The organism is Bacillus sp. YBWC18, assembly GCF_002998775.1.
In the GTDB taxonomy this organism is placed as follows: Bacteria; Bacillota; Bacilli; order Bacillales; family Bacillaceae; genus Bacillus.
On the sequence record NZ_PVRI01000005.1, the window covers coordinates 1 to 57,671 of the forward strand.

A 57,671-nucleotide genomic window follows, 5' to 3' on the forward strand; every position below is an offset into this window, starting at 1 on the left:
CCATCAATCATGATATGGTAGGAGGCCGCGTTCTTTTTACTGATTCAACTCATCTTAAAGCCAATGCCAATAAACATAAATATACGAGAAAAACGATTGAACAAGATACCCAGAACTATATAAATGATTTAGAAGAAGCGATCCAAGAAGATCGGGTGGCACACGGAAAAAAGCCCTTAAAGGTAAAAGAGGAGGTGAAAACGAGAAAAGACATTCGCCAAAGTATGACTGACCCTGAAAGTGGCTATCTTTATCGTGAAAATAAACCGGAAGGCTTTTTCTACCTAGACCACCGTACAACGGATATGAAGTACAATATCATCACGGATGCCCATGTCACGCCCGGCAATATCCATGATTCTGTTCCGTATCTTGATCGATTAGATCACCAAATCGCCCGATTTGGTTTTCAAGTAGAAGCTGTTGCCCTTGATTCTGGTTATTTGACAACCCCAATCTGTAAAGGTTTATCGGATCGCCGTATTTTTGGTGTCATCGCACATAGACGCTTTCATCCAACAAGAGGATTATTTGAGAAGTGGAAATTTCAGTATGACTCTGAACATGATCATTACATATGCCCAAATGGTGAGAAGCTATTATATACAACAACTGATCGAAAAGGTTATAGGTTCTACAAATCAGAGCCTGAAAAATGCGTATCGTGCCCTTTCCTTGAGAGCTGTACAAGATCGAAAAATCATCAAAAAGTGATCTCAAGACATGTATGGGAGGAACACAAAGAAAAGATCAGACAAAATCGTCTGTCTGCCTCTGGAAAAGAGCTATATAAAAAAAGAAAAGAAAAAATAGAGCGAAGCTTTGCAGATTCAAAACAACTGCATGGGCTTCGCTACTGCCGGTTGAGGGGAAAGCAGAATGTGAGTGAGCAAGTGCTTCTCACAGCTGCGTGTCAGAACATGAAGAAGATTGCCACACACCTAGCGAAGCTAGGCTAGGTGTGTGGGAGGCCTTTTTCATTAAATCTCATCCATCATAATTACGCTGAAAATAAAAAAGATTGTAGAAAAACATGAGTTTCTCTACAATCTGACCCCTCGTTAAGAGGGGTTTTCTTTTATTGCGCATCTTCCTTTGGCATTAAATGACTGAGTTGCGTTAAATCCTTTAAAATATGGGTGCTGCTGCTGTCGAGCAGTACTTTTAAATAACGGATATCACCATACTTTGGATGAGACGGATGAATGGTCTCAAGCTCCCTGATCATATCGCTGTTCATGCTTTTCTGTTTCTGTATAAGGTCTAAAAGCGTTTGAGCCGTGTGGTTAGTATTATGATGATCTGTCAAAATAATTACCCCCTATAATGATAATCACCATCTTTTCAACATATTTTAAAGGGTAATCCGTGAAGAATCTATACTTAGGTGCAAAAAGATATAATTTGTGTCTAAGGTCATATGTAATTCGAATGATTTTGAAACTTTTGATACGCAATAAACGTATGAGTTAGAAAGGAATTTTCATCATGAAGGAGCGAATATATGAATAGAGATCAGTCGATCATTGCATCTATTTGTTATTTTAGTGTATTTTTTATGCCGTTTATTGTACCGATCGTGGCATATTTTGTAGTTGATCAAAAGGAAACGAAACGGCACGCGATGCGGGCATTGTGGTCACATCTTTTGCCAGTCGCAGCGTGCGTGATACTGGTTTTTGGATCTATCCCATTTTTATTGGCGACACAGGCAAGTGACTCACTTATTCCAGTGATCACGATGCTCATCTTGTCCTTTTTAGTCGCCATTGGCTTTTTGATCTCTGTCATTTGGAATATCATTCAAGGTATTAAAGTACTTCAATCCATCAAATCGTAGGAGGGCTTTGTATGAATGAAAAAGAACGTATTTTAAAATTAGTAGAAGACGGGACATTATCGGCAAAAGAAGCGATTACGCTGCTTGAAAAACTAGAAGAAAGTCAGTCTGTTTCATTAGAAAAGTCTACAGCTGATCACACCTTTCATGAAGAAAAAGCTGGCACAGAGAGCAAAGGAACTGGTACTGAAAATCTTGGTGCAAAGCTGTTTGGCTGGTTAGATTCTGCGGTGAAAAAGGTGAAAGACGTAGATCTTGATTTAAACTTTGGACAGTCGGTCGACGTTGAGCACATTTTTCAGTTCAAAGACGCCACGCTCTCTCATTTAGATATTCAATTGGCGAACGGCAGTCTCAATGTGATGCCTTGGGACGATGGGGATATTCGTGCAGAGTGCCATGCGAAAATCTACCGTGCAGAGGATGGAGAGCAGGCAAGACAGCAATTTCTCAATCAATTGGACTGCGGCCTGGAAGGGGATAAATTTTTTATACGGACCGAAAAGAAGACGATGAAAGTCAATGTCACTTTATATGTACCTCGTATCCAATACGATAAAATCAAGGTTAAACTGTTTAATGGTCCGATTCGCGGGGAAAAGCTAAAGACAAAAGAACTTGCTGCGAAAACCACCAATGGTGTTGTCTCTTTTGCCTCGTTACAGGCAGAAAAGGTCGGAATTGAAACAGCAAACGGACAAATTAAACTGGCGGATCACGAGTGTGGTATGATTGAAGTAGAAACCATCAATGGGCTCATTGACCTGCGCGGGAAAAGTGAATCAATTGATGCCCAAAGCTTTAACGGAAACATTGCTGTTCAGCTGTCGGATGAAAAGTGCCGTTCCATTTATGCGAAAACGACAACAGGCAGTGTGGACGTCCAGATCCCGCGTGCGTGTGCAGTGACCGCTGAACTGAAAAGCAATCTTGGGTCTATTTCTCATGATTTGCTTGATGCAGAGATGATTAAAGAGAAAAATGAAACATTACAAAAAGAGAAAATGATCAAAGCCAATCAACAGGCAGTGAACAGTATATCCATTTTTGCAGAAACAAAAACAGGTTCAATTCAAATAAAGCACCAATCAGACAAGGAGTGATTCTACATGAAGAAGCTTTATCGTTCAGCAACAGATAAAAAAATAGCGGGTGTTGTTGGTGGACTTGCCGAATACTTAAGTGTCGATGCATCCCTGCTTCGCATTTTAACAGTCATCATCGGATTTTTGACAGCATTTATGCCTATCTTCCTGGTCTACTTCATCTGGTATTTTGTTGTTCCGGAAGAAGGCACTAAATAAATGCTTAGATGGATCGTCAGTATTTTAGTAAATGCATTACTTTTAATCGTCATTGCTGGATATTTTGATTCAGGCATTCTGCCAGGGCTCGGAAGCGTATATATTGAAGGGTTTGGGGCAGCCATTGTCGCAAGTATCATTTTATCCTTGCTCAATATTTTAGTGAAGCCGTTTTTGATCATTTTAACGCTTCCAGTAACCGTCCTTTCACTAGGATTGTTCTTGTTTGTGATTAATGCCATCACATTGATGATGACATCGAGCTTTATGGGTGATAGTTTTAACATTGATGGGTTTGGAACGGCCATTTGGATGGCTGTCATTTTATCCATTTTCCATCTGTTGATACAAAAAGGAATTGTGGAGCCGTTAGCGAAAAAAAGCTAACGGTTTTTTTGTACCATTTTGTATCGTTTCTCCGTTTCATCTGACATAAAAACTTCCTTCAGGAGACACAATATCCGAAGGAGGCGGTGCACGATGGTGAACGTGAGCAGACAAATCATGCTTTTATGTTTTTTTATCATTCTTTTTTGTTTCAATCAGCCTGCTTCAGCAGGGCCTTTTATTCAAACACAAGTTAATATACCGGACAAGCCTTTTTCTCCTTTTATCTTTGATCGATTTCATGTGGATGTCCGTCCAGTTCTAGGGGAAAAAAGCCGTGATCTCCAGTTTCGTGCGTCTATTACGGATCCGGAACAAATTTTGTCTGCGAACTTGTACTATAAACAAAGTGATGAACTGGGGTACCGTTTGCTTCCAATGGAACGGTTACCAGGTATGAAGCCAGAATTTACAGCGAAAATTCCGCCAGATCAATTATGGAATTCAACCGTTCGTTACTATACAGAGTTTCTTACGCAAAAGTCCGTGATCAAAACGGCAGAACAATCTGTCCACTTAAATGGATTTGAAGAGGATCTTTCTCGCATTCCGGACTTAGTCATCACGGAAATTGTCGTCAATTCAAAGAATCGCAAAGGCAAAGATGCATTTGAATTTATCGAGGTGTATAACACGACACATGAGCCAATCTCTCTTAAACATTATCAACTTCGCTACCGCAATCCTGCACAAGGAACTGAAATGGATGATGTGTATTCCTTTCACGCAAATCCAGTCACCATTTCACCTGGAAAACCTTATGTTTTCTGGCTGAGGAAAAAAGGGCAGGAGCATTTAACTGTAGCGGACTTCAATGCCATGTACAAAAGTCAATTAAAAGAGGGAGAGCTTGTATCTGTCATCGAGAGCAAAGGGCTGTCCAACTCTAAATCTCGTCTTGTTTCAATCACAACAAATATAGGGGAGGAGATTTCTTCAGCAGCATTTCGTTTGAAGCCATCATGGTTTAGTGAGCATAAATCTTTGCTGTTTAAATATCCAATGGACGGTACTTCGCAAATGAAGCTGATCTCGAAAATTGAAGAAGAGCCTACGCCTGGAAAAGTGCTAAAAGCACAAATTCCATCTGAGAAAAAAGAAATGTCTCAAGATATCCATAAACCTGTGATTGAAGATATGACAGTGAGGAAACCAGTGAAACCAACTGAAAGCATAGAGATTAAAGCGGATGTACAGGATGATCAGGCCGTCAAAACTGTCAAGCTTCGCTATCGAACAAATCGGAAAGATGATTTCAAGGAAATACTGCTTCAAAAAGATCATAACGACCGGTTATTTCATCATATTATTTATTCACCTGAGTTGATTGGTAAAGAACAATTGGAATATCAGCTTGAAGCGTCAGACGGCGAAAATACAGCAATGACGATGAAAAAAATGATTGATGTGGAGCAGGTTAGCAAAGCCCACGGCCTTCGATTTAATGTAGAAGAAGGAGATACGGTTTCAGGATTATTTCCATTAAAGGCAACGTCTGATCGGAAAAAAAGCATTGAATTATTGATAGATGGAAAGCGGAATCAGCAAGTATTTTCTGCCCTTGAAGCAGATCCATATATCGCATTTGATGTCAAAGGGACAAATTTATATTTTAAAAATGGTGTGTCCATAGGTAAGCACTTACTTTCTATTTTTGATGATTCGACAAAAGTGTATCGTACCTATACAATGCCAATACCAGAAGCAGAGATGAAAAAAGCAGGTCTCCAAACGATCTCCTTCCATGCTGGAACGAAGTCTTCTCCAGTAGATCGGCTGCCTGGAGAGAATCACGATGATTATGAATTAAAAAACGTCCGGATGATCCTGTCGAATGGAACACAAATTCCTCCAATCAATGCAAAGCCGCAAAAAGAATGGAAAATGGGAGACAGCGGTAACGCCAAAAAGGTAAGAACATTTCAATTTGAAATTCCAAAAGAAGTTTATGTTTCAACCTATATGAAGTGGGACACAAGAAGGCTGAAAGAGGGGCCGCATTTGATTGAGGCCAAAACCTCAGACGAGCATGCATCTGTACATGTGAATGTCGATAACACAGGTCCGAAAATCAAGACCAACGTTCAAACAAAGGATCCATATAAAGGAGCCTTTACGTTAAAAGCAAAGGTAACGGATCGTTGGAGTGACATAGAGGAGATGAAGGCATATGTAGATGGCAAGCCAATTTCCTTGCCATATCAGACGTCCTCTAGCGAATTAAACCCGGGTGAGCACACGTTGACAATTAAAGCAAAAGATGCCGCAGGGAACATGTCGACGTTGAAAAAAGAATTCAAAACGGTACATGAACACCCTGAGACACCAGAACGAGTAGCAGATAAGACGAAAATGAAATCGTCTAAGCAAACTGTGCTCACCAAGGATCCAACGAATGATAAGCTGGATTACTCCTTTTACCGTGCCTATCAATATACATCGCTGCATCCATCAATGAAGATTTTGAAATATGCAGCGGAGACAGAACCGCCAAAAAGCTTTAACGAAAAAGGAGAAATGATCTTTTCTAATCAAGAAAGGAATCGCATTGCATTTGCTGATGGTAAGTCAGTTGAAACGAAGGATTTACATCGTTTTCCTTATCATCGTTTTCAAATCAAGGTTCATCAAGATGTACGTGAAAAGGATGTCGTCGAAGCGATGTGGAAAGGGAGTTCATTGTCAGGGAGAAAGGTGACCATGTATGCATGGAATCATCAGCAAGAAAAGTGGGATAAAATCACTCATCATTTTGCTGAAGATCAAAAAGAATTTTACCTGAAAGGACTGCTGTCAGTAAGACAGTACATGAAGAATCATACGTTTGATTTGCTTGTACAGGATGAAATCAGCAAAGCGCAAAAGCCATATAAGATGGTTTGGATGTCTGACACACAATATTATGCAAAGAGCTATCCTCATATCTTTAAACAAATGGTCGAGTGGATCCGAGACCAGAGGGAGAAGTTAAACATTCAATATGTGTTCCATACAGGTGACATTGTGGATGATTCAAAGGATAAACAATGGCATCGTGCCGATACGTTTATGCGTGTGTTAGATGAGCATCAGATTCCTTACGGTGTTTTAGCAGGAAATCATGATGTTCGACATAAGGACGGCTTATATGCGGAATATGGGAAATATTTCGGGGAGAAACGCTTTGCAAATAAACCTTACTATGGTGAATCCTATCAAAACAATCGAGGTCATTATGATCTCATCTCTGCCGGTGGCAATGATTATATGATGGTATACATGGGCTGGGGGATTAAGCAAGATGAAATTGATTGGTTAAACCGTGTGATTTCTGAGCATCCAGATCGCATCGTCATTTTAAATTTCCATGAGTATTTGTTGGTGAGTGGCAACCGCAGCCCGATTGGCGACCTCATCTTCCATCAGGTGGTGAAACGCCATCCCAATATTGTGGCAGTATTTAGCGGCCATTATCACGGAGCAAGCAGGAAAGTAGATGAGCTTGACGATGACCAGGATGGCAAAGTAGACCGGAAAGTATATCAAATACTCGCTGATTATCAGTCAGGACCTGAAGGTGGACAAGGGTTTATGAGGCTGATAACAGCCGATCAAGAAAAAAACCAGCTTCATTTTACGACGTACTCACCTTATATGAATCAAGAGCATTTCTATGATCCTAAAACGTATGGAGATCAGGATGAATTTTCAATTGATGTGGATTTGACGCCGAAAATGAAATCTGTTAAAACCAATTATTTTGAACTTAATGTCTACACAAATGTCCTGATAGGAGAGGCACGCGGTGTAAAAAGCGGCAAAAAAGCAAGCTTTGAGTGGAAAGGCTTAAGGCCAAATGAAGACTATTATTGGTACACTGTAGCAAAAGATCGTTTTCAAGGAAAAGCAATTTCGCCTATATGGAAAATTCATACAAAAGATGATCGTGAAGCAACATTTCTTAGGAAATAAAAAACAGTGCTCCTCCTTTTATGAGGGCACTGTTTATCTTTCCATTGTATGAATGAGCTTGTAACGATCCCCTCTATACACGGAGAGAACATACTCAAACGGAATGTCATTCTGAAAATAAGTCGTTCTTGCGATTGAGAGCACGGGATCGCCTGTTGAAATAGACAGCACGTGTGCTTCTTCCTTTGAAGCTACATTCGCTTCAAGCTCTTGTTTTGCATGAGCAATTGCAAGGCCTGTTTGAGTCTCTATATATTCATATATAGAGCCAGTTAAATGTTCCTTTGTTAAATCTCCTGCAAATGCTTCAGGGATATAGCTCGTTTCAATCGCCATCGGTTCATCATTTGCAAGGCGTATCCGTTTGAGTTCAAAGATAGCATCGCTATTTGACAGTTGTAAGACAGGCAGTAAGTGCTCTGGACATACGGTTTTTTTGAAGTCAATCAGCTGGCTTGAAGCTTTAAGCCCACGCTGGCGCATATCCTCTGTAAAGCTTGTTAAGCCTTGAAGCGGCTGTTCAAACTTTTTTCGGCTAACAAAGGTGCCTTTTCCTTTTTGTCGATACAAATATCCTTCGTTCACAAGGTTCGATAAGGCTTGTCTGACAGTCATTCGACTTATATCAAAGCGTTCGGCATATTCTCTTTCAGAAGGAATGAGTGTATCAGGTGCTAATGTTCCATCCTCAATCTGTTTTTTCAAGTTCTCCATAATCTGATGGTACATCGGAATAGGTGACTGCTTATCAATAAACATGTGAAAATCCTCTCGTGTTTAGCTTTAGCGTAGTGAACCAGCTTCTCGATCAATCAAAATCGTCACATCTTCATGAAGTTTCAGAGCAGATGCTGGGAAGTCTGGATGTATATCAGTCTGTTCTAAATATTGTATCACTTTCGCTTTTGATTTTCCTGATGCAAGAAGGAGAATCTTTTTACTTGAAAGAATGCTTGCAATGCCCATGGTAATGGCATGTGTAGGCACCTTATCAATAGAAGAAAAGTATCTTGCATTGGCCTGCCGGGTGTTTTCATCTAGTTGCACGACATGAGTCTTTGAGTTAAATGGGGTACCGGGCTCGTTAAACCCGATATGTCCATTTTGACCGATTCCAAGAAGCTGAAGATCGATGCCGCCTATATCTTGAATGAGCTGATCATATCTTAAGCATTCTTTTTCTAAAACAGGTGCAGCGCCATTTGGAAGGAAATACTGATCCTGAGGGAGATCAATATGATCAAATAAATGACGTTTCATGTAGGTCATATAACTATTTTCATGATCTGGATCAAGTCCTGCATATTCATCTAAATTGACTGTTTTTGTTTGTTTGAAAGACAATTGGTGTGCTTGATGAAGGTGAATTAACTCTTGATATGTATCAAGAGGTGTACCGCCCGTTGCTAGGCCAAGTACTGCATCTGGTTTAGAAGCGATTGTGCGTGCGATAAGGGCTGCTGCTTCTTTTCCTAATTGTTCTTTATCTTCAAATTCGATGATCTTCATTAGTGGTTGGCCTCCTTTTTCTCAAAGACGATTTGTCCACGGCAGATCGTCATCATTAGTTCGCCAGACTCATCCCAAATCACAAGGTCTGCTTGTTTTCCAACTTCGATAGAACCAAGCTGCTGGTCAAGTCCTAGCTGAATGGCTGCATTGGTTGAGGTCATCTTCGCTATCTCTGTCCATTCACAATGTGTAATCTGTTTCATCCGTTTGACGCCATCTTTCATTCTCAGAATCGATCCTGCAAGTGTACCATCTGAGAGTAACGCTTTTTCGCCGCTGACTGTGACTGTTTGACCGCCAAATTCGTACGTCCCATTTCCGAGTCCTTTTGCGCGCATCGAATCTGTAATCATGATCAAACGATCACTTCCTTTTGCCAAATACGCAAGCTTGATGGAAAGTGGATGGGAGTGAATCCCATCTGTAATCAGCTCAGTATGAAGATTCTCGTTCGTAAGAGCAGCCCCTACAGCGTTTGGTTCACGATGCTGAAACGAACTCAGTGCATTATAAAGATGCGTGACATGGCGTGCACCATGCTTTGCTGCTAATTCAATCATGTCATGATGGGCATTCGTATGTCCAATAGAAGGAATAATGTTTTTTTCTTGCAACAAGGAAAGAAAAGCAAAGTCAGGGTCTTCCTCAGGTGCAAACGTGACGATTCGAATAAGCTGTTCAGAAGCATCCAGCCATTTTTCAAAAAGAGGGCGATCGGGCTGCTTTATCCATTGAACGGGCTGTGCTCCTGCTTTATCTTTAGAAATAAAAGGACCTTCAAGATGGATACCTAAACATTGTGCCTGAACGCCTGCTTGTTCTTCATTATAATGTTTCCACTGAGAGACATTTTTAAGTGCTTGCTCTATCTCATGATGGTTTTGAGTGATGGTTGTTGCTAAAAAACTTGTCGTTCCTTCTGATGGTAAGTTGTCAGCGAGTGTATTCATGGCTTCTGATGTCGCATCCATCATGTCTGCTCCATATCCGCCATGGATGTGAATATCAATCATTCCGGGAAGTAAATAAAAGTTTTCCCGGGAAATATATACTTTTTCATAATTTCCTGTCGGTGGTGATGTTGAAATATAGTCAATCTTGCCGTCGCGTAAACCGACAAAACCGTTTGCAATCATTTCAGTCTTTGTCACAATATGAATATTGGAGAGCAATAAAGAGCTGCTCATGATTGTGCCCCCTTTAGTCATTGTCTTTGACTTAGTTTACCCTTTTTAAGTATAGTTGTCTATACCAGTGAAGCAGGTGAAACAGGATCAGGATAAAATACTGTTTTGGGATCATCATTGAAAGTGATAAAATAGAGCTGTATTTCTGAATCGCCTGTGATAAAAGGAGGAAGAAGCGTGCCGAAAGTTCGTACGAAGGACATAATGGAACAATTTCATCTTGAACTGGTAAGTGGGGAAGAAGGGATTAATCGTCCCATTACAATCAGTGATCTTTCCAGACCAGGTATTGAAATGGCTGGTTATTTTACATATTACCCAAAAGAAAGAGTTCAACTTTTAGGGAAAACAGAGCTTTCTTTTTTTGAACAACTCCCAGAACGTGAACGAAAGCAGAGAATGATGTCTCTTTGTACAGATATTACCCCTGCAATTATTTTGTCACGAGATCGTGAAGTGCCGAAGGAATTAATTGAAGCTTCAAATGAAAATGGCGTGCCTGTGTTACGATCAAGCCTAAAAACGACAAGACTTTCGAGTCGGTTGACCAACTTTTTAGAAAGTAAGCTTGCACCAACGACCGCGATTCATGGCGTGCTCGTAGATGTATATGGTGTAGGTGTATTGTTAATTGGAAAAAGCGGAGTAGGAAAAAGTGAAACAGCCTTAGAACTAGTGAAGAGGGGACACAGGCTGGTCGCAGACGATTGCGTGGAAATCCGTCAAGAGGATCAGGATACGTTAGTTGGAAGCGCACCAGAGCTGATTGAACATCTTTTAGAAATCCGTGGATTAGGCATCATTAATGTGATGACCTTATTTGGAGCAGGGGCTGTCAGAAGCTATAAGAGAATTACGATTGTAATGAACCTTGAGCTTTGGGAACAAGGCAAACAGTACGATCGTTTAGGACTTGAAGAAGAAAAGATGCGAATCATCGATACAGATGTACCGAAGCTGACCATCCCTGTCCGGCCAGGAAGAAACTTAGCGGTCATCATTGAGGTGGCTGCGATGAACTTCAGGTTAAAACGCATGGGACATAATGCGGCGGAACAATTTACAAGTAAACTTGCCGATGTCATTGAAGACAATGGCCAGGATGAATAGGAGTTGTCTATATGAACGAAGCGATTCAGCCAATTGATCCGATTGCTTTTCAGCTCGGACCTCTTTCGGTTCATTGGTATGGTGTGATCATTGGGGTCGGAGCCTTGCTGGGACTCTGGCTTGCACTGAGAGAATGTGAGAAGAGAGGAATCAATAAAGATACGTTTATTGACTTAATCTTATTTGCCATTCCAATAGCCATTATTAGTGCACGAATTTATTATGTATCCTTCGAATGGGATTACTATCAGCAGCATCCAAATGAAATCATTAAGATTTGGAATGGCGGAATTGCTATTCACGGCGGGCTGATAGGTGCTGTGCTGACAGCGATCGTCTTTACAAAAGTGAAAAAGGTATCCTTTTGGAAAATAGCCGATGTAGCAGCACCTAGTATTTTACTAGGGCAGGCGATTGGTCGCTGGGGGAACTTTATTAATCAGGAAGCGCATGGTGAGGCGGTTTCAAGAGCCTTTTTAGAGAATTTGCATCTGCCAGAGTTTATCATTAATCAAATGTATATTGATGGGACCTATTATCACCCAACGTTCTTATACGAATCATTATGGAATCTTGCCGGTGTTGTGATCTTGATTTTATTACGCAGAACATCGCTGCGCAGAGGCGAAATCTTCTTGTCTTATTTAATCTGGTATTCAATCGGTCGTTTCTTCATTGAAGGGATGAGAACGGACAGCTTGATGCTGACAGAACATCTACGAATCGCTCAAATGATTTCGATTGCCATTTTTGCAGTGGCTGTTCTGCTGATGATCTTTAGAAGAATGAAAGGATACGCATCGATTCCGTATAAAGAGAACAACTCATCGAATTAAGCAGGGGGGATCAGAAGAGATGGGAGAGACATGGAAAAACGGCTTAAAAGCAGGGCTATCGACAACTTGGACACTTGGAAAAGTCATCTTTCCGGTTACCATTCTCGTCAGTATCTTGCAGCATACGCCTGTTATGAATTGGATCATACAATTCATACGGCCATTTATGGGGTTGTTTGGTCTTTCAGGAGAAGCGGCCATTCCGCTTGTATTAGGAAATGTGCTGAACTTGTATGCAGGCATAGCAGCCATTCTGACACTAGATCTTCCTGTGAAGGAAGTGTTCATTTTGGCCGTGATGCTGTCCTTTTGCCATAACCTGATCATCGAATCGACAGTGGCAGCAAAGGTTGGACTCAGAGTGTCTGTCATTTTGCTGGTCAGAATCAGCCTTGCTGTTATTTCGGCTATTGTCATTCATCTCGTTTGGCAGGGAGGCCAGGAGCCGGCACAATATGGACTGCTGACGGCAGCTCAGATGGCTGATGTGCCTTCCAGCTGGTACATGATTGTCCTTCTCGCTTTACAAAAAGCCGTACTCGGTGTGCTCCAGCTCGCCTGTATCGTCATCCCTCTCATGATCATCATTCAATTCATGAGAGATTTAGGATGGCTCCATACGCTGTCTAAGTGGCTGTCTCCATTTACGAGAATGCTTGGAATGAAAGAAAATACGTCGATGACAATGGTAGCTGGATTAACCATCGGTCTGGCATACGGAGCCGGCGTGATGATGAAGGCAGTGGAAGAGGACGGCGTGAGTAAAAAGGATTTAACCCTTGCTTTCATTTTCCTTGTTGCCTGCCATGCAGTGGTCGAAGATACGCTGATATTTATTCCACTTGGGATTCCTGTGTGGCCGCTTCTTGTCATCCGTCTGATATCTGCTATTTTATTAACAGCTGCCATTAGCTATATTTGGCGGAAGCGGGAGCTTGCAGCTGTTAGAAAGGAAGCCATATGAACGAATCAACTATTAACACCGTGCTATTTGATTTAGATGGCACATTAATCAATACGAATGAATTAATTATTGCTTCATTTCAACATACGCTTGATCATTATTATCCTGGTCAGTACAGCCGTGAAGAGATCCTTCATTTCATTGGTCCATCATTGTTTGATACATTCTCTGCGATGGACCCTGATCTGACGGATGACATGATTCAGATGTACCGAACGTTTAATCATGAACAGCATGATCTGCTTGTGACTGAATATGAGACTGTTTTAGACACATTAAAAGAGCTGCAGGATCGAGGATTTAAACTTGGGATAGTCACAACAAAGATACGTGATACGGTTTTAATGGGTTTGAAGCTGACAGGTTTAGAGCCATTCTTTGAGGTGATTGTGACGCTCGATGATGTCCAAAATGAGAAGCCGCATCCAGAACCTGTCCAGCTGGCATTATCCAAGCTTGGCAGTGATCCGCATGAAGCGGTGATGGTCGGCGATAATTATCACGATATTTTGTCTGGTCAAGCGGCAGGGACAAAAACAGCAGGTGTTGCTTGGACGATTAAGGGAGAAGAGGCCCTTTTAAAGCATCGCCCTGATTTCATGTTGAAGAAAATGAGTGATCTCCTGGCGATTGTTGGAGCTGATTGAGTTGAGAAAAACAGATCGTTATCCTGTAAAAGGGGTCAATTCGTTACGACAAGTCTATCGGACGGTTCCCTTTTTCAAAGTGGTGAAAAACTTTATTTTCATTCAAATAGCACGGTACACGCCTTTTATGGGAATGAAAAATTGGATATACCGAACCTTTCTTCGTATGAAGGTCGGCGAGGATACAGCGTTTGCCTTAATGGTCATGGTGGATCTCATGTTTCCTGAGAAAATCACGGTCGGTCGAAATAGTGTGATTGGCTATAACACGACCATCTTGTCCCATGAGTATTTGATTAAAGAATACAGACTTGGGGAAGTCTATATTGGTGATGAAGTCTTAATTGGAGCCAATTCAACCATTTTACCTGGTGTAACCATTGGGGATGGGGCGATCGTATCGGCTGGTACACTTGTTCATAAGGATGTTCCAGCAGGCTCATTTGTTGGAGGAAATCCAATGCGCATGATTTATACGAAAGAAGAAATGAAAGCACGTCAATCTACGTCTGCTGAGTAGCTCGGCAGACTTTTTTGTTGACAATATGTTATGGTGTAACTATAATGATTACAACAGAGGTGAGAAAACATGAAAATCAGCAGCAGATTTACTGTCGCTGTCCATATTCTGGCCTTGCTATCACTTGAAAAAGGATCATTACAGACATCGGAGGGTATCGCGGGAAGTGTGAATACAAACCCAGTGGTCATCCGCCGCATTATGAGTAAATTAAAAAAAGCAGGCCTAATCTCAACGAGTCTTGGCAAAGGTGGTTCTCAGTTGAACCGCAGTGAAGACGACATCACGCTGCTTGATGTGTATAAAGCGGTTGAAGTCGTGGATGAGGGAGAGTTGTTTCAAATCCATGAAAGCCCAAATCCTGACTGTCCGATCGGTGCAAATATTCAGGCTGTGCTTGAGTTAATTTTGTGCCGCGCTCAAAGTGCGATGGAGCAAGTGCTTGCTGAGATCAAATTAAGTGAACTAACGCAGGTGTTAATCAAAAAAATTGGATGATTATTCAATTTTTTTTACCTCTATTGTAACCGAATTGGTTACACCTTTTGTTTATCAAATAAAATCATTTTACAGGAGGAATTCATATGAAGATTGGTATTATTGGCGCTACAGGTAAAGCAGGACAGGAAATTGTAAAAGAGGCTCAATCTAGAGGACATGAAGTGACAGCGATCGTTCGAGATGCACAAAAGGTGACAGATTCATCCGTAGCTGTTATCGAGAAGGATGTGTTTCATTTACAAGCAGAAGACATCAAAGGCTTTGATGTCATCGTCAATGCATTTGGTGCACCTGCTGGACAAGAGCACCTTCACGTAGAGGCTGGGAAAAAGCTTATTGATATTTTGAAAGAGGTACCCGATACGCGTTTAATCGTTGTGGGCGGAGCAGGCAGTCTATTTGTTGATGAGGCTCAAACAACAAGACTTGTTGATACACCAGAATTTCCAAAGGAGTATGTGGCGACTGCTTCACAGCAAGGTGAAAACCTAAAAGATCTTCAACAGACCGAAGGATTAAAATGGACTTTCCTCAGCCCTGCTGCATTCTTTGACCCAGCAGGCAAACGCACAGGTTCTTATGTGAAAGGGAAAGACCAGCTGATTGTCAATTCTAAAGGTGACAGCTATGTGAGCTATGCCGACTACGCCATTGCCCTTGTCGATGAAATTGAGCAGGCTGCCCATGTTGGAGAACGTTTTACCGTTGTATCTGAAGCAGAATAAGTCGTTTCACTGCCGCTAAAAACGATGAGTGAGAAGTCTAACGATCAAGAATTATCTTTCATTTTTACTAAAAAAGGTTGAATACTTCACTGTAGGCGGAGGAGTAATGACAGCTGCAAAGCTTGAAGACCGCCTGAAGGAAATACTAGAAAGATCATCATGAAAAAAACATCCTCTATACGGCTAGAGGATGTTTTTTCATGTTTTCAATGAGAAAGGTGTTCTACGCTTTAATGATAATCGCCTGCCGGCCCATCTGTTCCCAAGAATCCTCAAACTGATCGCGATCGACTTTTTGATTCTTTTCACCGTATGGGTTATTTAGGTAGACATGTTCCTTGTCATAGCCCGTGATGACCACGCTATGCATATTAAAGCTCACATCTATTTTGCCATTTGGTGTATTCCATGTTTCGATGTTATCTATTTTGTCGAAGGTGGATGTGGTAATCACCCAAACAGGATACCCTTTTTCAAGTGATTGATAGATGGCCTTTTTGACAGGTTTTCCACTTAAATCGACGACTTGAGCGCCCGCATATTTTTTCGCAAGCTGATAAATAGGTTCATGGTAAACACCAAGACCTGGTCCATTCTCCATATCGCCTACAAACCCGTCATGCGGGTCTCCTTTTAAGCCATTTTCATAATTGAGCGGAACACGTTTGATTTCATTTGCCAATGCGTCTTTCGTCACTTGCTCATAGCCGCTGTAATGAAGAAGCATCGCTAAGCTTGTGACTTCGCATCCATTATAAAGCTTTGGGGCATCCATTTGATTGTAGAGGATGACGTCCATGGCTTTTTTACTTCCTTTTAAAGAAGAATATGTGTTGTCTGTTTTTTTCGTTGATCGTGTTTCTTCAGCTGCGAGTGCCGTATCGTTTTCTTTTTCTTTGGCTGCTTCGTGTGGTGAAGCTGCCTTCTTGACTTGGTCGATTTGTGTCACGTATATAAAGCCGAAATAAACAAGGCATGCGCACAACAAAGTTAAGATTAATGTCTGGATGAACTTCACTGTAATCTCCTGGGTTATTCAATATTTTTAAGTATTATAGCACGTTCTTTTATCAAACATGCAGAAAAGGGACAGGTGTCACTTGAATGTAATAATTCCACAAATTTTTCATGAAAATAGAGAGAAAATAAAAATGATTGATTTAATTACTTTATTTTGTTAGCATATTATCATATTAGCGAACTAAAGGATTCGGAATTTTTTGTTTTAATGTGTTGGAGGTGCAGAAGAGCATGTTTATGTTTGAGAAACCATATGGTATGCGGGATTCATTACCAGGATTGTATGAGACGAAGAAAAAAGTGAGACATTCATTAACAGAGGTCATGAATGGCTGGGGTTACCGTTTGATGGAGACACCAACGCTTGAATTTTACGATACAGTCGGTGTTCAATCGGCGATTACAGATACACAGCTCTTTAAGCTTTTAGATCAGAACGGGCAAACCCTTGTACTCAGACCTGATATGACGGGACCTATTGCGAGAGTGGCGGCTTCAAAGCTTCATGAACAGGCGTATCCGCTTCGCGTTGGGTATGCGGACAATGTGTTCCGGGCGCAGGAAAGAGAAGGCGGAAGGCCATCAGAATTTGAGCAGGTCGGAATTGAGTTGATTGGTGATGGGTCGATTAGTGCAGATGCTGAAGTGATCGCGCTTGTCGTATTTGCATTAAAAAATGCCGGGCTAAAGTCCTTCAAAATCGCGATCGGGCATGTCGCTTTAGCAGAGACGTTATTTGTAGATGTATTGGGAAATACAGAGCGTGCAAACGTCCTCCGCCGATTCTTATATGAAAAGAATTATGTAGGATACCGCCAGCATGTGAAGCAATTGCCACTCTCCTCCATCGATAAAACGAGGCTGTTACAGCTTTTAGAGTTAAGAGGCGGCCAGGAAGTCACAGAGCGGGCAAAGGAAATCGTCGTTTCACAAGAGGGAAAAGAGGTGCTCACACAGTTAAAATCGCTTTGGGAAACACTTGAAGATTACGGCTGTACAGAATATATCCGTTTAGATTTAAGCATGGTGAGTCATATGAGCTACTACACGGGCATTTTGTTTGAAGTATTTGCAGATCATGTTGGGTCAGTCATCGGAAGTGGCGGCAGATATGACCAATTGCTGGCTCATTTTGATGCACCTGCACCAGCTACAGGATTCGGACTTCGATTAGACCGTCTGCTTGAAGCGCTTGATGCAAAAGAAATCAATGAGCCGCAGGAGGCAGTGATTTTTAGTAAAGAACAACGACTGGAGGCTTTTGCTTTTGCAGAAAAGGAGCGGTCAAAAGGGAAAAAGATCGTCTTGCAAGACTTAGCAGGGATTGAAAATATTGACTCGATGACCAAGGCATTTGAGCAGGTGACTTATTTTATCGGCGCTAGAAAGGGAGAGTCAAATGGGTAAAGTGTTGACGATGGCGATGCCAAAGGGCCGGATATTTGAAGAAGCAGCTGGGTTGTTAAGACAGGCGGGATATCAGCTGCCAGAGGAATTCGAGGATTCAAGAAAGTTAATCATTGATGTACCGGAAGAAAACCTCCGCTTTATTTTAGCGAAGCCAATGGATGTGACAACTTATGTCGAGCACGGTGTAGCGGATGTTGGCATTGCAGGGAAGGATGTCATGCTCGAAGAAGCTCGTGATGTGTACGAAGTGCTCGATTTAAACATCAGCAAATGCCATTTAGCGGTTGCCGGATTACCGGGAGCCAGCTGGGGCGGTGTCGCGCCGCGTGTGGCAACAAAGTACCCAAATGTCGCATCTTCCTATTTTAGAGAACAAGGGGAGCAGGTGGAGATCATTAAGCTGAATGGTTCCATTGAATTAGCACCGCTCATCGGACTTGCCGATCGTATTGTTGACATTGTCTCTACAGGTCAAACACTCAAGGAAAATGGACTTGTTGAAACGGAGCATATTTGTGATATTACGTCACGGTTTATTGTCAATCCTGTGAGCTATCGGATGAAGGATGCGGTGATCGATGAAATGGCGCAGCGCCTTGCAAGAATCATTGAAGGGGAGGAAACATCATGAACATCACCTACATACAAGAAGGTGAGACAGAGACACTCTCACTCAAGCGGACTTTAGATACAGGCACGGAAGAGCAGCGCCTGGCTGTTCAGCGGATTATACAAGAAGTGAGGCTAAATGGTGATCAAGCGGTACAATCTTTTACAAAGCAATTTGATGGAGTGCTGCTTGAAGATCCGCTTGTCACAGAGGAGGAAATGACAAAAGCCTCCGAACGCATGGACCCAGCCATGATTCAGGTGATCCAAACGGCTATCCGTCATATTCGCACATACCATGAGCGTCAGCTGACATCCTCTTGGTTTTATCACCAGCAGGATGGCTCGATGCTTGGACAAAAGGTGACACCGCTCGATGCAGTCGGTGTGTATGTCCCCGGCGGAACAGCTGCTTATCCCTCATCTGTTTTAATGAATGTGATTCCGGCGCTTGTCGCTGGTGTTGAACGAATTGTCCTTGTCACACCTCCAGGGAAAGATGGCCATCTCTCAGACGCTGTACTGGCTGCTGCAAAGGAGCTCGGTATTTCTGAGATGTATAAAATGGGCGGTGCGCAGGCGATTGCGGCACTTGCCTATGGAACAGAAAGCATCCAGTCTGTTGATAAAATCACAGGTCCAGGCAACATATATGTAGCGCTGGCAAAGCGGGAAGTATTTGGCCAGGTAGACATTGATATGATTGCCGGTCCAAGTGAAATTGCGGTTCTAGCAGACGATACAGCAATGGCACGTGAGGTGGCGGCCGATTTACTTTCGCAGGCAGAGCATGATGCACTGGCATCTAGTATTTTGGTGACACCGTCTAAGACACTTGCTGAAAACGTGCAGGCTGAGATGAAAACGCAGCTGGATACCTTGCCAAGAAAATCAATCGCCGCACAATCCATACAAAATCATGGCCGTATATACGTGACAGATTCCATGGATCGTGCAGTAGACGTCGTCAACCAGTTAGCGCCAGAGCATTTAGAAGTGCTGACAGCATATCCAGAATCACTTCTTGGTCAAATCAAGCATGCAGGGGCGATTTTTTTAGGGCGTTATAGCCCTGAGCCGGTGGGAGATTATTTTGCAGGACCAAATCACGTGCTGCCAACCAACGGAACGGCTAGATTCTCCAGCCCGCTTGGTGTGACCGATTTTCAAAAGAAAACGAGCATTATTTCATATAGTCAAGAAGCCTTTGAGACACACAGGGATAGCATTGCGGCTTTTGCCAGATTAGAAGGGCTCGAAGCACATGCAAGGTCGATTGAATCGAGAAAGCGGGAGGAATCGTCATGAGACAGGCGGAAACAGCGAGACAAACAAATGAAACGAATATTTCGTTAGCGTTAGAGATTGATGGGGAAGGAAAAGCAGATATTCAAACAGATGTCCCTTTTATGACACACATGCTTGATTTATTTACGAAGCATGGACACTTTAATTTGACCGTCGATGCGAAAGGAGATACGGATGTTGATGATCACCACACAACAGAAGATATCGGCATCGTGCTTGGGCAAATGTTTAAGGAAGCGTTAGGTGATAAAAAGGGAATTAAGCGGTATGGCTCCAGCTTTGTTCCGATGGATGAAACGCTTGCCCAGGTCGTGGTCGACTTAAGCAATCGCCCTCATTTGGAAATGAGAGCGGCCTTTCCAAGTCAAAAGGTCGGTACCTTTGATACAGAGCTCGTGCATGAGTTTCTTTGGAAGTTTGCGCTAGAAGCTCGTATAAATCTTCATGTGATTGTTCACTACGGAACCAATACGCACCATATGATTGAAGCCATTTTTAAAGCGATGGCACGTGCCCTAGATGAGGCAACAACCATTGATCCACGTGTGAAAGGGATTCCTTCGACAAAGGGGATGCTCTAATGATCGGAGTCATTGATTACGGAATGGGAAATTTGTTCAGCGTATCAAAAGCACTGGAACGAGCAGGTGCCAGTTATATCGTCTCCTCTGATGTGGAGGAGCTCAAAAAGGCAGATGCTTATATTTTGCCTGGGGTCGGTTCGTTTCGTGATGCGATGCAGCTGTTAAAACAGACAGGACTTGAAGAGTTTATCCACCAAGTTGTGCAGGAAGGAAAGCTGCTATTTGGTATTTGTCTCGGGATGCAGCTGTTATTTGAAGAAAGTGAAGAGGCAGGACGTACGAAAGGTTTGGGGCTGTTAAAAGGGCGTGTCGTTCTTTTAAAGGATCGCGACCAGGATGGGCAAAGGCTGAAGGTGCCTCATATGGGGTGGAATGAGCTCACATTTCATCAGCCCTCCCCATTGTTTGATGGTGTACCGGAAGGATTTGCGTACTTTGTTCACTCTTATTATGTAAGTGATATGAATCCAAAAGAGCAATTAGCAAGTGCGGATTATGGCGTTCAAGTACCAGCAGTTGTCGGCAAGGGGAATGTGCTTGGCGCACAGTTTCACCCTGAAAAAAGCAGTACAACGGGAATGGCGCTGCTCAAACAATTTATTCAATTAGCAAACGAACAGAGGGTGAACAAATGAGTGAATTTACATTGTATCCAGCGATTGATATGAGAAATGGCAAATGTGTACGGCTTGTGCAAGGAGATTATGATCAAGAAACCATTTATGGAGATTCGCCGCTCGATATGGCTGCGCGGTTTGCAAATGAAGGAGCAAAGTGGATTCATCTCGTTGACCTAGATGGTGCGAAAGCAGGGAATCGCGTCAATCATGAGCATGTACTGGCGATTGCTTCATCCTTAGATGTGAATGTACAAATTGGCGGCGGCATTCGGACAGAAGAAGACGTTGCCTTTTATATAAACAATGGTGTAGCTAGAGTCATCCTTGGCAGCTCCGCTGTTTCTAATCCCGCCTTTGTGAAAAAAATGCTGGCGCAATATGGGGAGAAAATAGCGATTGGGATCGATGCGCGAAATGGCTTTGTATCGACTGAGGGGTGGCTTGAAACGTCGAAAGTGAAGGCGGAGGAACTCGGCAAAGAATTGGCAAAGGAAGGTGCGGAGGTCTTTATTTTCACGGATATTCAAATGGATGGCATGCTGTCTGGACCCAATGTGGAAAGTACAGTTCGCTTAGCGGAAGCTACCGGCAAACAAGTCATTGCTTCAGGTGGTGTAAGCGCGCTAGCTGATCTTCAAAAGCTGTCAGCACAAAAACAGTCAGGTGTTTCTGGTGCGATCATTGGAAAGGCCCTTTACACGAAGCGGTTTACTTTAGCTGAAGCAATTGAGGGGCTTGACCGCGTATGATGACAAAACGAATCATTCCATGTCTCGATGTGAAGGAAGGGCGTGTGGTCAAAGGGGTGCAATTCCTCGGCTTAAAGGATGCTGGTGATCCGGTAGAATTAGCGCAGATGTATGATGAGGAAGGGGCGGATGAACTCGTCTTTCTTGATATTTCTGCCTCTCATGAAGGCCGGAAAACGATGGTGGATGTGGTCAAGCAAGTGGCGTCCACTCTTGCCATCCCTTTTACGGTAGGCGGCGGGATTAACCACCTTGATGACATGAAGCGCATATTAAGAGCGGGTGCAGACAAAGTATCTGTGAACACAGCGGCAGTGTTAAGACCAGAACTGATTTCAGAAGGCGCCGATTTCTTTGGTTCCCAGTGCATCGTCGTCGCAATAGATGCAAAGTACGATGAAGAGAAAAAAGAGTACATGGTCTACACACACGGAGGGCGCCGTCAAACGGATATAGAGGTCAGCGATTGGGCAAAAGAAGCCGTGCTGAGGGGAGCAGGAGAGATTTTACTGACAAGTATGGATGCCGACGGTGAGAAAACAGGCTTTGATCATCGATTAACAAAGCTTGTGTCAGAAGCCGTCACCGTGCCTGTCATTGCCTCGGGAGGCGCTGGCAATGCCCAGCATATGCTGGAGGCATTTACAAAAGGAGAAGCTGATGCAGCATTAGCAGCCTCCATTTTCCATTATAAAGAGACTTCAATTCAAGAGGTAAAAACATACTTGAGAGAACACGGGGTGAAGGTCAGATGAAACAGGCAAACGAATTATCCTTTAATGAGGCAGGCCTGATACCTGCAATTGTACAGGATGCTCAAAGTAAGGAAGTATTGACATTGGCGTATATGAATCAAGAATCCTATGAAAAAACACTGGAGACAGGGGAAACATGGTTTTACAGCCGGTCGAGAAACGAGCTTTGGCACAAAGGCGCCACATCTGGACATACTCAGCGAGTCACATCCATTCGATATGACTGTGACAAAGATGCTCTGCTTGTTCTTGTCACACCAAGTGGACCAGCCTGCCATACTGGCAGCTATAGCTGCTTTTCGGAAGAAGGCGTGAAGCTTCAAACGGAAGAGCAGGATCGTTTTGCGATTTTAAATGAACTTGAACAGGTGATTGCAAAACGTCAGACAGAAATGCCAGAAGGCGCTTATACAACCTATCTATTTGAAAAAGGGGTCGATAAAATCCTAAAAAAGGTAGGGGAAGAAGCGTCAGAGGTCATCATTGCAGCGAAAAACCGGGATCAAGAAGAATTGAAGTGGGAAACAGCCGATCTCCTGTATCATCTGCTTGTGTTATTACGTGAACAGCAATTGCCGCTTGATGAGGTATTAAAAGTATTAAAAAAGCGTCATCAAGGTGAGTGAAAAGCCGGGGGCACCTCTGGCTTTTTGTTTTTGAGTGAAAAACAAATCCTTCCTTTTCTTTTGTTCTATGTGACGACTCGTGAAGTATGTTATACTACACACGGTACACTGTTCGAAATGGAGGGTATCGGTGAGTAAATACACTTCTCAAAATAATCACACACAAGTCGTCCAGCTATTCCAAGATGGGCATTACTTTTTTCATAAAGGTCTAAAAGCTTATAGAGAAAGAAATCTATCTAAAGCGAGTAAGCTGATACAGCGGGCTATCGTACTTGAGCCTGAAAATGTAGAAATGCTATCACAGCTTGCCATTATTTATACTGAAATGGGTCATTACCAACAATCAAATGAACTGCTTGATTTCATACTTGAACATATCGATGAAAACATGTCTGAGTGTCACTATTTTAAAGCCAATAATTATGCGAATCTAGGACTCTTTCAAGAGGCATATAAGTCAGCTACTGCCTATGCTTCATTGGAAGAGAACGGGGAATTTGCAGATGAAAATGACGATCTCCTCGACCTGCTCGATATGAGCGACGAAGAGGACGAAGATTTTCCTTACGATCAGGATGACCTGATTGTCAAGCAGGATCAAGCGAATCACTTGCTAGAAAGCGGCAGGCTTGATGAAGCCATTGAAATGCTGGAACAGATGATTGTTGAGTATCCAGAATTTTGGTCAGCGTATAATAATCTCGCTTTGGCCTATTTTTATTCTGGTCAAATCCATCAGGCGAAAGAGATGTTGAACCGGGTTCTTCATGAAAATCCGGGTAATCTGCATGCCCTTTGCAACCAGCTTGTCTTCTATCATTATGAAAAAGAAGAAGAAAAGGTCAATACGTTAGCGAAGCAATTAACGCACGTGTATCCAATATTAAGTGAACAGCGTTATAAGCTTGGCGCAACATTTGCCCTAGTTGGAGAATTTGAATGGGCCTTTAAATGGCTTTATTCTTTGTACAAAACAGGCTTTCAGGGAGATAGTACATTTTTATACTGGCTCGCAAGCGCAGCTTATTATACAGGCCACAAAACGCTTGCACAGACGGTTTGGAATAAGATGGTCGAAGAAGATATCGATGCAGATGAAATCAAGCCGTGGCAGGATAAACCCGAGGAGACTGAGCCATTGGTCTCCATTGAGGAGCGGCTGACTGCGTACTATGTGAGCAAACAAAAAGGGGAACGTGACGTTCTTCAATCTGTCCTTGATGCACACGCAGCGAAAACAGCCTTCGAACAGCAATTCATCGAACTGCTCTTATACGAAGATGAAATGGAAGAACGGTCGTTTTCGGAAGATGCGGTTTTCGCAAAACAGGCGGCATTCAGCTTGGAAGAAGCTGTTCAGCCTGACAGCCATATGCCTTATTTTTGGTTATTCCATATTATTCAGCAGGCACGTGCTTCTGGCGTAGATAAGAAAAATGCGCCTGCATGGGCAGCAGCATCTTATTATTTATGGATGAAGGAGCAAGAAGAATCAGCTGTCAGCAAAAAAGAGATTGCAGCCTCTTTTCAGATCAGCGTTCAAACACTGTCTAAATATGAACAAGTCATTTGTACGTTAATTGATTAAATAGGTAAATAGATTCAGCAGATTGCAGCATGGCCGAAAAGGTCATGCTTTTTTCTTGGATAAAAAGGTGGGATTTGCAAGGATTTGGCGAAGTATGACAATCACGACATGTTTTTGAAACATAAATGTAATAAAAATATTAGCTCATTTTGTCGATGTCTCATGTATAATGAAAATCGTGGATTAAAACAAAGACATATATTTAGATATTTTACTATACATAATGAAACACCTAGTGATAGAAACAATCTGGTCAACATCTGACTGATCAATCAGGAAGAAAGACATAGATAGCACAGATTGGCCGCAGAGAATTTGCTGCTTTCTCATGTCGCTTGGAAATTGTCAAAGGAGGAACTATTCGTGAAAAAGTTTATTACTTTCGGTTTAGCTTCGGTCATCGGAGCGAGCGGTTTATTTATCCCATTTACTCATGAAGCAAACGCACAGAACTTTGAACAAAAGAAACAAGAGCTGGACAGCAAGCAATCTGAGGTCAACAAAAACCTTCAAAAGAAAAAAGATGAGCTTTCAAAGCTTGAAGCAAAACAAGAGGCACTTGCACTAAAGCTAAAAGAAATTGACGAGAAAGCTTTAAAAACAAGTGATCAAATCGAAGAAAAACAAAAAGAAAATGAAAAAACAAAAAAAGAAATCAAAGCACTGAAACAAGAAATTGCTGATACTGAAAAACGTATTGAAGATAGAAACAAGTTCTTGAAAAAGCGTGTACGTGCGCTTCAAGAAAGCGGCGGTTCTACGAAATACATAGATGTATTACTAGGAGCGAAAAGCTTTAGTGATTTCATCAGCCGTGCAGGTGCAGTATCTACACTCATCAACGCAGACAGCGAAATCATTAAAGAGCAAGAAAAAGACAAAGCTGAGCTTCAAAAGTCTGAAAACGAATTAAACACAAAGCTTGAAGATGTTCAAAAGACACTTGCAAAGCTTGAAACGCTTCAAACAGACTTGAATAAACAGCTTGATGAAAAAGACAAGCTATTCAAGCAAGTGAAAAAGCAAAAGGGAAGTGCATCTTCTGAAATCAGCGAGTTAAACAGTGAGGCTAACAGCATTGCATCTGAAAAAGACGCAACAATCGCTGCTCAAAAACAAGCTGAAAAAGAAGCGAGAGAAGCAGCTCAAAAAGCAAAAGAAGAAAAAGCACAAAGACAACAGCAGCGTCAAGCGAGTGTTCAAGCGGAAGACAACAGCTCAACTAACGACAGCAGCCCGTCTTCAAATAACAGTAACAGTGGATCTTCAAATAATAATAACAACAGCAGTTCACCAAGCAAGAAGCCATCTTCTGGCGGTGGGTCACCTGTCAGCAGTAACGTAGGCGGAATCGAAGGGGCAATCAGCACAGGTTCTACCATCGTTGGACAATCTCCGTATAAATGGGGCGGCGGCAGATCACAAGCCGATATTGATGCACGTCGTTTTGACTGTTCTTCATTCGTTCGCTGGGCATTCGCATCAGCAGGCATCAACCTTGGACCAGTTGGCGGTACAACAACAGATACGCTTGTAGGTAAAGGAAGAGCTGTAAGTGCATCTGACATGAAACGCGGAGACCTTGTGTTCTTTGATACGTATAAAGTAAATGGACACGTTGGTATTTACTTAGGAAACGGTACATTCTTGAACGATAACAGCTCTCGCGGTGTTTCAGTTGACTCTATGAGCAATGTTTACTGGAAAAAAGCATTCAATGGCGTTGTGAGAAGAGTCGTTGAATAAATCGTTACTTACTATATAACCGTAAACAGGCTTCCTTAAACAGCAGTTTAAGGAAGCTTTTTCTTTTTTTGAAGATATGAGCAAATGATTCGCTTATTATCCGCAGATTTAATAGGATATGGGTAAGGAATAAAAGTAAGAGTGGAATTGATGCTCTCTGTCATGAATGGAAGCATCACCCAAGGGCATTCTAATAAGAAATGCTAGCAGCAATTGAAGAGGGAGTGACAGTTGTGTCAGAAGAAAAAATCTACGATACGATCATCATTGGAGCGGGACCTGCCGGAATGACAGCCGCTGTTTATACATCACGGGGAAATCTTTCAACATTGATGATTGAAAGAGGGATTCCAGGCGGTCAAATGGCAAATACGGAAGATGTCGAGAACTATCCTGGCTTTGAAAGCATTTTAGGACCAGAACTTTCAAATAAAATGTTTGAGCATGCGAAGAAATTCGGTGCTGAGTATGCATATGGCGATATCAAAGAAATCGTAGACGGTGAAGAGTACAAAATCGTCAAAGCCGGTTCAAAAGAATACAAAGGACGCTCTGTCATTATTTCAGCAGGTGCGGAATACAAAAAAATCGGTGCACCAGGTGAAAAAGAACTTGGCGGCCGGGGCGTCTCTTACTGTGCAGTATGTGACGGTGCTTTCTTTAAAAACAAAGAGCTCGTGGTCATTGGCGGCGGAGACTCTGCGGTAGAAGAGGGTGTCTACCTCACACGCTTTGCGTCAAAAGTAACGATCGTTCATAGACGCGATAAACTTCGTGCACAAAGCATTTTACAAGCGCGTGCTTTTGATAATGAAAAAATCGACTTCATGTGGAACAAAACCGTTAAACAAATTAATGAAGAAAACGGTAAAGTCGGCAGTGTGACCTTGATTGATACGGTGACTGGTGAAGAAGAAGACTTTAAAACAGACGGCGTTTTTATCTACATCGGGATGCTCCCACTATCTAAACCATTTGAAAATCTAGGCATTACAAATGAAGAAGGATATATCGAGACAAACGAAAGAATGGAAACAAGAGTGGAAGGCATTTTCGCCGCTGGTGACATTCGTGAAAAAACACTACGTCAAATTGTGACAGCAACAGGTGACGGAAGTATTGCCGCACAAAGCGCACAGCATTATGTAGAAGAGCTTGCTGAAAAGCTGAAAGCAGCGAAATAAATGGCTGTCGTAAATCCTTAATATAGCGTCATGGGCTTTTAACTGGAATGTAACACGGGTGAAATAATTATCCGTTATGATAAAACTAGTAATTGACCCCCTTTTATAAGGAATACATGTTTGGCACGGATGAGAATCCGTGTCCTTTTTTTTGCTTAAAATCAGAAATTCATGAGATGTTCACAAATGACGCATGGAGAACCATTAGATGCTGTAAAATAAAGAGTAGAGAAATTGCCCGCCACCTCTTTCAGACGAAATCCGGTCTGTTTTCGGTGAAGAAGGGGCATGTTCATTGTGGGAGTCAGGATGAACCTGTATAATAAGTTAAAGACATAAAAGAGTAGGTGACAGCTGATGCAACGAGTAACCAATTGTGTGCTGCATCACGAAGATCAAGTTCTCTTGCTGCAAAAGCCAAGACGGGGCTGGTGGGTAGCGCCGGGCGGCAAAATGGAAAGCGGAGAATCGGTCAAGGATTCAGTCGTTCGAGAGTATAGAGAAGAAACAGGAATTTATATTTTAAATCCTCAGTTAAAAGGTGTTTTTACCTTTATCATAAAAGAAGGCGATCAAATCGTTCAAGAGTGGATGATGTTCACCTTTATGGCAGATTCATTTACTGGAAAAAACGTGACAGAGTCAGAGGAAGGCATTTTAAAGTGGCATGAAGTAAAGGATGTGCCTCATTTACCGATGGCACCAGGAGATTCTCATATTCTTGATTTCATGCTAAAGGGAAAAGGACTTCTGCACGGTACTTTTACGTATACACCTGATTTTGAATTGATTGCTTATCGGTTAGATCCTCAAGGAGACTAATACATGAACCGTTTTCATAAAGAAGGAGAGGAAGCAGGCATGAATACGAACAAACAAGAAGATATTCAGCTTGTGATTATTACAGGAATGTCAGGTGCGGGGAAAACCGTTGCCATTCAAAGCTTTGAAGACTTAGGTTACTTCTGTGTAGATAACTTGCCGCCATCACTTTTACCGAAGTTCCTAGAGCTCATGAAGGAATCGAATTCTAAGATGAGCAAGGTCGCCCTTGTGATGGATTTACGCGGACGAGAATTCTTTGACAGCTTAATTGCAGCTTTAGATGAAATGAGTGATCTTGGCTGGATCACACCAAGAATATTATTTCTAGATTCAAACGATAAGGTGCTTGTCTCAAGATACAAAGAAACGAGACGTTCGCATCCCCTTGCGACAACAGGTTTGCCCCTCGAAGGAATCGCAATGGAACGCGACCTGTTAGAAGAGTTAAAAGGCCGGGCTCAAATGATTTTTGATACATCGGATTTAAAACCAAAACAGCTTCGAGAAAAAATTGTCGCGCACTTTGCCACGAACCAAGGGCAGGTGTTTACAGTGAATGTGATGTCCTTCGGTTTTAAATACGGTCTGCCGATTGATGCTGATCTTGTATTTGATGTGAGATTTCTGCCGAATCCTTACTATATTGAGAGCATGCGTCCACAGACTGGAAACGATGAAGAAGTGCGCTCCTATGTAATGAAATGGAGCGAGACACAAAAATTCACAGAGAAATTAATTGACCTTCTCAGCTTTATGCTTCCGTCCTATAAACGAGAAGGAAAAAGTCAGCTTGTGATCGCTATTGGCTGTACAGGCGGACAGCACCGATCAGTGACGCTAGCTAACTACTTATCGGAGTATTTTAAAAATGACTACTACACTCATGTCACTCACCGGGACATTGAAAAGAGAAGCAGAAAATAGATGACGACACTTCCAAAGGTGGTCATTCTTGGTGGGGGCACTGGCTTATCTGTTTTGCTCAGAGGGCTAAAAACAAAGCCAGTGGACATTACCGCTATTGTAACGGTTGCTGATGACGGAGGCAGCTCAGGCAGACTGCGGCATGATTTGAATATTCCGCCTCCAGGCGATATTCGAAATGTCCTTGCAGCTCTCTCTGATGTTGAACCGCTTGTAGAAGACTTATTTCAGCACCGTTTTAACAAAGGGAATGACTTAACAGGCCACTCTCTTGGCAACCTCATTCTTGCGGCCATGACAAATATAACCGGTGATTTTTTTCATGCCGTCACAGAAATGAGCAAGGTCTTAAATGTGAGAGGAAAAGTCTTGCCAGCAGCGAATTCAAGTGTTGTTCTTCATGCTGAATTAGAAAACGGGCAAGTGGTGACAGGAGAATCAAAAATCCCAACCTACGGTGAGCGAATTAAACGAGTGTTCCTCACACCCGATACGATTGAACCGCTCCCAGAATCGATTCAAGTCATTCGTGAAGCTGATTTGATCGTCATTGGGCCAGGCAGCTTGTATACGAGTATCCTGCCAAACTTGCTTGTACCGCATATTGGCGAAGAAGTGATTCGCTCGAAGGCGAAAAAAGTGTATATTTGCAATGTCATGACGCAGCCAGGTGAAACGCTTTCCTACAGTGCAGCTGATCATGTGCAGGCATTAAATGATCATATGGTTCGTCCATTTATCGATACCATTTTTGTGAACAATAAAGAAATTCCAGAAGAGATCAAAGCAAAATATGCAGAAGAACAGGCACAGCCTGTACAGTTCGACACAGATGTACTCAAGACAATGGGACTGGAAGTCATCCCTGGGGAAATCATTACATATGACCAGCATGTGATTCGTCACGACACGCTGAAAGTAGCCTCGCTGCTTGTCGACCTGCTGCATAAGAAAAAATAGGAATGGGGGTGGCAAGGATGTCATTTGCATCCGAAACAAAAAAAGAGCTGACTAATCTGGACGTGAAGGACTGCTGCACAAAAGCAGAGCTTTCTGCCCTCATCCGTATGAACGGTTCATTATCTTTCTCTAATCGAAAATTAATTCTAGATATACAGACAGAGAACGCAGCCATCGCAAGACGGATTTATACGCTGCTGAAAAAGAAATATGATGTCACAGTCGAGCTGCTCGTTCGTAAGAAAATGAGATTAAAAAAGAATAATGTGTATATTGTCAGACTGGTAGAACGAGCGAAAACCATTTTAGAGGATTTGAAAATATTAGGTGAGCAATTTGTATTTGAGCGCAATATTTCAGAAGAGCTTGTAAAGAAAAGATGCTGCAAGCGCTCCTATATGAGAGGTGCTTTTTTAGCAGGCGGTTCTGTGAATAATCCAGAAACGTCTTCCTATCACCTTGAGATTTTTTCACTATATAAAGAACACAATGATGCCCTTTGTGAGCTGATGAATCAATTTCAACTCAACAGTAAAACACTTGAGCGTAAAAAAGGATACATCACGTATATGAAAGAAGCCGAAAAAATTACCGAATTCTTAAGCGTTGTAGGTGCGCATAATTCACTTCTTCGCTTCGAAGATGTTCGGATCGTCCGTGATATGCGAAATTCCGTGAACCGGCTCGTCAATTGTGAAACAGCAAACTTGAATAAAACGATTGGTGCATCACTGCGCCAGGTCGAGAACATTCAATTCATTGATGAAAAAATTGGACTTGATGCCCTGCCGGATAAGCTGCGTGAAATTGCAAAACTGCGAGTCGACTATCAAGAGGTCACGCTAAAGGAACTGGGAGAAATGGTGGAAAGCGGCAAGATCAGCAAATCAGGCATTAACCACCGCTTAAGAAAGCTAGATCAAATTGCAGAACAATTACGAAACGGACAAGCTGTTACACTCAAATAGGAGAATGAAAAAGGGAGGCAGATCATATGGTGGAAAAAACGGTCACCATCCAGTTAAAAACAGGCTTGCAGGCACGTCCCGCTGCTTTGTTCGTACAAGAAGCCAATCGCTTTGGGGCTGAAATTTTTCTAGAGAAGGACGGAAAAAAAGTCAATGCGAAGAGCATTATGGGTCTCATGAGCCTTGCGATCAGTTCTGGGGTCACTGTCAAACTGATAGCAGATGGTGCGGATGAACAAGAAGCCATTGATGCGTTAACGGATTTTATCAATCAAGAAAACTGAGTCTCTTCACTGACTCAGTTTTTTTAGAAGGGAATGAATATGATGCAATCAGCATTTTTACAGAAGATCGGATACGAAGGCCAGTCCATCACCTTTGATGACCTGCCTGTATTATTAAAAAAGATGGCCTACACCTTTCCATTTGAAAATAGATCTGTGCTGAACAAACAATCCTATGCCTTGAATCAAGAGGGGTTGAAGCAGCATCTTCTTGAAGGAGAAAGAGGAGGTCTTTGCTACGATCTCAATCCTCTCTTATATTATGTGTTAAAAGAGGCAGGGCTTGCTGTACAGCTCGTTCAAGGGACCGTGTATAACAAAGAAGCGTGCACATGGGCAATTGATGGCACGCACGTAGCGATAACGTTGAACCATCACAACGAACGCTTCCTTATTGATGCAGGATTTGGTGTGAATTTACCTCTTCAGCCTGTACCTTTTACAGAAGAATGGGTGGAAGGAGCGTCTATTCGGTTTCGAGTCAAAGAAGAGGAAACCGAAAAAGGAACGCATCTGCTCCAATTAGATAAGGGGGAAGGCGCTGAAACAGGCTATGCTTTCACATTGGAAGAGGTGAGCGAGCCTACTTTGGTCCAAATGAGACATGAGATTTATGAAAATGAAGCCTCTCCTTTTAACAAAAGACCACTTGCGTCAAAACTCACACCAACAGGACGTGTAGTCGTCACCGAGGATCATGTCACCACACATGAACATGAAGAAGTGTCGAAAAAACCGCTGCCTCTGCCTTTTGAGGAATACGTGAAAACTCTGTTGCCATAAGCAGCATAAAAAACAGCCCTACGTCAAATGGGGCTGTTTTTTGATTGATTATCGAATACGTGTGAAAGTTGCATAATGGTCTGTTGTTTTGTAAATGAGCCAGTCACTTGAATACACGAGGCGGTCAGCATTTCGGAAGCCAGAGACGTAGTTGATATCTGCCTCACGCCATGTTCGGCCGCTTGCTGAAGGAAGACGTCCCTCCCGGTTAGAGAAAACATCTCCACCGATGCTTTTACCTGGGGCAACCTCTGCTAGATTTCCCTTTGATGCCACCCATCCAAGAGCACTTGCTTGTGATTTTGTGATGTAGTTATCAGGCAATCGTTTGTAGCGAATTAAATAATCTGCTACACCATCAAACGTATTAATGACGGCAAGGGTATGAACATCTGATGTAAGTTGAATAGTAGCTGTTTCATTTGTGGCGGTCTGTGTAAGAGGTGTTTCGGCATAGGCTTGCTGCGGAATAAAACCAGAAAACAGAATAGCAGCGATCAGAGCAAACATAGTAAAAACCGAACTGATTTTTTTCATCTTCATCCTCCTATTAAGGAAATCGGATGCTCTCCTCTTGATGCTTGTCTACCTCATATTATAGCACCCGAACATGAAGGAAATGTAAAGAAACAGGTTCTTTGCTAAAATGAGGCTTTTTTCCTGATAACCTTCTGATGAAATAAATAAAAAGACGCAGCTCCGAATCCTGCGTCTTTTCCGATTAAGATGAAGCAAGCTCCTTCACAATATCAACAGGGGCTTTGCCATCAATTCCATGAATCACATTATGAATGGCTCGTTTCAGCATAAGATCCCGTGTTGTTTCAGTAGCAGAACCGATGTGAGGAGCAAGTGTGACATTGTTCATTTCTTTGAAAGGATGATTCTCCTGAAGCGGTTCCTGCTCAAACACATCAAGACCTGCGCCTTTGATCCATCCCTCCTGAAGCGCTTGAATGAGGCTTTTTTCATCCACTGTTTTCCCGCGTGAGATGTTTACAAATAAAGCCGTTTGCTTCATTAACTTCAATTCCCGTTCTCCAATCATATGATACGTTTCATTGGTCAGCGGTGTAATCAACACAATGATATCGGCTTGCTTTAGCAGGTCATCAAGTGTGCAATATAAAGCGCCATATGCTGATTCAGCCTTTTCATTCCGGCTGCGGTTATGATACAGGACATTCATATCAAAACCATGTGCGGCTCGTTTGGCTACTTGCTCTCCGATTCGTCCCATGCCAATAATGCCAAGCGTTTGATGATGGACATCGATGCCAAAGATATCTTCTTCCTGTACAAATTTCGTCCATTTCCCCTCGCGGATAAAACGATCAAGCTCGGCAATTCTTCGCGCAGAGGAAAGAATGAGTGAAAATGCAAGGTCAGCAACAGTATGATCGAGTGTATAAGGCGTGTGCGTTCCGATTACGCCTCTTTGCCTCATCGCTTCTATATCGAAGTTGTCATAGCCAACAGAGTTATTGCTCACTACTTTGAGTTTTGGTGCGTGATCTAATAGCTCTTGATCGATTTTCGTTCCAGACGTTAAAAGACCATCAGCATGCTGCAGTTTTTGAAACAAAATACCTTTTGGAATGGGGTCTTTGGATTGCCACACCTCGTATGTACAATGTTCCTTTAGCATTTCCTCAAAAGAGGCAGGTAATGGTTTGGCGACAAAAATGTGTGGTGTCACAGTCTACTCGCTCCTTTCACATGATCTTCTTGCTCCTTTTATTATAAAGCAACCATTTCGGCTGAACACGTTTGAAGGTTATCTGCTCAATATTTAATATACTAAAATAACGGAAAAGAGAGACATTTTCTTAGTGAAAAAGTATATTCATATGCCATCTGATCCATTTTTTACATAGATAAGAGTCAGCTAATGGGTGATGTGACATATGAAAAAGCCTGATTTTCTGAGAGATTATCTGACAAACTGGAAAATAGATCGAGATTTTTTGATAGAAAAATGATTATATTTGAAACGTATTAAACGGGAAGGTCGTTTTCTACTAAACCATTTCATCGTCTTTTGGCGATCTGAGAACGATAGATTGAAAGGAAGACCGCGTCTCTCTTACGATGAAGCGGAAAATAGAGAAAATGATGACTTTTTTTCTCATCGTTTTCTCATTTTTTTCTTTTTTTTCTATCATTTTTCTTCTCTATGCTTGAGAACACACGAAAGAAAAGGGGGACAGGCAGGGACTTACGTAACTTATAAAAAGATGGGAGATGGCAAGATGGGATCAAAATTAGAACAGATTCTTCAGCACAATTCAGAGTTCGTACAAGAGAGACATTATGAGCCTTACAAAGCGGGGAAATTTCCCGAAAAGAAACTGGTCATATTAACTTGTATGGATACACGTCTTTTGGAATTATTGCCGCAATCCATGGGGCTGCGCAACGGTGATGCCAAGATCATTAAAAATGCGGGCGCCATTGTAACTCATCCGTTCGGCAGTGTGATGAGGAGTATTCTATTAGCCATCTATGAGCTAAAGGCAGAAGAGGTATGCATTGTAGGACATCATGAATGCGGAATGGCAGGTCTTGCGGCAGATCCTTTACTTGAAAAGGCGAAAGCACGCGGCATTGAAGAGAAATGTTTGAGCATTGTGAAAAACTCAGGAGTTGATTTAAAGGGGTGGCTGACAGGCTTTGATTCGGTTGAAGAGAGCGTGTCCCAAAGTGTGAAATTGGTCAAAGAGCATCCATTGATGCCAAGTGATGTGGCTGTTCATGGACTAGTCATTCATCCAGCAACGGGAAAGCTGGATGTTGTTGTGAAAGATAAACAGATTGACGCGCAGTATACCTAAATCATCTACACATACTTGAAGGAGGCCAACACATACCATGCGTTTTTATGGAAGATTTGAAGGATATGATTCATCAAAGTTTAGACGCGATTTAATCGCTGGGCTTGTCGTGGGCGTTGTGGCAATTCCTTTAGGCATGGCTTTTGCCATTGCATCTGGTGTCGGACCAGAATATGGATTATACACAGTCATCGTTGCCGGCATTTTGATTTCATTGTTTGGTGGTTCAAAGTATCAGATCGGCGGGCCGACTGGGGCGTTTGTTCCGATTTTATTTGGTATCGTCAGCCAGTATGGTATCGAAAACTTACTCATAGCCGGTTTTATGGCAGGCTGTATGCTTGTATTATTCGGAATATTCAAACTAGGGAAGCTCATGAAATTTATTCCTCGTCCGGTTATCATCGGCTTTACTGCTGGCATTGCTGTCATTATTTTTTCAGGGCAGATTGCCAACTTCCTCGGATTAAAGGGTGTTGAAAAGCATGAAAGCTTTTTCCTCAATATGAGAGAAATTGTGGTCCATCTCGGTACCGCAAACAGTCTTGCCATCATCACAGCCGTTATTGGGCTCATCGTGATTGTGGCGGCTCAAAAATACATTCCCAAAATACCTGGTGCTCTATTAGGTCTATTGGCTTCAACGTTTCTAGCTGTTCTCTTTTTCCAAGGACAAGTTGAAACGATTGGCTCGGCATATGGGGAAATTCCTCGTCAGCTGCCAAGCTTCGCTTTTCCTGAATTAACGATTGAAAAAATGATATACCTCCTGCCTCCAGCGATTGTCATTGCACTTTTAGGCGGAGTGGAGTCAATCTTGTCAGCTATGGTTGCTGATAATATGAAAGGCTCAAAGCATGACAGCAATAAGGAGCTTGTCGGACAAGGGATCGCCAATATGGCGGCACCGCTGTTCGGAGGAATTCCGGCGACTGGGGCGATTGCCCGTACGGCAACAAACATCAAAAATGGCGGAGCAAGCCCGATTTCTGGTGTTGTGCATGGCGTCGTCGTGCTGCTCATCTTAATGCTGTTTGCGCCATATGCGTCGATGATTCCACTTGCTGCGATGGCACCGATTTTAATGTTTGTTGCTTGGAATATGAGTGAGAAAAAAGAGTTTATCAATATTGTAAAAGTGAAAAATGCGGATTCACTTGTACTTGTTGTGACCTTCCTGCTGACGGTCATCGGTGATTTGATTATTGGCGTCACCGCAGGTCTCATTTTAGCATTTATCGCTTTTATCAAAAAAATGAGCCAGACGACCAGCATTCATACTAATGTTGCGGTTCCCCAAATGGAAACGGCAGCTGCTTTAGAAAAACAGACAGACCAGCGAGGTATCAGTATGTACTCCATTGAAGGGCCGCTGTTTTTCGGAACAACAGATTCATTGGAAAATTCGATTTTGGACCATGTTCAGACAAAGCCGAAAACGCTCATTCTGCTCATGAATAAAGTCAATTATATGGACACATCAGCAGAAGCGGTTCTGATGAATATCTCCAATCGTTTAAAGCATCATAATGGAAAGCTGATGATTGTCGGACTTCAATCGCAGCCGAAAGAGCTTTTGCGTCGAACGGGTCTTTTTCATCATATTGGAAAGCAGCATTTCTTTGAACGAACAGATGATATCTCGCCACAGCAGTTATAAGGTGGAAAAAAAGCACGTGACAATGTGGTCACGTGCTTTTCACTTGCTCTATTTCTTCTGAAAAACGCTTTGTGAGTTTCTGTTGATGAGAGGAGAAGACCTCTTCTACTGTGACATCATAGAGATTGGCTAAAATAAGTAGATTCGCTAACACATCACCCATTTCTTCAACGAGTTCTTTCTTCAACTCGGATGATTTTTGTCTTTGCTCATCAGGCCGGTCACGTCCGATCTCTATTGCTCTAACAGCACGAGCGAGTTCTCCCGTTTCTTCCATGAGGAAGCCTAACCGGATAAACGGCCCGTATTTTGTCCAATTTCTCATTTCATAAAAATCCTTGATCCACTTCTCCATCTCCGTTGTTTGCATTTTCTTTATACATCTCCTTATATGGTGTTTACCTTTTGATTTTACACTATATATAGATGGATCGGCTGTTTTTTTACAATTAATTATAGTAGAATGAGTGGGAGAAGAAATCATAGAGAGAGATGGAGCTGTTCTGATGAAAACGATTTGTGTGTTTGCTGGTTCGAATCCAGGCGTGAAGGACGTCTACAAACAAAAGGCTGTAGAGCTGGGGACTTATATGGCAGAGCAAGACATCCGTCTTGTATACGGCGGTTCACGAATTGGATTAATGGGTGCCATTGCAGATGAGGTTTTAAGACAAGGCGGGCAAGTGATTGGGGTCATGCCTAAAGGGCTTTTTAGAGGAGAAGTTGTGCATCAAGAGCTGACAGAATTAATCGAGGTAACAGGAATGCATGAACGAAAAGCGAAAATGAGCGAGCTGGCTGATGGATTTATTGCGATGCCCGGCGGCTTTGGTACATATGAAGAATTATTTGAGGTGCTATGCTGGGCACAAATCGGCATCCACCAAAAGCCAATCGGCTTGTATCAAGTGAATGAGTATTTCAATCCGCTCATTGACATGGTGAAGTTTAGTGTACAGGAAGGTTTTTCGAATGAATCACACCTTCAATTGTTACATGCTTCCAGCGAACCGGAGGAATTAATCACGCAGATGGCTTCTTATCAAACACCATCTCTTCAGCAGAAATGGACAGAGTTGTCTTAAAGCGTTTTTGAATCACAAAAAACCGTCTGTTCAAGGAGCAGACGGTTTGTTTTGTCATATTATTTTTGTTCTTCTGAATTACGGGTCAAGACTTTGTCAATAAGTCCGTATTCAAGTGCTTCTTCCGCTGTTTTGAAGTTGTCACGATCTGTATCGCGCTCAATCACTTCAATTGGCTGACCAGTACGTTCAGCAAGTACTTGGTTCAGTTTATCGCGTAAAGAAAGGATTCGTTTTGCCGCAATTTCAATTTCTGTTGCTTGACCTTGGGCACCACCTAGTGGTTGGTGAATCATGACTTCACTGTTTGGAAGGGCATAACGCTTACCTTTTTCACCAGCAGCAAGCAGGAACGCACCCATAGATGCAGCCATACCAATACAAATGGTTGATACCTTTGGTTTAATAAATTGCATCGTATCGTAAATGGCCATACCAGCTGTGATCGAACCGCCAGGGCTGTTAATGTAGATAGAAATATCTTTTTCTGGATCTTCAGCTTCTAAGAAAAGCAGCTGTGACACGATGGAGTTGGCAACATTGTCATCGATCGCAGAACCAAGCATGATAATACGGTCTTTTAAAAGACGAGAATAAATGTCGTAAGCTCTTTCCCCACGATTTGTTTGCTCAATGACTGTAGGTATTAAATTCATAATGTTCCTCCTTCACCTTTTAGGTAAGTATGTAATTCAATGATACATTTTTGGTCAATAAAGGTCAAACAAAACGCTGACCTAAATTCAAATACCCCTATCCATTTTCCCCAAACTCATTCCACTTCAAACCATCATTTTAGTCTATGTATCCAAAAGAAGAAAATACATGTTCAGGACTGATGATTAATCATTGCTTTCTTGCAGCATTTCCCTTATAATTTGATATGCTGACGTTCAAAAACATATCGTGCGCTCGTAGCTCAGTTGGATAGAGCGGTGGTTTCCGGTACCACGTCTGCCGGGGGTTCGAATCCCTCCGAGCGCGTACTTGATCTTGTTCACGATCGATAAAGGTCCAATGAAACCCTCTCCTTTGAGAGGGTTTTCAGATTGTTGACAAAGGGCTAAAATGATCTTTATTTTAGCCCTTTGTCTTCTTTTCAGCGTGATAGAAAACCTTTGAAGTCTAGGAAGGACGAGCACCGAAGCGGAGCGAATTTAACATTCGTGAGCATCGGCGCACAGGACTGACACCGAATGCGAGGGTTTGTCTACACGCTGAAACCCTCTCCTTTGAGAGGGTTTTTTCGTTTACACATATATATCATTCACTTTTAAAATTTTTCATTTATGACTAGCCATTTATGCTATAATTAATAATCATTCTCAATTAAAGGTGGTTTCACTAGTGAAAAAAATGATTTGGCTGGTCAGTCTGCTGGCATTATTATTAGTGGCATGCGGGCAGAAAGAGAATAAAGAGCAAGCAGCAAGTATACGTACATATACAACTGAAACGGGTGAAAAGATCACCATTCCCGCCAAGCCGAAGCGTGTTGTTGTGTTAACAGCGCAGCTTGGAAACTTTAAAAAGTTAGGTGTGACACCTGTTGGCATGACAGATGTTTACCCAGAATCGTCGTTTTTAGATGAATCAGGTGTGAAGCGGGTACCGATCGAAAATGTGGAGGCGATTGCCAAGCTAAAGCCTGATTTGATCATTGCATATTCCCAAAACGAACAGATTGAAAAGTATAAAAAGATTGCCAAAACGATCACGTTTACGACAAGTGAACACAGCTTCAAAGAGATGCATATTGAAATCGGAAAGATTCTTGGAAAAGAAGCGTTAGCGAAAAAACAAATACAAGAAATGGACGAGCAGCTGAAGAAAGACGGCAAAGAGGTCAAAGCAAAAATTGGTGATGACAAGACGTTCTCCATTATGGACGTGCAGCCAAAGCAAGTATACTTATTTGGTACAGACTTTGGCCGCGGCGGGGAAGTCATCTATCAAGGCTATGGGTTCAGCTTGCCTGAAAAGGCAGAAAAAGCTCTTCCGAAAGAAGGCTATCTTGGTATTTCATTAGAAGAGATGAACCAGTATACAGGTGACTATTTACTTGTACCCACAAAGGATGGAAAAGCACCGAATCTTGATATCACAAACAGCGGTGTATGGAAGAAAAATCAAGCAGTGAAACAAGGACATGTCCTGTACTATTCAATTAATGAATTTATCTATGCGGATCCAATCTCAATTGAAAAACAGTCTGCTGCGTTTAAACAAATGCTGCTCAAAAAATAATAGAAAAAAGACAAAGCACATAACATGGGGCTTTGTCTTTTTTCTTCTTGTCATCTCTTAAAATACTGGTCATAAGACTCATTTCTTCCCTTTACAGGCGTATTTGTTGAGCCTGCTGGCTGTATATGATTAACATGGAAGAGAATTGACAATGAGGAGGGATTTCTTGTGGCGAAGATTTTATTGATTACATTTCCAGCTGAAGGGCATGTGAACCCTATGTTAGGGATCATCAAAGCATGGGCGGATCGAGGAGATGAAGTACATGCGGTCACAACTGTACATTATGAGCAGCGAATCAAACGCTTAGGAGCTCACGTACATAAACATCCAGACTATATTCGTACATTACATGTGGATGAAGGAAATCTCGATTCCATGCAGCCGTTCTTTCATGCCATGCTGCAAACATCATTTGATATTTTAGAGGTGGTGGAAACACTTTCTCAGCAGCATTCATTTGATTTTGTCTATTTTGATATGTTTGGGGCAGGAGAGCTTGTTCGAGATTACTTACAAATTCCAGGGATCGGCTCAAACCCATCTTTTGTGCTGCAAGAGGCGCATTTTGATACACCGCTATACAGAAAGGATGAGAAAGCCGATCATCTGTTAGAAAACATACAAGAGCGTTTTGGCGTTCAGCCAACGCGTTTGATGCAATTCATGAAAAACCGCGGAGAGCTCAATATCGTGTATACAAGTGAATATTTCCAGCCGTCTGTCGATGCAGTGAACGACTCGTTTGTTTTCATTGGACCGAGCTTTCTAAAAAGGGCAGATCAGCATGATTTCCCGCTGGAAGCACTTGAGCAAGAAAAAGTCGTCTTTATTTCGATGGGCACCGTACTTGGGGATACAGAAGCATTTTTTAATATGTGTATTGATGCCTTTGCCGACTTTGACGGAAAAGTGGTGCTCGCAACAGGTGAAAAAGTGGATCGGTCTCTCTTGAAAGAGGCGCCTTCTCATTTTCTGATAGAACCTTATGTACCGCAGCTTGAAGTGCTTGAGCTGACAGATGTGTTTGTGACCCATGGCGGAATGAACAGTGTCAATGAAGGCATTCATTATCACGTTCCGATGGTCGTCATTCCGGTCGACAAAGATCAGCCGATGGTCGCACAAAGACTGACAGAGCTATCTGCTGCCCGTGCACTTGATAAAGATCAGCTGACAGCAAAGCAGCTAAGAGAAACGGTGGAATCTGTTCTGGGAAGTGACACGTACCGTGCTGGGATTGAAAAAATTGAAGAAAGCTTCCAAACAGCAGGTGGAACAGAAAAAGCATTGCGGGTGATCGATCAATTGTTGCAAACGAAACAGACTCAATCGTGAGTCTGTTTTTTTGATAAAAAAAGAGATTGTATTCCCCATTTCTGTATGATATTATTCAATTCGTAATCATTTCGATTAATAATCGTAATGATTACGATAATATAAATTTGGGGGAAGTACATATGAGTGATCAGCCTGTTTACATAAAGAAAAAGCAATTCTATGTAACATACACCTTGATGCTGTTTTCAGTCATGGCATGTTTTTTATTGGCATCATGCTCTGATAATAAAGCATCTTCCAGCATGAATGACAGAGAAGAAGATGAACTGGTGTATGCAAGTACAAAAGATATAAGGGACATCAATCCCCATTTATATGGTGGAGAGATGGCCGCTCAAAATATGGTGTTTGAATCGCTTGTCGTCAATACAGAGAAAGGCGTTCAGCCTGCCTTAGCGAAGAGCTGGGATATTTCAAAAGATGGAAGGACCTACACCTTTCACCTTCGAAAAGGCGTGACTTTTTCAGATGGCGAGCCTTTTAATGCAAAGGCAGTGAAAATGAACATGGACGCTGTCGTTAAAAATATTGAAAAGAACGCTTGGCTTAATCTCGTATCCGAAATCAAATCCACAAAGGCGGTGGATGACGATACATTTGTTCTTACGTTAAAAGAGCCTTATTACCCTACGTTAGAAGAACTGGGCTTAACACGCCCCTTCCGTTTTATTTCTCCAAAAAGCTTCATTGATGGAACGACAGCAAAAGGAGTTCAAAGCTATGCAGGCACAGGTCCTTATGTGCTAAAGGAACATAAAAAAAATCAATTTGCCGTTTTTAAAGCGAATGACCACTACTGGGGGAAAAAGCCAAACATTTCAACAGTAAAGTGGAAAGTCATGCCGGATCACCAAACGATTTTACTTGCCCTGCAAAAAGGAGAGATTGATCTCTTATTTGGAGCAGATGGCGACATGATCGACGGAGACTCATTCCAGGCTTTAAAGGAAGCAGGTCAATACGGTGTGACCGTGAGTCCTCCTGTTGGTTCAAGATCGATCGTCATCAATTCAAACCAGCCAATGACAAAAGATCCGAAAGTCAGAGAAGCGTTTCAATATGCCATTCAAAAAGAGATGATCACAAAAGGCATTTTAAATGGAACGGAACAGGTGGCACATACGCTGCTTGCCCCGTCCGTTCCTTACGCAGATATCCCGCTGAAAAAGAAAACCTATCAAAAAGAGAAAGCAGAGGCATTACTGGATGAGGCAGGCTGGAAGCTGAAAGAAGACGGCTACCGCTATCAAAATGGCAAAAGGCTGAGTGTCGCCATTTACTATAATTCCGATAATGCAGGTGAAAGAACGATAAGTGAATCCATTCAACAAGATTTCAAGCAAGTGGGGATCAAGCTGGATATTAGAGGAGAAGAAAAACAGGCGTTTTTAGATCGCCAAAAAACAGGGAAATTCGATCTGATGTACTCGCTATCGTGGGGACTTCCTTATGATCCACAAACCTATGTTTCTTCGTTCCGCGTAGCATCGCATGCTGATTATCAAGCCCAGTTAGGATTGAAGAAGAAAAAGTGGCTGGACGAGACGATTACGAAAGTATTGGTAGAACCAGATGAGCAAAAGCGGAAACAAATGTATCGAGACATCTTGACGTATATCCATGATGAAAATGTCTACATCCCAATTTCTTATTCTGTGACAAAGGCTGTTTATAATAAGCGCCTGAAAGGCATAGGTTTTCATGTGTCACAGTATGAAATTCCCTTTGACCGTATGTATTTTTCTTCATAAAGCGGAGGCAGAAAAATGACACGCTATCTCTTAAAACGAATATTACTGCTTTTCCCACTCATGATCTTCATCACCTTCTTTGCTTTTGTACTGCTGACGATGCGGGCAAGTGATCCAGCTGAGGTCGCTTTGCGGGTGAATCAAGTCACTCCAACAGAAGACATGATTGAATCGATGCGGCAGGAGCTAGGCTTAGATCAGCCATTTCTTATACGATATGCCACATGGCTTAAAGATGGATTAACAGGTGATTTTGGCAGGAGTTATGTTACACAAGAGCCAGTTTTTGATCTCATCATGGAGGCGCTGCCTGCCACATTGCAGCTTGCAGGAGCAGCGCTCTTTTTCATCATTGTATTGAGTTTGTTATTCGGAGTGATCTGTGCATATGCTGCTCATACATGGGTAGACCGAGTACTGAGAGCCTTTGTGTTTATCGCTGCTTCAATGCCTAGTTTTTGGTTAGGGATTTTGTTTATTTGGCTTTTTTCTGTCAAATTCAATTGGGTCAATACGAGTGGAATGGAAGGATTCAAATCAATTCTTCTACCAGCTGTCACACTATCACTTGGGTACTTATCAACCTATGTGAGACTGATCCGCAATCAAATCCTGAAATTTCAGCACGAGCCCTTTGTTTTTTATGCAAGAGCTCGCGGTTTAAAGGAACGGGCTGTTCAACTGAAAGTGATGAGACATGCACTTCAATTAGCTGTGACAGCACTTGGCATGTCTATCCCAAAACTCATTGCTGGCACAGTTATTATTGAAAATCTTTTTGCTTGGCCAGGGGTTGGCCGGTTGTGTGTAACAGCTATTTTCCATGCCGATTTCCCTATGATTCAAGCCTATTTATTTGTGATGGGGTTCCTTTTTGTTGTGTGTAACCTCATGGCTGATGTTGTGCAAATGACCATGAATCCGCAGTTGCGAAAGGAGGTCTGAGAATGATGATAGGATGGCATCAATTAAGAAAAGACCGTATGGCGGTTGTTTCTATCTGGCTGTTAGCACTTGTCGCTTTAGCAGGACTGTTTGCACCAGTGTTAGCACCACATGATCCAACAGAAACGAACATTCTTCAAAAATATGCCGGCATAAGCCTGACTTATCCGCTCGGAACGGATCAGCTCGGGAGATGCGTATTGTCACGGCTTTTATATGGCATTCGGACTACGATGCTTGCGGCCATGCTGACGATGTGTATCACGATGCTCATTGGCAGCACACTTGGACTCATGGCGGGCTTCTTCCGAGGAAAAGTGGATGGCGTGTTGATGAGACTGTGTGATGTTATGCTCTCCTTCCCAGCAGAAGTGATGATTCTAGCTGTTGTGGGGATACTGGGGCCTGGATTATTCAATATTATTTTGGCGAATGTCCTAGCGAAATGGGCCTGGTATACAAGAATGATTCGTTCGTCCGTTCTGCAGTATGCGAATGAACCATCTGTTCAGTATGTAAAAGTGTCTGGCGGCTCCCCATTTTACATACTGAGGAAGCATTTATTTCCTCGCATTTCAGGAGAAATTGCTGTCTTTGCGACACTTGATGCGGGCTGGGTCATCTTAAATATATCTGCTCTGTCTTTTCTTGGGTTAGGCGTGAGCGCACCTACACCGGAATGGGGGATGATGCTCAACGAAGCGAAGAATGTCATGGTGACACATCCAGCCCATATGCTTGCGCCTGGACTTGCCATCTTATTTGTGGTCATGGCGCTGAACTTTTTAGGAGACAGCCTTCAGCAGGCCACGACCCCTGCCATGCATCACAACAATCAAAAGGGAGGGAGACCATTTGCCTTTCATCGACGTAAAAAATCTGTCCGTACATGATCCAGTGCAGCAAAAGGATTTAGTGGCGAACATAACGTTCTCCCTACAGCAACAACGTTGTTTAGCTGTTATTGGAGAAAGTGGAAGCGGAAAATCAACCGTCGCAAAAGCGTTAATTGGCTTGATGCCTTCTTCGCTAGAAGTGGAGGGAGCGATCATGTTTGACGGCGAAACATTGACAACTCAGACAGCTGAGCAGTGGCGAGGCAAACGAATTGGCTTCATCTCACAAGATGCGATGAATGCGTTCAATCCCATCGAAACCATTGGTCATCAAATGATGGAAACGTTCCAGCGTCATTTGGGCTTACAAGGAAAAGAAGGGAAAGCACATGCCATCGCAGGACTTGAGCGTGTTCATTTAAAAAATCCAAATGAATTGTTGAAGCAATATCCTTATGAATTATCTGGCGGTATGCTTCAGCGAGTGATGATTGCGATCACGATGATGCTTTCTCCTGATGTGATCATTGCCGATGAGCCAACGGCGTCGCTTGATGCATATAATCGGCGTGAAGTCATCATGCAATTACAGAGGCTGAAAGAAGAAACAGGCGCGGCCTTGATCATCATTTCGCATGATTTAGGCGTCGTTCAGGCGATCGCTGACGAGGTGTTGGTGGTGCATCAAGGCGAGATGCTTGAGCATCGCCCAGCTGATAAGGTATTCACATCGCCTGAGCATCCTCAAACGAAGCATTTACTTGAGACGAGGCGCCGATTATCTGTGCCTCTTGAAGCACTGCGGCAGCAGCAGAGAGTGAGGGCATTTCCATGTTGATTACAGCTGATAGCCTCATCAAGCATGGAGAGAAGAAAGGTTTCTTCTCTCGACAAATGCAGTCAAAACCACGCATATCAAACGTCTCGTTTGAAATCGAAAAAGGACAATGTGCCGGGTTAGTCGGTGAAAGCGGCAGCGGCAAAAGTACATTGGCAAGAATTCTGCTTGGTTTAGAAAAAATAGATGGCGGCAAGGTACAGATTGATGGAAAGCCAGCTGACACATGGCGAAAGATGAACCGAGGAAAAATGAGTGTTGTCTTTCAGGATTATCGATCTTCTGTTCACCCCTCCTTTACGGTGAAAGAAATCGTTGCTGAGCCTATGCGATTGTTAAAGCAGGAAAAAAATGTGGATCAGAAGGTTTTATCGTTGCTTGAACAAGTCAGACTACCCTCTTCTTTGCTGTATCAATATGCACATCAGCTAAGCGGCGGTCAGCTCCAGCGAGTGTGCATCGCACGAGCCATATCAACGCATCCAGCCATTCTCATACTAGACGAAGTCCTGAGCTCACTGGATGTCTCTGTGCAGGTGCAACTATTGGAGCTGCTCGAGACATTAAAACAAGAGCTAGACATGACCATCCTTATGATTACTCATGATATAGAAGCGGCGGTGTATCTATGTGATCGTCTCCTTTTTTTACATGAAGGAAGCATAGTGGAAGAATGCAAAAAGGATGAACTGCTTGATGCGGTCCACCCATTTACGCTGAGATTAATGGACTCACTTATGCCATTTCAGCTTGACAAAAAATAACCAATCTTTTATCGTATACGTAACAAACGACGGAAGGGTGACCCAATGCAATGAAGTACTAATCCTATGACCTGTAAGCAAAATGAAAAAACGAAGGCAGTGAGCAAACGATTGGTTTGCCATGTTTGCTGCGTTTTCATTTTTTAGCTTCGGAATAGGATGGTACAGCTTGGGAATCAAAGAATAAGGTGATTGATACGGGGGATGTGTGTGTTCAGATAGGAACGCGGCAAGTCATCCTGGATTGATCTGCTTATTTTTGTACACCATTTTGCCTCCTATTCTGAGAATGGGAGGCTTTTTCATGTCTCCTGATACGAAAGGAGAGGGTTGGATGTTATTAAAAGCCAATCAGTTAAAGATTTTTCGAAAAGATCGATTGTTATTTGATATTGAGGAGCTTGCCATCCATCAAGATGACCGCATCGGCCTTGTTGGAACAAATGGCAGCGGGAAAACGACTTTATTGCATGTGCTGGCGGGGCAAGAGAAACCAGACAGTGGCACGTTTGCTGCCACAACAACTTGTACACTGCTTCCTCAGCTGAAACAAGCGGATGGCACACAGAGCGGTGGTGAGATGACCCAGACTTATATTGAAAGCGCGTTAAACCGTCCTTCTGCCCTTTTATTAGCAGATGAACCGACGACTCATTTAGATACAGAGCACATTGAGTGGCTGGAAGAGAAGCTGCATCATTATCAAGGGGCCCTCATTGTCGTTTCACATGATCGTGCTTTTTTAGATGCGGTATGTACGGAGATTTGGGAGCTGGATCATGGACGGCTTAATCAATACAAAGGCAACTACTCGCAATTTGCACAGCAAAAAGAGCTGGCGCATCGTCAGCAGGTGGAAGCGTACGAAGCTTATACACAAAAGAAAAAACAGTTAGAGCATGCGCTTGAAAAGAAAAAGAAAAAAGCCGACAAAGCAACAAAGCCATCCCAAAAGCTGAAATCCTCAGGGCCAAAAATTGCAAAGCCCTACTATGCTAATAAGCAAAAAAAGCTGCAAAAAACAGCCAAATCCATTGAGACAAGGATGGAGAAATTAGAAAAGGTTGAGAAAGTAAAAGACATTCAGCCCATTCAAATGACTCAGCATACAATGAAGGAAGTAGCGAGCCGTACTATTTTGCGAGTGAAAAATGTAGATGGCAAGGCGGGCGATCAATTGCTTTGGAAGCAGGCAAATGTGGAAGTGAGAGGCGGGGACAAAGTCGCCATTATCGGCAAGAATGGGAGCGGGAAAACGACATTTCTCCGAATGCTGGTGAATGGGCATCCCGGTGTGTCTCGCTCAGAAGCTGTCAAGCTCGGCTATTTTCGTCAGGATCTTTCAGGATTGAAGGTAGATGAATCGATTTTACAAAATGCGCTGAAAGAGGCTGTTCAAGATGAGACAGTGGTACGAACGGTTTTAGCGAGACTCGGATTTCGAGGGGATGATGTGCATAAACCTGTTAGGGTGTTAAGCGGGGGAGAACGGGTGAAGACCATGCTTGCGTCCTTGCTTGTCAGCGATGCCAATGTCCTCATGCTGGATGAACCGACGAACTTTCTAGATCTGTCGGCAGTTGAAGCGCTTGAAGGTCTATTGAAGGATTACCCGGGTACCGTTGTGTTTGTATCCCATGATCGCAGACTGATTGAGAAGGTGGCCACTCGTATTTTCCATGTTCACGAAAAACGAATTGAAGCATTTGACGGCACATATGAAGCGTATAAACAAAAGGACGACAAACCAGCTGTTACACAAAGAGAAGAGGAGCTTCTTTTAATTGATATGCAGCTGTCTGAAGTGCTCAGCCGTTTAAGTATTGAGCCGTCTCAGGAGCTGGAAGAGACATTTCAAGCATTATTGAAACAAAAGAAGTCTTTGGAGTCATAAAGAAAACCCCTGTGTTTACTGCACAGGGGCTTGTTCATGCCGTTCTTTTGTTAATTGTTCAAGTTCACTTACTGTGACCAGCTGATAGCCTTGTTTGGTGAGCTCATGGATGATCTTCACTGCTGCTTGAGCTGAGCTGTCATAAATATCGTGCATTAACACTGTTCTGCCATCTGCTGCATGTGAGAGAACGTGGTTTGTGATCTGCTGACTGTTGCGAATTTTCCAATCCTCTGGATCAACATCCCATAAAGAGACCTTCATCCCAACCGCTTGATTGATGTCTTGATTTGTTCCACCATATGGCGGTCTAAAGTGCGTAGGTGTATACCCGCTCGCTTTCTCAATCAACTGCTGGGTGTCCTTCACTTGTTTCACCGCCTCCTTTAAAGGCAGTCTTGTTAATAAAGGATGACTGTAAGAATGGTTTCCGATTTCATTCCCGCCTTTTAGAATATCTGCAAGCATACTAGGATAATACTGCACCCTGCTGCCTAATACGAAAAAGGTCGCATGTCCTTTATTTGCCTTTAATGCATCTAAAATTTTTGATGTTGTCGCTGGGTTCGGACCATCATCAAATGTGAGGGCGATGGCTTTTTTATTAGGGTCAAGCTTTGATTTTTGCGGCAGCTTGACGGCTTTTCTTTTCGGATTTGGTTCTTTCATTTCATTTTGGTTATTGGTTTTATTCATATATTCTGGCTTTAATATATCTTTCAGCAGCGTCTTTTTAATTGCGAGTGTTTGCGGACCAAGATCCTTGTCGGCTACTTGAGATGCTGGGAAATAAAATTCTACATATTTCTCTTTCAAGGCAAATTGACTGAAGTTTTGAGCAGTAGGGGCTGTTCCTTTCTGAAGGAGAGTCTGATCCTTAGATAAGGTTTTGTCCTTTTGAAGCTCTGAATATGTAATGTAGGATAATTTCTTCAAAAAGTTGGTTTTAGGCAGAAATAAATCTTTTGTGTCAAGAAAGGTTTTTTTCTGAAAATCATAGTTGATCGTGAGATGATTGGTGGTCCCATTTTGCTGACCTGTATAGGTATAAGTCGTAAAGCGAATAGCAGCAGACTGCTTCGCATAATGCACCATATCATAATCAATATTCAGTTCAAAGCGTTTGTTTTCATCGATGTCCTTGGCTTCACTAAACGTCTTTTTGAAATGCTCTAATGCTGAATTGGCGTAGCTTTGAATCTTGTCATCTAGCTGTTTTTGATGAAAAAGAGGATAGTTGACTGCATATCTCATAAATTTCCCGTCATTTACGAGAGTAACGATTTCGACGTTTTTATAGTTCGTATCCTGCTTTACATTTTTCTTCTCTGTACCGCTTGCTTGTTGATTTTGAAAGAAAGCAACGACTCCAATGATGATCGCAAGTGCAAATAGGCTGATACTCCATTTTCCCTTTAATGACACAACGTTCAAATCTCCTCTCATGACGGGCCATTCTTTATCAGTTTGACATCTGTTTGTAATATTTTTATAACATTTGACTTACTTTTGTAATTTTAGAGGATGTTCAGGCGGAATGTCAACTATTTTCCTATTAAACTATGAGAAAAAATGATAGGCCATTCCAAACGAGCAAAAGGCACCTCATTTTGCTGCCACGCACATACCTTCATTAATTAAAAAAAAGGGCGTACATTGATTTTTCAGAGGCAGACGGCTATAATTTTGATGATTATGATTCTCATTTTCAAACTGACTTTTAATGAAGAAAAGGATGACACCGATTTTGCAGGATAAGCGAACACCTCAACAAAAACGATCATCACATATTCTGTTCTTTTTGATATTTTTTCTCGCCGTCATTGGTTTGGCGGCTGCCATGTTTTTGGCTGTGTCATATGGTGCCAAAACATTGTCTCTGCAAACGGTTTGGACAGCTGTATTTGACTATCAGTCAGATGTCACAGAGCAGCAGATCATCCATGAATTAAGACTTCCTCGTGTTTTAGGAGCAGCTCTTGTTGGAGCGGCATTTGCCGTAGCAGGTGCGCTCATGCAGGGCATCACAAGAAACCCGCTGGCAGATGCGGGGATTCTGGGCATTAATGGCGGTGCGATGTTTGTGGTCGCTCTCTGTTTTGCCTTTTTCCCAGAAATGCCTTATTCGGCACTTATGTTTTTTTCCTTTATTGGTGCAGTGCTTAGTACGCTGCTGATCTTTGCGATTGGGGCGGCTGGTGGCGTTTTGACACCGCTGCGCTTAACTGTAGCAGGAGCCGTTGTGGCTGCATTGCTTCATGCGCTTAGCTCTGGGATCGCGATTTATTTTGACTTGAGTCAGGACCTTGCGTTTTGGTATGCAGGCGGTGTGGCTGGTGTGAAATGGCCGCAGCTGACGATTCTTGCCCCAGTCATTCTGATAGTGATCGTATGGGCGATGCTATTAGGGCGTTCACTGTCGCTGCTGTCGCTCGGTGAAGATGTAGCGGCAAATTTAGGGGTGAAAACACGACAAGTGCGAATACTAGGAATGGCAGCTGCCGTATTATTAGCAGGGGTTTCTGTATCAGCAGTCGGATCGATTGGATTTGTCGGTCTTGTCATCCCGCATATCGCAAGAAAGCTGGTTGGTGTAAACTATCGTTTCGTCATTCCGATGTCGGCGATATTAGGCTCGGTGCTGCTAGTCTTTGCTGACCTTGCCAGCCGCACCGTTAATCCGCCCCGAGAGCTTGCCATTGGCGTGATGGTGGCACTTGTCGGTGTTCCTTTCTTCTTATATATTGCCAGAAAAGAAGGGAGGAACCTGTCATGAGAGAGAAACAGCGGGCTCTTGTCGTGACAGTCGTTTTGCTTTGTTTGACTGCGGCTGTTGTGCTGTACAGCTTAAATACCGGCACGCTGAAACTAAGTCCTCTTGTGGTCGTCAAAACGTTATTTGGCTTTGGGGATTTTCAAAGTGAAACGGTGCTGTTTGACTATCGTCTGCCTCGAATCGTGGTGACGATGCTGGCGGGAATTGGTCTTGGCATTGCGGGCGGCATTTTGCAGAGCTTATCTCGTAACCCGCTGGCCGATCCAGGAATTATTGGACTGAATGCAGGAGCAGCATTTGGCTTAATCGTGTTTGTGACGTATTTCCATGCACTAGAAGGCAATCCATCTCTTCTTATTCCGCTCTTTACATTTGGCGGAGGGCTTCTTGCGGCAGCGGTCATCGTGCTTCTGGCGTATGACCGGCAGGAAGGGCTTGTTCCCATCCGGCTGATCCTAGTAGGAATTGCGGTTGCGGCGGGATTCAGTGCTTTGACTTTATATTTGTCATTGAAGCTGGATGAAGATACTTACACATTTGCTTCAAGATGGCTTGTCGGTAATGTCTGGGGGAGAGACTGGATTCATGTGTTAGCGCTTCTGCCTTGGATTGTATGCCTTGTGCCGCTTACGCTGATGCAGTCAAACACGCTCAATGCATTGACATTAGGAGATGCTGTCGCCTCAAGTGTAGGTGTACGTGTCCAGCGTCAGCGTCTCCTTTTGCTGACCTTGGCTGTTGGTTTGGCGAGTGCAAGTGTTTCGATGACAGGCGGTATTGGTTTTATTGGACTTGTCGCCCCGCATTTGGCAAGGCGGCTTGTCGGCTCACTCCATCAGTATTTTTTACCGGTTAGTGCGCTGCTTGGCTTGTTGATTTTGGTCAGTGCCGATACAATAGGACGTTCCATCTTTGCCCCAAATGCCATACCAGCGGGTGTGGTTGTGGCTTTTATTGGCGCACCTTATTTTCTCTATTTATTAACAAAAACGAAATAAACGTGAAAGAGGAACTCATCATGAAAAAATTACTTGTGCTTGGTTTAATGCTCTGTTTCATTATGCTTGCCGCTTGTGGTCAACAGGAAACAAAGAATACAACAACTCAAAATGATCATGGAACACCGAAAATTGCTTCCTTGTCTATCCATTTAACCAATGACTTATTAGCACTCGGTATCAAGCCGGCAGGCTCTGTTGTAGGAGGGGACTTAAAAGATTTCCTTCCACATGCGAAAAAGCAGCTGAGTGGTACGAAGAAGCTGGGCATCGCAGCCGATCCCGATATGGAGTCACTGCTTGCATTACAACCAGATGTCATTTATGTCGATGAAGAACTAGCTGGACAAGACTTATCGAAATATAAGAAAATCGCCAAAACGGAAGTGTTTAATTTAAATGACGGCACTTGGCGTGATCATTTGAAAAAAATCGGCAAGCTCGTCAATAAAGAAAAAGAAGCCGATCAATATATTCAGGATTACAATCAAGAAGCAAAAGAAGTCAAATCGCTCATCAAACAAAAGATTGGAAACGGGAAAGTAATGGCGATCCGTGTGACGGCAAAGGAGCTTCGAGTATTTAGCATGAAGCGCCCAATGGGTCCTATTTTATACGAGGATTTAGGTCTGACACCTGTCGATGGTGTGAAGAAACTGGACAGCAAGCGGCCATTTGAAGTGATTTCTCAAGAGGTTCTTCCTGACTATGATGCAGATGCTATCTTTGTCGTCGTGAATCGTGATGATAAAGCGCAGCAGGCATTCAAGCAATTAGAAAAGACTCCGATTTGGAAGGGTCTAAAAGCCGTGAAGAAAAATCAAGTCTATCCGATTGCCGATCAGCCATGGCTCGATTACTCAGCACTAGGCAATAAAATGGCATTGGATGAAGCAAAAGAGATGTTTTCTACATCAAAATAAAATGAAATCAGGCATCATTCCTTTTATGGGAATGATGTCTCTTTTTTTGATCTGGTCTTCTATTCATTCGGTTTTTGCATACATATGAGAGAGAACGAGCAGTACCGCCCGTGAAGGGGAAGAAAGGGAGGGGATACAGTTGAAGGTTCAAAAAATTAGTGCAGGTACAATCGCAAGGCTTGTGCTGCTTTTGCTCGCGCTTGTCAACAGTGCTCTAACCGCTGCGGGAAAAAGCCCAATTCCTATTGATGAAGAAGGTATTCAGCAATTTATCACGTTAGCCTTTCTTGGGATTACATCACTATGGGCCTATTGGAAAAACAATGATATAACGAAAAAAGCACGAACAAAAAAAGAAGAATAAGAGAAAAAAGAGCCTTTTCATGATAAAAGGCTCTTTTTCAGCGAAGCGTCAAACGCCTCTCCCCGCAATTTGACTCTTCCTGAAAGGCTTACGCCCGTCGTTCTCCCATGTTGGCGAGGAATGCTTTTACTTCCTCAATGCTTAAGCCGATAGCTTTCGCCTCACTCATCAGACGCTTCCACTCTGATATATTCGAATCAGTCAGCTTTCTATGAGTGACATGTAACGTCTTTTCTTCCTGCTCCTTTCGGTACGTTTGGAGCAGCTGATAGAGTTCTTCTTTCGGCATGCCGGATTGGACGGCATTGACGATATGCTCCCGCCATTCGTGTTCACCACCCTCAGAGTAATGAAACATCATCGTCTCTGCATCAAACAGCTCTTGTAAATCAATTTCTAGTGAAGAGGATACCTTTTTTAAAAACTGGACAGATGGATTTCTGTGGACACCACGCTCAATTTTACTCAAATACGACTTAGAGACATGGGCATCTTCAGCCAGCTGCTGAATGGAGTATCCTTTCCTCTTTCGGTAAATGCGTATCACCTTTCCTATCATTCTTATCAATGATCTCCCTTCTCCCTGGCGAATCGTACTGCGACCTTTTCGTTCATTATAAGAAATAAATTGTTCTTTATAAAATTCAAAAACGTAAGAAACAGGAAGTAAACAAAAGAAAACGAACGATTTCGTTCTTTAAAAAGAACTATAAGACCTATTATGACATTTTTCTTTGCGGGTATTATCTTTTATAATCCAATCATTAACAAAAAGAAACCATATATAACCTTTTTATAATGAAATCGGGAGGTATCTATGAATGAGAATATAGGTTTTAAGCAGCTGTTTTCTGTCATTAAAGAGAAAATGGCCCTTCTGATCCTGATTGTCCTGATCGTAACGGGCACTTCAGCCTACTATCAGTTCTATGTCTCGACTCCTGTATATCAGGCAACCACTCAAATTCTTGTTCATAAACGCAGCAATGACGCACAAGCAAACTTAAACGATATTCAGATGAACCTTCAATATACACGTACCTTTCAAGTTTTATTAAAAAGTCCGATCGTCATTGAAAAAGTAAAAGAAACACTCAACCTCACAGAATCAGCTGAAGGATTAAAACACAAAATTGCCACAAGTACAGAAAATGAGTCTGAGGTCATCAATATTTCTGTACAAGATGAGGATCGCGCAAAGGCAGTCGCCATTGCGAATACCGCAACAGAGGTGCTGCAAGAAGAAATCAAAAAAACCATGAATATGGATCGCATTAATGTTTTGTCTGAAGCCAAGCTGTCCAATACGATTCTCATGAATTCAAGAAAATTCGTTCATATCGTTCTGGCACTAGGTGCCTCTTTATTAGGGGGGATGACACTCATTTTCTTAATGAATTTACTCGATGATACTGTAAAACGAACACATCAAATAAGAGAAGAGATCGGATTGCCGTCGCTCGGAAGTGTCTATCAGATGCAGGCAGACAGGAGGGCAAAAAAAGACAAGCAGTCCGTCATAACGGGAGGACAGAACATTGATCTTTAAGAGGAAGAAAAGAGAAAAGAGAGATTTATCCTGTATTTCTGTATTAAATCCTCACTCTGTCATTGCAGAACAATTCCGTACAATCCGAACTAACATCGAATTCACATCAATCCAAACAAGGCTGAAATCCATATTGGTGACATCCTCCTTGCCGAAGGAAGGGAAATCATTTACGGCTGCAAACCTAGCAGCTGTTTTTGCACAGCAGAAAAAGCGGGTGCTGCTGATGGATGCTGATTTGCGAAAGCCGGCTGTTCATGAATATTTTGACCTGAGTCATCACACGGGTTTGACCAATGTACTATTAAATAATTGCAGCTTGGAGGAAGCTATTTTGCCTACACCCATTGAGCATTTAGAGCTGCTTCCGAGCGGAACCATTCCGCCGAATCCAGCTGAGCTGCTCTCCTCTTCTGTCATGAAGCAGCTGTTTTATGAAATTGAACAGCAATATGACATGGTGATTGTTGATTCCGCACCGCTTCTGCCAGTGGCCGATGCAAAGATCCTGGCGAACCGGACCGATGGGAGCATTCTTGTTGTCTTAAGCGGCAAAACAAAGATAGCGGCTGTGAAGAAATCAAAAGAAGTGTTAGAAGGAACAACAGGTAAACTGCTTGGGGCTATGCTAAATGGCAAGAAAGAGAAAAAGGGAAGGCTGTATATGTATTAACAAGATTGATAGGTGATGTCTCCTAATCTTTAACAATGGAGGCACTCGATCCTGCTGTGGGCATGACAAATGCCTTAGATGCTCGTCATCAATAGTGGGGTGTGAGGACGGGTTTGATGCCCATTTTACGTAAGAATAGTGATGTTGAAAAAGGGGGAGGAGCGTTGACTTACGCCCAAAGATTATCAATCATCGTGGCACTAGATTCATATCTCATCTTAGTTGCTGTCTTTTTTGGCTTTCAATTTGTCCAAGAAGCGGCGTTAACTGTTTATACATTTGAAATGCTCGTCATTTCTTCGCTCAGTCTGCTCATTGGGCACCATTTGTTTTCGTATATTTTTCACGTGTACAAGCAAGTATGGGCTTATACAGGGGTAAGAGAGCTATTTTCTTTAATGAAGACCTTTGTGTGTTCTTTTTTATTTTCAATGGCAATGCTGTACCTTTTCGTGCAGACATGGCCCTTTCGGTTTTTGTTCATTGTGTGGCTTTTCCACGTATTATTCATCGGCGCATCTCGAATGGCATCCCGGCTATTTCATGATGGTGCAAAGCGGCTGCAGGTAGAAAAGGAGCGGGCCTTAATCATTGGCGCCGGATCAGCCGGGACCATCATCGTTCGTCAGCTTCAGCAATCGAGTGATGTACATATTGAACCAGTCGCCTTCATAGATGATGACAAGACGAAGCATAAGCTTGAAATCATGGGACTGCCTGTTCTAGGGGGAAAAGAACAGATTCAAACAGCTGTTGTGATGATGGATATTCAAAAGATCATCATCGCCATTCCGTCCAAAAGCAGCCATACCTTAAAAGGGCTGTATAAGGAATGCGTAGCGACTGGGGTCAAAACGCAGATCATGCCAGAGATGGAGCAGATTTTAAAAGGAACTCATGCGCTGAATCAATTACGGGATGTACAGCCAGAGGATTTACTCGGAAGAGAACCGATTCAATTAGATTCAAGCCGTCTATCTGTCCATTTAAAGGGGAAAACGATTATGGTCACAGGGGCAGGCGGATCGATTGGGTCAGAAATCTGTCGTCAAATTTGTGTGTTTGCTCCTCAAGCGATTGTGCTTGTGGGACACGGGGAATTTAGCATTCATTCTATTTTACTAGAGCTGAAAGAAATTTATGGGGACACCATCAGTCTCTATCCACAAATTGCAGATATCCAAGATAAACAGAAAATGAGTGAAATCGTTGGTCAGTTTCAGCCGGATATGATTTATCATGCCGCGGCACATAAGCATGTCCCGCTCATGGAGATCAGTCCAAAAGAAGCAGTGAAAAACAATATTATCGGGACAAAAAATGTCGCAGAAGCTGCACATGAGCACGGCATTGAAACATTCGTCCTCATTTCCTCTGACAAAGCGGTCAATCCTGCCAATGTGATGGGCGCCACAAAGCGGTTTGCTGAAATGCTGATCATGCAAATGGGGGCAGGCAGTGAAACAAAATTTGTAGCGGTTCGGTTTGGAAATGTACTCGGAAGCAGGGGAAGCGTCATTCCAATTTTTAAGAAACAGATCGAACAAGGCGGGCCGGTCACGGTCACGCACCCAGCGATGACAAGGTATTTTATGACCATTCCAGAAGCATCAAGGCTTGTCATTCAGGCGGGTGCATTGGCAGAAGGAAGACAGATTTTTGTATTAGATATGGGGGAGCCAGTGAAAATTGTTGACCTCGCAGAAAACCTCATTCACCTCTCAGGCTATACCACAGACCAGATTCCGATCACGTTCACAGGC

At 42.7% G+C, this 57,671-nt stretch carries 59 protein-coding genes and 1 tRNA gene (1 of these 60 running past the window's edge); 49 read left to right on the forward strand and 11 right to left on the reverse strand.

What is annotated here, in order from left to right:
- Positions 1–959: IS1182 family transposase (locus C6348_RS13745; protein ID WP_106043531.1), on the forward strand; the 959-nt coding region annotated here is incomplete at its 5' end.
- Between the two features lie 119 nt (positions 960–1,078).
- Here C6348_RS13745 and C6348_RS13750 read toward each other — a convergent pair.
- Entirely contained in the window at positions 1,079–1,309 is a 231-nt protein-coding gene (locus C6348_RS13750; protein WP_034660106.1) for a hypothetical protein, read from the reverse strand.
- 195 nt (positions 1,310–1,504) lie between these two features.
- Between C6348_RS13750 and C6348_RS13755 the strand changes: the two genes are divergently transcribed.
- The 5 genes from C6348_RS13755 to C6348_RS13775 all read left to right on the forward strand — a co-directional run bounded on the left by C6348_RS13755 (position 1,505) and on the right by C6348_RS13775 (position 7,482).
- Complete coding sequence (locus C6348_RS13755; RefSeq protein WP_034660105.1) at positions 1,505–1,840, forward strand: magnetosome magnetite crystal formation protein family; 336 nt, start codon at positions 1,505–1,507, stop codon at positions 1,838–1,840.
- Positions 1,841–1,851: 11 nt separating this feature from the next.
- Entirely contained in the window at positions 1,852–2,943 is a 1,092-nt protein-coding gene (locus tag C6348_RS13760) for a DUF4097 family beta strand repeat-containing protein (protein ID WP_106043532.1), read from the forward strand.
- 6 nt (positions 2,944–2,949) lie between these two features.
- Positions 2,950–3,144, forward strand: coding sequence for a PspC domain-containing protein (locus C6348_RS13765; RefSeq protein ID WP_034660102.1), 195 nt, complete (start codon positions 2,950–2,952; stop codon positions 3,142–3,144).
- Positions 3,145–3,531, forward strand: a complete 387-nt coding sequence (locus C6348_RS13770; protein WP_024423577.1) for a phage holin family protein — start codon at positions 3,145–3,147, stop codon at positions 3,529–3,531.
- 93 nt (positions 3,532–3,624) lie between these two features.
- Positions 3,625–7,482 (forward strand): lamin tail domain-containing metallophosphoesterase family protein, encoded by a 3,858-nt coding sequence (locus C6348_RS13775; RefSeq protein ID WP_106043533.1) that lies wholly within the window; start codon positions 3,625–3,627, stop codon positions 7,480–7,482.
- A gap of 33 nt (positions 7,483–7,515) precedes the next feature.
- Here the strand turns inward: C6348_RS13775 and C6348_RS13780 are convergent, their stop codons facing one another.
- Genes C6348_RS13780 through nagA form a run of 3 tightly spaced genes read right to left on the reverse strand, consistent with a single transcriptional unit; the run spans position 7,516 to position 10,181 of the window.
- On the reverse strand, positions 7,516–8,241 hold the full coding sequence (locus C6348_RS13780; RefSeq protein WP_066031698.1) for a GntR family transcriptional regulator: 726 nt from the start codon (positions 8,239–8,241) through the stop codon (positions 7,516–7,518).
- Between the two features lie 24 nt (positions 8,242–8,265).
- Positions 8,266–8,991, reverse strand: coding sequence for a glucosamine-6-phosphate deaminase (nagB, locus tag C6348_RS13785; protein ID WP_106043534.1), 726 nt, complete (start codon positions 8,989–8,991; stop codon positions 8,266–8,268).
- The gene (gene nagA, locus C6348_RS13790; RefSeq protein ID WP_106043535.1) at positions 8,991–10,181 is read right to left on the reverse strand and encodes an N-acetylglucosamine-6-phosphate deacetylase; all 1,191 of its coding nucleotides are present in this window, start codon (positions 10,179–10,181) and stop codon (positions 8,991–8,993) included. The genes nagB and nagA overlap by 1 nt, the downstream gene beginning before the upstream one ends.
- A 177-nt stretch (positions 10,182–10,358) precedes the next feature.
- Here nagA and hprK point away from each other — a divergent pair, with 177 nt between their 5' ends.
- From hprK to C6348_RS13825, 7 genes are all read left to right on the forward strand, one after another.
- The gene (gene hprK, locus C6348_RS13795; RefSeq protein WP_003212943.1) at positions 10,359–11,291 is read left to right on the forward strand and encodes an HPr(Ser) kinase/phosphatase; all 933 of its coding nucleotides are present in this window, start codon (positions 10,359–10,361) and stop codon (positions 11,289–11,291) included.
- A gap of 11 nt (positions 11,292–11,302) precedes the next feature.
- Entirely contained in the window at positions 11,303–12,127 is an 825-nt protein-coding gene (lgt, locus tag C6348_RS13800; protein WP_095285749.1) for a prolipoprotein diacylglyceryl transferase, read from the forward strand.
- 19 nt (positions 12,128–12,146) lie between these two features.
- Positions 12,147–13,091, forward strand: a complete 945-nt coding sequence (locus C6348_RS13805; protein WP_106043536.1) for a nucleoside recognition domain-containing protein — start codon at positions 12,147–12,149, stop codon at positions 13,089–13,091.
- Entirely contained in the window at positions 13,088–13,738 is a 651-nt protein-coding gene (gene ppaX, locus C6348_RS13810; RefSeq protein WP_106043537.1) for a pyrophosphatase PpaX, read from the forward strand. The genes C6348_RS13805 and ppaX overlap by 4 nt, the downstream gene beginning before the upstream one ends.
- A gap of 1 nt (position 13,739) precedes the next feature.
- Entirely contained in the window at positions 13,740–14,258 is a 519-nt protein-coding gene (locus C6348_RS13815) for an acyltransferase (protein ID WP_060597361.1), read from the forward strand.
- Positions 14,259–14,327: 69 nt separating this feature from the next.
- On the forward strand, positions 14,328–14,756 hold the full coding sequence (locus tag C6348_RS13820; protein WP_106043538.1) for an Rrf2 family transcriptional regulator: 429 nt from the start codon (positions 14,328–14,330) through the stop codon (positions 14,754–14,756).
- Between the two features lie 86 nt (positions 14,757–14,842).
- A complete protein-coding gene (locus C6348_RS13825; protein ID WP_095285751.1) occupies positions 14,843–15,484 on the forward strand; it encodes an NAD(P)-dependent oxidoreductase in 642 nt (213 codons plus the stop codon).
- A gap of 223 nt (positions 15,485–15,707) precedes the next feature.
- Here C6348_RS13825 and C6348_RS13830 read toward each other — a convergent pair whose 3' ends face one another.
- The gene (locus C6348_RS13830; protein WP_034660087.1) at positions 15,708–16,502 is read right to left on the reverse strand and encodes a C39 family peptidase; all 795 of its coding nucleotides are present in this window, start codon (positions 16,500–16,502) and stop codon (positions 15,708–15,710) included.
- A 233-nt stretch (positions 16,503–16,735) separates the two neighbouring features.
- Here C6348_RS13830 and C6348_RS13835 point away from each other — a divergent pair, with 233 nt between their 5' ends.
- The 17 genes from C6348_RS13835 (at position 16,736) to C6348_RS13915 (ending at position 32,430) form a co-directional block, all read left to right on the forward strand.
- Positions 16,736–17,911 carry an ATP phosphoribosyltransferase regulatory subunit gene (locus C6348_RS13835; RefSeq protein WP_106043539.1) on the forward strand — a complete coding sequence of 392 codons (1,176 nt, stop codon included), beginning with the start codon at positions 16,736–16,738 and terminating at the stop codon, positions 17,909–17,911.
- A complete protein-coding gene (gene hisG / locus C6348_RS13840) occupies positions 17,904–18,545 on the forward strand; it encodes an ATP phosphoribosyltransferase (RefSeq protein WP_003213329.1) in 642 nt (213 codons plus the stop codon). The genes C6348_RS13835 and hisG overlap by 8 nt, the downstream gene beginning before the upstream one ends.
- Complete coding sequence (hisD, locus tag C6348_RS13845) at positions 18,542–19,831, forward strand: histidinol dehydrogenase (RefSeq protein ID WP_106043540.1); 1,290 nt, start codon at positions 18,542–18,544, stop codon at positions 19,829–19,831. Before hisG ends, hisD begins: the two co-directional genes overlap by 4 nt.
- Positions 19,828–20,412 (forward strand): imidazoleglycerol-phosphate dehydratase HisB, encoded by a 585-nt coding sequence (hisB, locus tag C6348_RS13850; RefSeq protein ID WP_034660084.1) that lies wholly within the window; start codon positions 19,828–19,830, stop codon positions 20,410–20,412. Before hisD ends, hisB begins: the two co-directional genes overlap by 4 nt.
- Positions 20,412–21,050: an imidazole glycerol phosphate synthase subunit HisH gene (gene hisH / locus C6348_RS13855; RefSeq protein ID WP_034660083.1), complete on the forward strand. Its 639-nt coding sequence runs from the start codon at positions 20,412–20,414 to the stop codon at positions 21,048–21,050. Before hisB ends, hisH begins: the two co-directional genes overlap by 1 nt.
- Positions 21,047–21,784 carry a 1-(5-phosphoribosyl)-5-[(5-phosphoribosylamino)methylideneamino]imidazole-4-carboxamide isomerase gene (hisA, locus tag C6348_RS13860; RefSeq protein WP_106030536.1) on the forward strand — a complete coding sequence of 246 codons (738 nt, stop codon included), beginning with the start codon at positions 21,047–21,049 and terminating at the stop codon, positions 21,782–21,784. Before hisH ends, hisA begins: the two co-directional genes overlap by 4 nt.
- Positions 21,781–22,539, forward strand: a complete 759-nt coding sequence (hisF, locus tag C6348_RS13865; protein WP_060597354.1) for an imidazole glycerol phosphate synthase subunit HisF — start codon at positions 21,781–21,783, stop codon at positions 22,537–22,539. Before hisA ends, hisF begins: the two co-directional genes overlap by 4 nt.
- Entirely contained in the window at positions 22,536–23,165 is a 630-nt protein-coding gene (hisIE, locus tag C6348_RS13870; protein ID WP_034660080.1) for a bifunctional phosphoribosyl-AMP cyclohydrolase/phosphoribosyl-ATP diphosphatase HisIE, read from the forward strand. The genes hisF and hisIE overlap by 4 nt, the downstream gene beginning before the upstream one ends.
- A 130-nt stretch (positions 23,166–23,295) precedes the next feature.
- Positions 23,296–24,756, forward strand: coding sequence for a tetratricopeptide repeat protein (locus C6348_RS13875; protein ID WP_106043541.1), 1,461 nt, complete (start codon positions 23,296–23,298; stop codon positions 24,754–24,756).
- Between the two features lie 363 nt (positions 24,757–25,119).
- A complete protein-coding gene (locus C6348_RS13880; protein ID WP_106043542.1) occupies positions 25,120–26,502 on the forward strand; it encodes a C40 family peptidase in 1,383 nt (460 codons plus the stop codon).
- A gap of 233 nt (positions 26,503–26,735) precedes the next feature.
- Entirely contained in the window at positions 26,736–27,686 is a 951-nt protein-coding gene (gene trxB / locus C6348_RS13885) for a thioredoxin-disulfide reductase (RefSeq protein WP_106043682.1), read from the forward strand.
- Positions 27,687–28,043: 357 nt separating this feature from the next.
- Positions 28,044–28,508 (forward strand): 8-oxo-dGTP diphosphatase, encoded by a 465-nt coding sequence (locus C6348_RS13890; RefSeq protein ID WP_003213484.1) that lies wholly within the window; start codon positions 28,044–28,046, stop codon positions 28,506–28,508.
- Between the two features lie 39 nt (positions 28,509–28,547).
- Positions 28,548–29,435, forward strand: coding sequence for an RNase adapter RapZ (gene rapZ / locus C6348_RS13895; RefSeq protein ID WP_034660713.1), 888 nt, complete (start codon positions 28,548–28,550; stop codon positions 29,433–29,435).
- The gene (locus C6348_RS13900) at positions 29,436–30,395 is read left to right on the forward strand and encodes a gluconeogenesis factor YvcK family protein (RefSeq protein ID WP_106043543.1); all 960 of its coding nucleotides are present in this window, start codon (positions 29,436–29,438) and stop codon (positions 30,393–30,395) included.
- A 17-nt stretch (positions 30,396–30,412) separates the two neighbouring features.
- Complete coding sequence (whiA, locus tag C6348_RS13905; protein WP_034660076.1) at positions 30,413–31,363, forward strand: DNA-binding protein WhiA; 951 nt, start codon at positions 30,413–30,415, stop codon at positions 31,361–31,363.
- Positions 31,364–31,389: 26 nt separating this feature from the next.
- Positions 31,390–31,647 carry an HPr family phosphocarrier protein gene (locus tag C6348_RS13910; protein ID WP_106043544.1) on the forward strand — a complete coding sequence of 86 codons (258 nt, stop codon included), beginning with the start codon at positions 31,390–31,392 and terminating at the stop codon, positions 31,645–31,647.
- Positions 31,648–31,686: 39 nt separating this feature from the next.
- The gene (locus C6348_RS13915) at positions 31,687–32,430 is read left to right on the forward strand and encodes an arylamine N-acetyltransferase family protein (protein ID WP_106043545.1); all 744 of its coding nucleotides are present in this window, start codon (positions 31,687–31,689) and stop codon (positions 32,428–32,430) included.
- 48 nt (positions 32,431–32,478) lie between these two features.
- Here C6348_RS13915 and C6348_RS13920 read toward each other — a convergent pair whose 3' ends face one another.
- On the reverse strand, positions 32,479–32,967 hold the full coding sequence (locus tag C6348_RS13920; RefSeq protein ID WP_034660072.1) for a ribonuclease: 489 nt from the start codon (positions 32,965–32,967) through the stop codon (positions 32,479–32,481).
- A gap of 184 nt (positions 32,968–33,151) precedes the next feature.
- Complete coding sequence (locus C6348_RS13925) at positions 33,152–34,129, reverse strand: 2-hydroxyacid dehydrogenase (RefSeq protein WP_106043546.1); 978 nt, start codon at positions 34,127–34,129, stop codon at positions 33,152–33,154.
- Between the two features lie 553 nt (positions 34,130–34,682).
- Between C6348_RS13925 and C6348_RS13930 the strand changes: the two genes are divergently transcribed.
- Together C6348_RS13930 and C6348_RS13935 are read left to right on the forward strand one after the other, a co-directional pair.
- Positions 34,683–35,264, forward strand: coding sequence for a beta-class carbonic anhydrase (locus C6348_RS13930; RefSeq protein ID WP_034660712.1), 582 nt, complete (start codon positions 34,683–34,685; stop codon positions 35,262–35,264).
- Between the two features lie 37 nt (positions 35,265–35,301).
- Positions 35,302–36,924, forward strand: a complete 1,623-nt coding sequence (locus tag C6348_RS13935) for a SulP family inorganic anion transporter (RefSeq protein WP_034660070.1) — start codon at positions 35,302–35,304, stop codon at positions 36,922–36,924.
- A 28-nt stretch (positions 36,925–36,952) separates the two neighbouring features.
- Here the strand turns inward: C6348_RS13935 and C6348_RS13940 are convergent, their stop codons facing one another.
- Positions 36,953–37,294 carry a MazG nucleotide pyrophosphohydrolase domain-containing protein gene (locus tag C6348_RS13940; RefSeq protein ID WP_034660068.1) on the reverse strand — a complete coding sequence of 114 codons (342 nt, stop codon included), beginning with the start codon at positions 37,292–37,294 and terminating at the stop codon, positions 36,953–36,955.
- A gap of 136 nt (positions 37,295–37,430) precedes the next feature.
- Here C6348_RS13940 and C6348_RS13945 point away from each other — a divergent pair, with 136 nt between their 5' ends.
- Positions 37,431–38,009: an LOG family protein gene (locus C6348_RS13945; RefSeq protein ID WP_034660067.1), complete on the forward strand. Its 579-nt coding sequence runs from the start codon at positions 37,431–37,433 to the stop codon at positions 38,007–38,009.
- A 59-nt stretch (positions 38,010–38,068) separates the two neighbouring features.
- On the opposite strand, the gene clpP is transcribed toward C6348_RS13945, so the two are convergent.
- Complete coding sequence (clpP, locus tag C6348_RS13950; protein ID WP_034660066.1) at positions 38,069–38,665, reverse strand: ATP-dependent Clp endopeptidase proteolytic subunit ClpP; 597 nt, start codon at positions 38,663–38,665, stop codon at positions 38,069–38,071.
- 252 nt (positions 38,666–38,917) lie between these two features.
- Here clpP and C6348_RS13955 point away from each other — a divergent pair.
- From C6348_RS13955 to abc-f, 9 genes are all read left to right on the forward strand, one after another.
- Positions 38,918–38,993, forward strand: a tRNA-Arg gene (locus C6348_RS13955).
- Between the two features lie 372 nt (positions 38,994–39,365).
- On the forward strand, positions 39,366–40,256 hold the full coding sequence (locus tag C6348_RS13960) for an ABC transporter substrate-binding protein (protein WP_066031724.1): 891 nt from the start codon (positions 39,366–39,368) through the stop codon (positions 40,254–40,256).
- Positions 40,257–40,424: 168 nt separating this feature from the next.
- Complete coding sequence (locus C6348_RS13965; protein WP_066030336.1) at positions 40,425–41,594, forward strand: macrolide family glycosyltransferase; 1,170 nt, start codon at positions 40,425–40,427, stop codon at positions 41,592–41,594.
- A 122-nt stretch (positions 41,595–41,716) separates the two neighbouring features.
- Entirely contained in the window at positions 41,717–43,348 is a 1,632-nt protein-coding gene (gene nikA, locus C6348_RS13970; protein WP_106043547.1) for a nickel ABC transporter substrate-binding protein, read from the forward strand.
- A gap of 15 nt (positions 43,349–43,363) precedes the next feature.
- Positions 43,364–44,293 (forward strand): nickel/cobalt ABC transporter permease, encoded by a 930-nt coding sequence (gene opp1B / locus C6348_RS13975; protein ID WP_034660061.1) that lies wholly within the window; start codon positions 43,364–43,366, stop codon positions 44,291–44,293.
- Positions 44,294–44,298: 5 nt separating this feature from the next.
- Positions 44,299–45,186, forward strand: a complete 888-nt coding sequence (opp1C, locus tag C6348_RS13980) for a nickel/cobalt ABC transporter permease (RefSeq protein WP_034660710.1) — start codon at positions 44,299–44,301, stop codon at positions 45,184–45,186.
- Positions 45,149–45,967 carry an ABC transporter ATP-binding protein gene (locus C6348_RS13985; RefSeq protein WP_106043548.1) on the forward strand — a complete coding sequence of 273 codons (819 nt, stop codon included), beginning with the start codon at positions 45,149–45,151 and terminating at the stop codon, positions 45,965–45,967. The genes opp1C and C6348_RS13985 overlap by 38 nt, the downstream gene beginning before the upstream one ends.
- Entirely contained in the window at positions 45,961–46,731 is a 771-nt protein-coding gene (locus C6348_RS13990) for an ABC transporter ATP-binding protein (RefSeq protein WP_106043549.1), read from the forward strand. The genes C6348_RS13985 and C6348_RS13990 overlap by 7 nt, the downstream gene beginning before the upstream one ends.
- A 334-nt stretch (positions 46,732–47,065) precedes the next feature.
- Positions 47,066–48,625, forward strand: coding sequence for a ribosomal protection-like ABC-F family protein (abc-f, locus tag C6348_RS13995; RefSeq protein WP_223251582.1), 1,560 nt, complete (start codon positions 47,066–47,068; stop codon positions 48,623–48,625).
- Between the two features lie 15 nt (positions 48,626–48,640).
- Here the strand turns inward: abc-f and C6348_RS14000 are convergent, their stop codons facing one another.
- Positions 48,641–50,050 carry a polysaccharide deacetylase family protein gene (locus tag C6348_RS14000; RefSeq protein WP_060597344.1) on the reverse strand — a complete coding sequence of 470 codons (1,410 nt, stop codon included), beginning with the start codon at positions 50,048–50,050 and terminating at the stop codon, positions 48,641–48,643.
- Between the two features lie 322 nt (positions 50,051–50,372).
- On the opposite strand from C6348_RS14000, the gene C6348_RS14005 reads away from it, so the two are divergent.
- The 4 genes from C6348_RS14005 to C6348_RS14020 all read left to right on the forward strand — a co-directional run bounded on the left by C6348_RS14005 (position 50,373) and on the right by C6348_RS14020 (position 53,686).
- On the forward strand, positions 50,373–51,401 hold the full coding sequence (locus C6348_RS14005) for a FecCD family ABC transporter permease (protein WP_181185428.1): 1,029 nt from the start codon (positions 50,373–50,375) through the stop codon (positions 51,399–51,401).
- On the forward strand, positions 51,398–52,399 hold the full coding sequence (locus C6348_RS14010; protein ID WP_106043551.1) for a FecCD family ABC transporter permease: 1,002 nt from the start codon (positions 51,398–51,400) through the stop codon (positions 52,397–52,399). The genes C6348_RS14005 and C6348_RS14010 overlap by 4 nt, the downstream gene beginning before the upstream one ends.
- A gap of 17 nt (positions 52,400–52,416) precedes the next feature.
- Positions 52,417–53,322, forward strand: a complete 906-nt coding sequence (locus C6348_RS14015) for an iron-hydroxamate ABC transporter substrate-binding protein (RefSeq protein WP_189293926.1) — start codon at positions 52,417–52,419, stop codon at positions 53,320–53,322.
- Positions 53,323–53,461: 139 nt separating this feature from the next.
- Positions 53,462–53,686, forward strand: coding sequence for a phage holin (locus C6348_RS14020; protein ID WP_034660052.1), 225 nt, complete (start codon positions 53,462–53,464; stop codon positions 53,684–53,686).
- Between the two features lie 88 nt (positions 53,687–53,774).
- On the opposite strand, the gene slrR is transcribed toward C6348_RS14020, so the two are convergent.
- Positions 53,775–54,245: an HTH-type transcriptional regulator SlrR gene (gene slrR, locus C6348_RS14025; protein ID WP_034660051.1), complete on the reverse strand. Its 471-nt coding sequence runs from the start codon at positions 54,243–54,245 to the stop codon at positions 53,775–53,777.
- Positions 54,246–54,503: 258 nt separating this feature from the next.
- Between slrR and C6348_RS14030 the strand changes: the two genes are divergently transcribed.
- The 3 genes from C6348_RS14030 to C6348_RS14040 form a co-directional block, all read left to right on the forward strand.
- Positions 54,504–55,235 carry a YveK family protein gene (locus C6348_RS14030; RefSeq protein ID WP_034660050.1) on the forward strand — a complete coding sequence of 244 codons (732 nt, stop codon included), beginning with the start codon at positions 54,504–54,506 and terminating at the stop codon, positions 55,233–55,235.
- Positions 55,225–55,908 carry a CpsD/CapB family tyrosine-protein kinase gene (locus C6348_RS14035; protein ID WP_034316653.1) on the forward strand — a complete coding sequence of 228 codons (684 nt, stop codon included), beginning with the start codon at positions 55,225–55,227 and terminating at the stop codon, positions 55,906–55,908. The genes C6348_RS14030 and C6348_RS14035 overlap by 11 nt, the downstream gene beginning before the upstream one ends.
- A 164-nt stretch (positions 55,909–56,072) precedes the next feature.
- Positions 56,073–57,671: the 5' portion of a polysaccharide biosynthesis protein gene (locus C6348_RS14040; RefSeq protein ID WP_034660046.1), read on the forward strand. Its footprint extends 276 nt past the window's final position; the window shows 1,599 of its 1,875 coding nt (coding positions 1–1,599); its start codon is at positions 56,073–56,075; the stop codon falls past the right edge of the window.

Coding starts and splice junctions, on each gene's coding strand:
- C6348_RS13755 (WP_034660105.1), top strand. CDS start 1,505: ATGAATAGAGATCAGTCGATCATTGCATCTATTTGTTATTTTAGTGTA.
- C6348_RS13760 (WP_106043532.1), top strand. CDS start 1,852: ATGAATGAAAAAGAACGTATTTTAAAATTAGTAGAAGACGGGACATTA.
- C6348_RS13765 (WP_034660102.1), top strand. CDS start 2,950: ATGAAGAAGCTTTATCGTTCAGCAACAGATAAAAAAATAGCGGGTGTT.
- C6348_RS13770 (WP_024423577.1), top strand. CDS start 3,145: ATGCTTAGATGGATCGTCAGTATTTTAGTAAATGCATTACTTTTAATC.
- C6348_RS13775 (WP_106043533.1), top strand. CDS start 3,625: ATGGTGAACGTGAGCAGACAAATCATGCTTTTATGTTTTTTTATCATT.
- C6348_RS13780 (WP_066031698.1), bottom strand. CDS start 8,241: ATGTTTATTGATAAGCAGTCACCTATTCCGATGTACCATCAGATTATG.
- nagB (WP_106043534.1), bottom strand. CDS start 8,991: ATGAAGATCATCGAATTTGAAGATAAAGAACAATTAGGAAAAGAAGCA.
- nagA (WP_106043535.1), bottom strand. CDS start 10,181: ATGAGCAGCTCTTTATTGCTCTCCAATATTCATATTGTGACAAAGACT.
- lgt (WP_095285749.1), top strand. CDS start 11,303: ATGAACGAAGCGATTCAGCCAATTGATCCGATTGCTTTTCAGCTCGGA.
- C6348_RS13805 (WP_106043536.1), top strand. CDS start 12,147: ATGGGAGAGACATGGAAAAACGGCTTAAAAGCAGGGCTATCGACAACT.
- ppaX (WP_106043537.1), top strand. CDS start 13,088: ATGAACGAATCAACTATTAACACCGTGCTATTTGATTTAGATGGCACA.
- C6348_RS13820 (WP_106043538.1), top strand. CDS start 14,328: ATGAAAATCAGCAGCAGATTTACTGTCGCTGTCCATATTCTGGCCTTG.
- C6348_RS13825 (WP_095285751.1), top strand. CDS start 14,843: ATGAAGATTGGTATTATTGGCGCTACAGGTAAAGCAGGACAGGAAATT.
- C6348_RS13835 (WP_106043539.1), top strand. CDS start 16,736: ATGTTTATGTTTGAGAAACCATATGGTATGCGGGATTCATTACCAGGA.
- hisG (WP_003213329.1), top strand. CDS start 17,904: ATGGGTAAAGTGTTGACGATGGCGATGCCAAAGGGCCGGATATTTGAA.
- hisD (WP_106043540.1), top strand. CDS start 18,542: ATGAACATCACCTACATACAAGAAGGTGAGACAGAGACACTCTCACTC.
- hisB (WP_034660084.1), top strand. CDS start 19,828: ATGAGACAGGCGGAAACAGCGAGACAAACAAATGAAACGAATATTTCG.
- hisH (WP_034660083.1), top strand. CDS start 20,412: ATGATCGGAGTCATTGATTACGGAATGGGAAATTTGTTCAGCGTATCA.
- hisA (WP_106030536.1), top strand. CDS start 21,047: ATGAGTGAATTTACATTGTATCCAGCGATTGATATGAGAAATGGCAAA.
- hisF (WP_060597354.1), top strand. CDS start 21,781: ATGATGACAAAACGAATCATTCCATGTCTCGATGTGAAGGAAGGGCGT.
- hisIE (WP_034660080.1), top strand. CDS start 22,536: ATGAAACAGGCAAACGAATTATCCTTTAATGAGGCAGGCCTGATACCT.
- C6348_RS13890 (WP_003213484.1), top strand. CDS start 28,044: ATGCAACGAGTAACCAATTGTGTGCTGCATCACGAAGATCAAGTTCTC.
- rapZ (WP_034660713.1), top strand. CDS start 28,548: ATGAATACGAACAAACAAGAAGATATTCAGCTTGTGATTATTACAGGA.
- C6348_RS13900 (WP_106043543.1), top strand. CDS start 29,436: ATGACGACACTTCCAAAGGTGGTCATTCTTGGTGGGGGCACTGGCTTA.
- whiA (WP_034660076.1), top strand. CDS start 30,413: ATGTCATTTGCATCCGAAACAAAAAAAGAGCTGACTAATCTGGACGTG.
- C6348_RS13910 (WP_106043544.1), top strand. CDS start 31,390: ATGGTGGAAAAAACGGTCACCATCCAGTTAAAAACAGGCTTGCAGGCA.
- C6348_RS13915 (WP_106043545.1), top strand. CDS start 31,687: ATGATGCAATCAGCATTTTTACAGAAGATCGGATACGAAGGCCAGTCC.
- C6348_RS13920 (WP_034660072.1), bottom strand. CDS start 32,967: ATGAAAAAAATCAGTTCGGTTTTTACTATGTTTGCTCTGATCGCTGCT.
- C6348_RS13930 (WP_034660712.1), top strand. CDS start 34,683: ATGGGATCAAAATTAGAACAGATTCTTCAGCACAATTCAGAGTTCGTA.
- C6348_RS13935 (WP_034660070.1), top strand. CDS start 35,302: ATGCGTTTTTATGGAAGATTTGAAGGATATGATTCATCAAAGTTTAGA.
- C6348_RS13940 (WP_034660068.1), bottom strand. CDS start 37,294: ATGCAAACAACGGAGATGGAGAAGTGGATCAAGGATTTTTATGAAATG.
- C6348_RS13945 (WP_034660067.1), top strand. CDS start 37,431: ATGAAAACGATTTGTGTGTTTGCTGGTTCGAATCCAGGCGTGAAGGAC.
- clpP (WP_034660066.1), bottom strand. CDS start 38,665: ATGAATTTAATACCTACAGTCATTGAGCAAACAAATCGTGGGGAAAGA.
- C6348_RS13960 (WP_066031724.1), top strand. CDS start 39,366: ATGATTTGGCTGGTCAGTCTGCTGGCATTATTATTAGTGGCATGCGGG.
- nikA (WP_106043547.1), top strand. CDS start 41,717: ATGAGTGATCAGCCTGTTTACATAAAGAAAAAGCAATTCTATGTAACA.
- opp1B (WP_034660061.1), top strand. CDS start 43,364: ATGACACGCTATCTCTTAAAACGAATATTACTGCTTTTCCCACTCATG.
- opp1C (WP_034660710.1), top strand. CDS start 44,299: ATGATAGGATGGCATCAATTAAGAAAAGACCGTATGGCGGTTGTTTCT.
- C6348_RS13990 (WP_106043549.1), top strand. CDS start 45,961: ATGTTGATTACAGCTGATAGCCTCATCAAGCATGGAGAGAAGAAAGGT.
- abc-f (WP_223251582.1), top strand. CDS start 47,066: ATGTTATTAAAAGCCAATCAGTTAAAGATTTTTCGAAAAGATCGATTG.
- C6348_RS14010 (WP_106043551.1), top strand. CDS start 51,398: ATGAGAGAGAAACAGCGGGCTCTTGTCGTGACAGTCGTTTTGCTTTGT.
- slrR (WP_034660051.1), bottom strand. CDS start 54,245: ATGATAGGAAAGGTGATACGCATTTACCGAAAGAGGAAAGGATACTCC.
- C6348_RS14030 (WP_034660050.1), top strand. CDS start 54,504: ATGAATGAGAATATAGGTTTTAAGCAGCTGTTTTCTGTCATTAAAGAG.